This is a genomic window from Streptomyces sp. NPDC048361 (assembly GCF_040651795.1).
Classification (GTDB): domain Bacteria; phylum Actinomycetota; class Actinomycetes; order Streptomycetales; family Streptomycetaceae; genus Streptomyces.
Window position 1 is genome coordinate 1 of the sequence record NZ_JBEZKW010000003.1, and the last position, 57,671, is coordinate 57,671.

Here is a 57,671-nt window from a genome sequence, read left to right on the forward strand (position 1 = left end):
TCCCCCACCCCACCCACCCCGCCCACCCCTCCCCCACCGCCCCCTTTGCTCACACCCCGGCCCCCGCCCTCGCGCGCACGTCGCGCACGACTCCCCGAGCCCCGAACCCCGGCGACGCCGCCGGCGCCCGCAACGTTCCTCAGACGCCCGTCTCCGCCGGGATGCGGCCGGCGCGCACGGCGGCGGTCAGGGCCGCATGGTCGGCCTCCATGCGGTCGGCGTAGGTCACCGCGAAGGCGGCCATCGCGGTGTCGAGCTCCTCGTTCTTTCCGCAGTACCCGGCTATCAGCCGGGGATCGGCACTGTGGGCGTGGGCCCGGGCGAGCAGCGCCCCCGTCATGCGCCCGTAGTCGTCGAGCTGGTCGGCGGCGAGCGCGGCGGGGTCAACGCTGCCCTTTCGGTTCCTGAACTGCCTTACTTGATAAGGCAGTTCATTGACAGTCGTCCAGCCGAGCAGGATGTCGCTGACCACCTGCATCCGCTTCTGCCCGAGCACCACACGCCGCCCTTCGTGCCCGGGGTCGGACGGCTGGACGCTCTCCTTCGGCAGGTGCGGCAGCAGGACGGAGGGCCTGGCCTCCTTGACCTGGAGCACGAGGGGTTCGCCCCGGTGATCGAGGAGCAGCACCACATACGACCGTGTGCCGACGCTCCCGGTGCCGACGACCCGGAAGGCGACGTCGTGGATTGCGTAGCGGGCGAGCAGCGGTTGTATGTCTTCGGGCAGGGTGTGGACGTAACTCTCCAGCGACGCGGCGACGGCCGTGGCTTCGGCGTCCGTCACGCGCCGCAGTACCGGTAGTGCGTCGAGGAAGTAGTGGCTGCCGTCCTTGTCCTGTTCGGTCGCCTTGGCGGCGAAGCGTGCGCTGGTGTTGTTCCGGGCTTTTTCGGAGACGCGTTCCAGGGTGCCGAGGAGGTCGTGGGCGTCGGCGTGGGAGACAAGCCTCTCGTCGGCTATCGCGTTCCAGGCGTCGAGGGCCGGCAGTTTCGCGAGCAGGCGCATGGTGCGGCGGTAGGCGCCGACGGCGTCGAAGGCCGCGGCGCGGCACGTGGTCTCGTCGGCGCCCGCTTCGCGGCCTGCCAGGACCAGGGAGGCGGAAAGCCGTTTCACATCCCATTCCCAGGGGCCGGTCACCGTTTCGTCGAAGTCGTTCAGGTCGATGACGAGACTGCCTCGCGCGTCGCCGTAAAGCCCGAAGTTCGCGGCGTGGGCGTCGCCGCAGATCTGTGCGGTGACTCCGGTGACGGGTGTGCCGGCCAAGTCGTGTGCCATGAGACCGGCGGAGCCGCGGAGGAAGGCGAAAGGTCCGGCGGCCATGCGGCCCACGCGGATCGGTGTGAGCTCGGGCACCCGGCCGGTGTTGGATTCCTCCACCGCGCGGACGGCGTCGGGCCGGTCGGGGGCCAGGAGCAACGAGTCGTGCGCGGCGCGGGGGGTCCGGTCCCGCAGGGCCTTCCCCTCGGCCTTGGGCGACCTCCGTGCGGTGTCGTTGCCCGTGCCGGTGTCGTTGCCCGTGCCGGTGTCGTTGCCCGTGCCGGGTGCGTGGGGACGGCGGGCGAACCCGGGGACGTGCGGAACCCGTCCCTGTCCGTCCTGCGCTCCGCCTCGTGGCGCAGGGACCACGATGTCGATCTCTCCCATGGCGTGCCGCCTCCCCCGTCTCGTACGACCGCTCGTACGACCCGTCGTGTGCGCCTTGATGGGGCGCCGTCGTGCCCCGTCGGGAGCTCAACTGCCCCTGACGGTACAGGCGCTGGTGAAAACCCGTATTGCCCTGTGGATAACTCTCTGATCGGCCGTTTCACGTGAAACGGCTCCGGCATCGCCAGCTCCTCAGGTTTGCGCGGCACGCGACGCGACATACGACACAGAGCGGAGAACGGGCCAAGGGCCGGACGCTGAACAGCTGAAGAACGGAGTGAGGAATGAGACGCACGGCGCACGAGCCGACACGGGCACAGCAAGGACATGGGCACGAGACCGCCCAGCACGACACCGCTACCACCCAGCACGACGCGGGCACGGCACGTCACCACCCAGCACCGCACGGGTACGGCACCAGTGACGGCACCGCCCAGCACCGCACCACATCACACCAGCTCAGAAAACGAAGGAAGCCCCGCAGATCCGGGGATCTGCGGGGCTTCCGACTTGTGCGCGAGGGGGGATTTGAACCCCCACGTCCCTAAGGACACTGGCACCTGAAGCCAGCGCGTCTGCCGTTCCGCCACTCGCGCAAGAGTGGTGTGCTGGGCTCTCTCACTTTTCGGTGCGATTGCCTGGCGACGTCGAGAAGATTAGCACGCTGGACAGGGTGGATTCACATCCGTTGTTTGCGGCCACCCTGGTGGGGAGGGACAGATCGCGGGGAGGCAACCCCCGGCATGGTTACCCGCTCCTCCACAGTGCACCCCGGGTGCGGGACACTGTCGGGAAGCCCCCTCTACGATCCGTACGAGAGGTGCGTGTGAGAGGTGACACTCGTCCACAGGGCACAGAAGGGGAACCAGCCGATTTCCCGACGCGTGGATACGATCAGTAAGCAGTACCAAGAGAGCGACCCGGAGCAGAACCGGCAGTATCACCAGGACGGCAACGACGGAGGAGGTGCCCCATGGGAGTCCTGAAGCGTTTCGAGCAGCGGCTCGAAGGTCTGGTCAACGGCACCTTCGCGAAGGTCTTCAAGTCCGAGGTCCAGCCCGTCGAGATCGCCGGCGCGCTCCAGCGCGAGTGCGACAACAACGCGTCGATCTGGAACCGGGACCGCACGGTCGTCCCCAACGACTTCATCGTCGAGCTGAGTGCTCCCGACTTCGAGCGGCTCAGCCCGTACTCGGGGCAGCTCGGCGACGAGCTGGCCGGCCTGGTGCGTGACTACGCGAAGCAGCAGCGCTACACCTTCATGGGCCCGATCAAGGTGCACCTTGAGAAGGCCGAGGACCTTGACACCGGTCTGTACCGGGTGCGCAGCCGCACGCTCGCGTCCAGCACCGACCAGCAGGGCGGCCAGGGTCCCGGCCCCGGCGGCCCGCAGCGTCCCGCGCCCGCGGCCCCTCAGCAGGGGGCTCGTGGCGGCTACGGCTACCCGCCGGCCGCCGCGTCCGCGCCGCCCATGCCGGCGGCGCCGCCGCCGGGCCGTCCCGCAGCTTCGCCCGCCGACCGCCGTCCGGCGGCCCCCGGGCCGATGCCGGGCGGGCACGGTCAGGTGCGGCGCTGGATCGAGATCAATGGCACCCGCCACCAGATTTCCCGCTCGACCCTGGTCCTTGGCCGCAGCACCGATGCGGACGTGAGGATCGACGATCCCGGCGTTTCGCGCCGGCACTGTGAGATCCGGACCGGAACACCCCCGACGATCCAGGATCTCGGGTCCACCAACGGCATCGTGGTGGACGGGCAGCACACCACCCGCGCTACGCTCCGCGACGGCTCGCGGATCGTCGTGGGCAGCACCACCATCGTTTACCGGCAAGCCGAAGGGTGAAGCGGGGGCAATGTCAGAGCTGACCCTCACGGTCATGCGGTTGGGTTTCCTCGCCGTACTGTGGCTGTTCGTCATCGTGGCCGTTCAGGTCATTCGCAGTGATCTGTTCGGTACACGGGTCACCCAGCGCGGTTCGCGCCGGGGCAATGAGGCCAACCGGCAGCAGCAGACCGGCCGACAGCAGGCCGCCGCTGCCGCGACGCCGCCGCCGCAGCGCGGCCAGCAGCAGGGTGGCGGTGGGCGCCAGCGCCGCGGCGCCCCCTCCAAGCTGGTCGTCTCGGAGGGCACCCTCACCGGCACGACGGTCGCCCTCCAGGGGCAGACCATCACGCTGGGCCGGGCGCACGATTCGACGATCGTCCTGGACGACGACTACGCGTCGAGCCGCCATGCCAGGATCTACCCGGACCGGGACGGCAATTGGATCGTCGAGGATCTCGGGTCCACCAACGGCACCTATCTGGACCGGAGCCGGCTCACCACCCCGACCCCGATTCCGCTGGGCGCGCCGATCCGCATCGGCAAGACCGTCATCGAGCTGCGGAAGTAGTACGACAATGAGCGAGCGGAGCGAGCGAGCCGCGACGGTCCCCAGGGACCGGGGCGGGCTCCCGACCGGAGGGTGGGCAGTGTGGCTCGACATGACCGGCCGTACCCCGAGCCGACGGGCGAGGTGCGCATGAGTCTGTCCCTGCGTTTCGCCGCCGGCTCGCACAAGGGCATGATCCGCGAGGGGAACGAGGACTCCGGTTACGCCGGTCCTCGTCTTCTGGCCATCGCGGACGGCATGGGGGGGCAGGCCGCCGGTGAGGTCGCCTCCTCCGAGGTGATCTCCACCCTGGTCACGCTCGACGACGACGTACCCGGCTCCGACCTCCTGACCTCGCTCGGCACGGCCGTGCAGCGGGCCAACGACCAGTTGCGCATGATGGTCGAGGAGGACCCCCAGCTGGAGGGGATGGGCACCACGCTCACCGCTCTGCTGTGGACGGGCCAGCGCCTGGGGCTTGTGCACGTGGGGGACTCGCGCGCCTATCTGCTGCGTGACGGCGTCCTCACCCAGATCACTCAGGACCACACCTGGGTGCAGCGTCTGGTCGACGAGGGACGCATCACCGAGGAAGAGGCCACCACCCATCCGCAGCGCTCGCTCCTGATGCGCGCCCTGGGCAGCGGCGACCATGTCGAGCCCGATCTGTCGATCCGTGAAGTGCGGGCAGGCGACCGGTACTTGATCTGTTCCGACGGTCTGTCGGGCGTGGTGTCGCACCAGACGATGGAGGAGACCCTCGCCAGCTATCAGGGCCCCCAGGAGACGGTGCAGGAGCTGATCCAGCTCGCGCTGCGCGGCGGCGGCCCCGACAACATCACGGTGATCATCGCCGATGTCCTCGACGTCGATGCCGGGGACACTTTGGCGGGGCAGCTCAACGACACCCCGGTGATCGTCGGTGCGGTCGCGGAGAACCAGCTGCAGCTGAACGACGGCGGCGCCATGCAGACGCCGGCGGGCCGCGCCTCGGGGCTCGGCCGTCCCGCGCCCTCGCCGTCGGGGGGCTTCGGCCCGCCCGGCAGCGGTGACGACAGCGGCTACGGCAATCCGCCCGAGGGCGCCTTCGGCTCGTACACGGACGAGGACTTCGTGAAGCCGAGCCGGCGCCGCAAGAACCGGTGGATCGGCAGATCCCTCTTCATCGTGCTGGCCCTCGCGGTCGTCGGGGGTGGTCTGTACGGCGGCTACCGCTGGACGCAGACGCAGTACTACATCGGTACCAACAGCGACGGCACTCCGCATGTGGCGCTGTACCGGGGCATCAGCCAGGACCTGGCGTGGGTGAAGCTCTCCAAGGTGGAGACCGACTACCCCAAGATCGAACTCAAGTACCTCCCGCAGTACCAGCGCAACCAGATCGACTCCACGATCGCGGCGAGCAGCCTCGACAAGGCGCAGGCCAAGATCCAGGAGTTCGCGACGCAGGCGTCCGCCTGTCAGAAGGAGGAGGAGCGCCGCGCCGCGGAGAGCAACAACTCCGTGAAGCCCGGCACGGGCGCCACCGGCGCCCCGTCCGAGAAGACCACCACCACCGCATCTCCCACACCCGGCCCCAGCCTCTCGGAGGACGAGCAGAAGCTGGTCTCGCAGTGCGGTAAGCAGTAGGCAGCCGTAGGGGGCCTTTTCACACCATGAGCGTTGTCACCAACACGACCACCATCGGCGCGATCGAAGCACCGAGCCGCCGCAATACCGAGCTGGCCCTGCTGATCTTCGCAGTGGCCATCCCGGTGTTCGCGTACGCCAACGTGGGGCTTGCCATGACCGGCAAGCTTCCCTCCGGCATGCTCGGATACGGTCTGGGCCTCGGCCTGATGGCGGGTGTGGCGCACTTGGTGGTGCGCAAGTTCGCCCGGTACGCCGATCCGCTGCTGCTGCCGCTCGCGACGCTGCTCAACGGGCTGGGCCTCGTCCTGATCTGGCGCCTCGACCAGTCGCCGCGGCTGATCCAGCGCTCGAAGTCCGCGTGGGGCAAGTTCTCCCCCGACGCCCCCCACCAGCTGCTGTACACCGCGATCGGTGTGGCTCTGTTCATCGGTGTGCTGCTGCTCCTGAAGGATCACCGCATCCTGCAGCGCTACACGTACATCTCGATGGCCGCTGCGCTGTTCCTGCTGGTGCTGCCGATGTTCTTCCCGGCGGTCAACGGCGCCAAGATCTGGATCTCGATCCCCGGCCTCGGCACCATCCAGCCCGGTGAGTTCGCGAAGATCATCATCGCGATCTTCTTCTCCGGCTACCTCATGGTGAAGCGGGACGCGCTCGCCCTGGCCAGCCGCCGTTTCATGGGCCTGTACCTGCCACGCGGCCGTGACCTCGGTCCGATCCTGGTGATCTGGGCGCTGTCGATCCTCATCCTGGTCTTCGAGACCGACCTCGGCACCTCGCTGCTCTTCTTCGGCCTGTTCGTGGTGATGCTGTACGTGGCGACCGAGCGCACCAGCTGGATCGTGTTCGGTCTGCTGATGTCGGCGGTCGGCGCGGTCGGCGTGGCCACCTTCGAGCCGCACGTCAAGTTGCGCGTGAACGCCTGGCTGGACCCGTTCGCCTGCTACACCACCGACAAGAGCGGCGCCTGCGAACAGATCGGCCAGGCCATCATGTCGTTCGGCTCCGGCGGAACGCTCGGCACCGGCCTCGGGCAGGGCAACTCCGACCTGATCGGCTTCGCCGCCAACGCCGACTTCATCCTCTCCACCGTCGGCGAGGAGCTGGGCCTGGCCGGAATGATGGCGCTGCTGCTGATCTACGGCCTGATCGTGGAGCGGGGCGTGCGCACCGCGCTTGCCGCACGCGACCCGTTCGGCAAGCTGCTCGCGATCGGTCTGTCCGGCGCGTTCGCACTTCAGGTCTTCGTCGTGGCCGGCGGTGTGATGGGCCTTATCCCGCTGACCGGTATGACCATGCCGTTCCTCGCACAGGGCGGCTCGTCCGTCATCGCCAACTGGGCGCTGATCGGCATCCTGATCCGGATCAGCGACACCGCGCGCCGGCCCGCTCCGGCCCCCGCCCCGTCCCCCGACGCCGAGATGACCCAGGTGGTCCGCCCGTGAACAAGCCCCTGCGCCGGATCGCGATCTTCTGCGGGCTGCTCATCCTCTCGCTGATGATCCGCGACAACTGGCTTCAATACGTCCGGGCCGACGAGCTCAACGCCAATGAGCACAACCGGCGGGTGGAGATCGAGCGGTTCGCCCACGAGCGCGGCAACATCATCACGGCCGACGGACAGACGATCACCGGCTCCACGGAGACCTCGGGCAACGACTTCAAGTACAAGCGGTCCTGGAAGGACGGGCCCATGTGGGCGCCGGTCACCGGGTACAACTCGCAGGCGTTCGGCGCCACCCAGCTGGAGAACCTGGAGGACGGCATCCTCTCGGGCAACGACAACCGGCTCTTCTTCGACCGGACCATGTCGATGTTCACCGGGGACAAGAAGAAGGGTGGCAATGTCATCACCACCCTCAACAGCAAGGCCCAGAAGGCCGCGTTCGACGGGCTGGGCAACAAGAAGGGCGCCGTCGCCGCCATCGACCCGCGCACCGGTGCGATCCTGGCGCTGGCCTCCACGCCGTCCTACGACCCGTCCACGTTCGCGGGCAACAGCAGCAAGGACTCCAAGGCCTACAACGCCCTGCAGAAGAAGGTGGACCCGGACGACCCGACGCTGAACCGGGCGCTGCGTCAGACCTACCCGCCGGGCTCCACCTTCAAGGTGGTCACCGCCGCGGCCGCACTGGAGAACGGGCTGTACTCGGGCATCGACGATCCGACGCGCTCCCCGGTGCCGTACTACCTGCCGGGCACCGACCACAAGCCGCTGAACAACGAGGGCAACATTCCCTGCGAGAACGCCACGCTGAAGGTGGCGCTCCAGTACTCCTGCAACACGGTCTTCGGCAAGGTCAGCGCCGACCTGGGCAACGAGAAGATGAAGGCCGAGGCCGAGAAGTTCGGCTTCAACAAGGAGATCTTCAACCCGGTCCGTACCGCCGCCAGTGTCTTCCCCAAGGACGTCCCGGCGCAGAGCGCCATGGCAGGCATCGGCCAGGCCTCCAACCGTGCGACGCCGCTCCAGATGGCCATGGTCGCCGCGGCCGTCGCCAATGACGGCAAGCTGATGAAGCCGTACATGGTCGACCAGCTCCAGGCGCCGAACGTGGACGTGCTCTCCAAGACGCAGCCCGAGCAGATGAGCCAGCCCATGTCGGCCGCCACCGCGCAGAAGCTCCAGAAGATGATGGAGTTCGTGGTCACCGACGGCACCGGCAAGGCGGGGCAGATCGACGGCGTGACCGTCGGCGGCAAGACCGGTACCGCCCAGCACGGTGTGGGCAACAAGGAGAACCCCTACGCCTGGTTCATCTCCTACGCCAAGTCGGGGGACGGCTCCCCCGTGGCGGTCGCCGTCGTGATCGAGGGTTCCGACACGACCCGTGACGACATCGCGGGCGGCAAGCTCGCGGCTCCCATCGCCAGGGACGTCATGAAGGCGGTGCTCGACGGCCAGAAGTGACCCGGGCTGTTTCACGTGAAACAGCCGCTCGTTTCACGTGAAACATCACACGTGCCCTGTACCGGTCCGGTATCAGGTGACGGCCGCGAGCTGATCGGCTTGCGGTGCCCGGTAGCGTATGCGCGAACAGCACACCGCCGGACCACCCATGGGTACGGTCGGGACAGACGGAGAGGGCTGGATTAGCTATGGAAGAGCCGCGTCGCCTCGGCGGCCGGTACGAGCTGGGCCAGGTGCTCGGCCGTGGTGGCATGGCCGAGGTCTACCTCGCGCACGACACCCGGCTCGGCCGCACCGTCGCCGTGAAGACGCTGCGGGCCGACCTCGCCCGCGACCCGTCCTTCCAGGCCCGGTTCCGCCGTGAGGCCCAGTCGGCCGCCTCGCTCAACCACCCGGCGATCGTCGCTGTCTACGACACCGGCGAGGACTACGTCGACAACGTCTCCATTCCGTACATCGTGATGGAGTACGTCGACGGCTCGACCCTGCGTGAGCTGCTGCACTCCGGGCGCAAGCTGCTGCCCGAGCGCACCCTGGAAATGACCATCGGCATCCTCCAGGCCCTGGAGTACTCGCACCGCAACGGCATCGTCCACCGCGACATCAAGCCTGCCAACGTCATGCTGACGCGCACCGGCCAGGTCAAGGTCATGGACTTCGGCATCGCCCGCGCCATGGGCGACTCAGGCATGACGATGACCCAGACCGCCGCCGTGATCGGCACCGCCCAGTACCTCTCCCCGGAGCAGGCCAAGGGCGAGCAGGTCGACGCGCGAAGCGACCTGTACTCGACGGGCTGCCTGCTGTACGAGCTGCTCACCGTCCGGCCCCCGTTCGTCGGGGACTCCCCGGTTGCGGTGGCCTATCAGCATGTGCGGGAGGATCCGCAGCCCCCGTCCAACTTCGACGCCGAGATCACGCCCGAGATGGACGCCATCGTCCTGAAGGCCCTGGTCAAGGACCCCGACTACCGGTACCAGTCGGCGGACGAGATGCGGGCCGACATCGAGGCCTACCTCGACGGTCAGCCGGTCGCCGCCACCGCCGCCCTCGGTGCGGTCGGCTATGGCAACGGGTACGACGGCTACAACAACGGCTACGGCAACGACCAGGCGACGACCGCGCTGCGCCAGGCGGATCCGGGCGGCGGCGGCCAGACCTCGATGCTGCCGCCGGTCAATCCCGACGACGGCGGCTACGGCTACGACGACCGCCCCGGCCGGAGACGCCAGAAGAAGTCCCACACCTCGACGGTCCTGCTGGTCCTGGCGGGCGTCCTGGTCCTGGTCGGCGCGATCCTGATCGGCAAGTCCGTCTTCAGCGGCAACGCGGACAGCACCTCGGTGAGCGTGCCCAACCTCGTCGGCACCAGCCAGGGCGACGCGGAGAAACTGGCCACGAATGCCGGCGTCAAGATGTCCGTGGACAAGAAAGAGCCCTGCGCGGACCAGCCCAAGGGCAACATCTGCAGTCAGACTCCGGCAGACGGCACCATGAAGAAGGGTGAGACGGTCTCGGTCACCGTGTCCACCGGGGCGCCGAAGATCGAGGTCCCCGACGTCACGCAGAAGGACAAGGCCAGCGCCACCCAGCTGCTCCAGACCAAGGGCTTCCAGGTGAAGACCAAGGAGGTCGAGTCCAGCTCGGCCCCCGGCACGGTCGACAAGCAGGACCCGGCGGGCGGCTCGCAGGCCGAGAAGAACTCGACGGTCACGCTGACGATCGCCAAGAAGCAGACCACGAACCTGCCCGACGTGACGAACAAGGACTACACCCTTGCCGTCCAGCAGCTCAGCGCGCTCGGCTTCACCAACGTCTCCCGCCAGGACGTCGACAACGACAAGCCGCTCAACCAGGTCGTCTCGATGACCCCGACCGGCGACACACCCCAGCCCAAGGACGTCCAGATCGTGCTGCGCGTCTCCAAGGGCCCGCAGACGCCGTCGACACCGACCCAGACGCAGATCCCGGGGAACCTGGGCGGGATGACCGTGAAGAAAGCCACGCAGACACTGAACGACGCCGGCTTCAGCAACATCCAGTTCGCGGCGGGCAGTTCGAACGACGACAAGGCCCGCGTCCTCACCGTGACGCCGGGCGGCGGCACCATGGCCGACCCGAACCAGCCCGTCACCCTCACCACGTTCGGTGGCGGTGGAGGCGGCGGAGGCGGCGGTGGAGGCGGCGGTAACAACGACGGAGAAGGACCCAGCTGGCCCTTCGGCTAGCCGTCCATCGCACCGCCCGGCACCACCCAGCACTGAGCCCCGGCTCCCTCACAGGGAGCCGGGGCTCAGTGGCGTACGAGCTCAGTGGCGTACGAGCTCAAGGGTCGTCACCGGCGCTTGCGGCGCCACGCCTCGCGTACCGTCACCGCGAGCGTGAGGTAGACACCGATGACTTCCAGCACCATCAGATAGGTTTCCATGTCGCCTTCCCCGCCTGGTTCGTGGCTTGCTTCCACGACCACGATGGCCGAGGGCGCGAGGTAGGGCATTCACTGTTTCGCCGGCTCAGGAGCGTTGGTTGGCACCCGGTCCGGGACTGTTTCGCGCGGCGTCGGGACTGTTGCGCACCGCGTCGGGGCCGGTTTCGCAGACGCCCGTGCGAACCATCGCATCCGTTGGCCGAACCATCGCGTCCATCGAGGCCAGCGGCCTCAACCGGCGCCAGTCGTACGGAGGATGACCCACCCGGGGACGGCGGCGGTCATGGACGTTGGCCGCCATCCAGAACAGGAATCCGCCCGCCATCACGGCCAGCACCGCCCACCGCGCCGGCCCGGCCGGCCCCCCAATGCCCGAGGTGAGGCCCCTCAGGAGCGCGCCGCCGACCAGATAGGTCATCAGCGGATAGACGACCACCTGGTGCCACAGCTTCGTCGGCGAGAGCAACTGCGCCCACGTGTAGAGGCCGGCCCGCAGCTCCGACCGGGCCTGCCACACCCCGAACGCCGGCGGCAGCACCATCATCGCCACCGCGGGCCATCCCGCGACCGGCACCGAGGCCCCGGGGGAGCCGGCGAGCAGGACACCGGCCGCGCAGGACACGGCCAGCGCGGGATCGCCGTAGAGGAACGCGGTGAACTCGTGGCGCGGGCGCAGCAATCGCCGTTCCAGTACGAGGGCGAGCAGCGCCGGAACACCGGGGCTCACGGCGAACGAGGCCAGGAGCGCCCACGCCGGCCCGTGTTCGAGCGCGGGCGCCACAAAAGGCCGCCATCCGGGCGCGGCCGCCGGCGTCACGCCCCGTCCCCGGTACGGGAGGCACGGCGGCGGACACCCGCCGCTCGTCCGTGGCCCTCCCGGCGCCCCTCGCTCCCCCACATCTCGTGCACCAGCCGCTCGACGTCCGGGTCGCTGAAGAAGCGGGCGTAGGTCTGCGCGAACGCCGTCACCACCTGGAGGTGCTTCTTGCGGGTCCCCGCCTCGGGCTCGTCGTCGGGCGGCGCGGCGTCGAAGAACTCGTGCTGCAGCCGGTGCACGGCCTGCGCGGACTGCTCCAGGAAGGTCGAAAGGGAGCGCGTCCTGACCCCGGTCGCCTGGATGATCGTCGCGTGCCGGTCGTGGCTCGCGGCCGCACGCCACAGCGCGAGATCGCCCGGCCGGCGGACAAGGCTGTGAATCCAGGAGGGTCCGCGGCGCGGCGGCCGGAACCTGAGCGACGCACCCGGGAGCGGATGGTGGCCGTAGGCGATCGCGCCGGCGATCTCCCGCATGTCCTTCTCGGCACCGTGCTTGGAGAGCAGGGTGAGGGTGTCGGGGTAGAACTCGAACGCGGCCAGCAGGTGCAGGATCCGGTTGTGCTCGCCATCGGCGGTGATGACGGCGGCCGGCACCCCCGCTCTGGTGCACTCCTCAAGGGCGGCCAGTCCGGACCTCGTCGACTCGTGCAGGAAGTCGAGGTCGACGAAGGCGAGTTGGAAGTCCCGGTCGGTGGCGAACCGGGCGGCCAGTTCCTCCGGGGACCGCACGCCGACCACGACGTGATCGGCGGGTGCCAGGGCGCGGGCCACGGCGGATTCGACGATCCACTGGTCGTCGACCACGAGTACACGCATCGCTCACTCACCTTCTCGGAGGGCTGCTCGGACGGATGCCAGGTCAGGTGCCACATCAGGTGCCGGATCGGATGTCTGGCCGGGTGCCAGGTCGGGTGCCTCGCCGGCCTGGCCGGGTGCCTCGCCGGGTGCCGTGACGGGGCGCCGGCCGGATGCCTGGCCGGGTAGACGTACGACCGGCGCGGCGGGGGCGTCAGCTGGCTGCTGCTCGGACAGCCCCTGCTCGGCCGCCCCCTCGGCATGCCCCTGCTGGGTCGGCCCCTGCTCGGTCGGCCACTCGTCGGCCGGCCGCTGGGAGTACCAGTCCGCGTCCACCCGGGTGCCGCCGCCCGCGCGTGCCGCGAACTCCACGGACCCCTGATAGCGGTCCAGATCCCGTTTCAGGACGACGAGACTGCTGTGCTGCCCCGGTGCGTCCGGGCGCATCCCCGGCCCATCGTCGGCCACGGTGACCCGGATCCGCACCACGCGCCCGCCCCGCGGGTCGTGGGCGTCGGCGAGGCGCACGCTCACGACCACCTTCAGGGCGCCCGCCTGAACGGCGTTGGCCACCAGGTCGGACAGGACACGGCGGGCGAGCTGGTAGTCGGTGGAGGGCAGCACGACCGGGGCGCTCGCCGGGTCCAGTGCGCAGCGCTCGCGCAGTTTGTGCGGCAGCACGCAGAGCACCGCCTCCCACAGCGTCCCCACGGTGCCGCCGGGCCCGCGCCCCGGATCGAGCCAGTCGAGGCGCATCTCCTCGATCCGTACGAGCGCCTCGCGCAGCAGGCCGCGTACCTCGGCGCGTTCGTAGTGGTCACTGCGTTCGGCCTCGACCGCCATCGACACGGCCGTCTTGGACATACTGTGCAGGTCCCGGCAGGCCGCATCGCGCACCCCGCGCTCGATGTCGACCGCGGTGGTGACCGCGGCGTCGAGGACCCGGTCGAAGGACCACCACACGACAGCGACCGCGCCCACGCCGAGTACCGCGCACACCCGTGCGGCACGGGGCACGGCGGTCAGCGAGGCCGTCCAGTCCGGAATGAACAGGCTCCCGGCGATCAGCAGGGCGCCGACGGGGATCAGGCGCCGCAGCAGTACGAGGAACTTGTCGGCGGCGCCCTTGCTGCGGTCGGCGCCCAGTTTCACGTGGTGGGACGGCGCGTAATAGCCCGCGTCGCACACGATGTTGACGAAGACGAGGGTCACGAAGACCATGACGGCGCACAGCTGGACGGTGGTCACCGGGACGCCGGGGCCGTCCGGACCGTACGGGCCGACGAGGGCGAGCCCCATGACCGCCATGCCGAAGCCCTCAGCGAGACCCGGCAGGTTGAAGGTGGCGCGGCCCCGGGTGCCGTCGAGGTGATCGAAGAGCCGGTAGACGCCGGGCACCCGTTCGCCGGCGTCCTCCAGGCGGGCTCTGGCCTCCGGATAGGCGTGCAGGAGGGACAGGGAGGCTCCGGCGGTGACGAGCAGCAGGGCCAGCGCGCTGTGCGGGCGCGCGGACGCCGGCGTCCAGACGAGGGAGGCCCACAGCACGGCGATGCTCCCGCAGCGCAGCCACGCGGTGGTGCGATGGAGACTGTCGAGGGCCCGCACCGCCGTCACCCAGCGCAGGTCCGCGCGCCTGTCCGAACCGTCCATGTGCCACCCCACCGTGTCGTCCTGCGGTGGAATCCATGATGGGCAGTTGAGGACGGTGGCAACAGCAATACATCGCAGGCGCCGTCGCGTTGGTGCGCGTCCTGCCGTTAACGCAGTTCGGCGGGCGGGGTCCGCTTGGCGTCGACCTTCTCGGCGCGGACCAGCTCGCCCCACACGATGTAGCGGTACTTCGAGGTGTAGACCGGGGTGCAGGTCGTCAGCGTGACGTACTGGCCGGGCTTCTTGACGCCGGCACCCTTCGGCACGGGCTGCAGGACGTCGACGTTGTACTTCGAGGTCTCGGTCAGCTCGGCGAACACCTTGTAGACGTACCAGGTGTCCTTGGTCTCGAAGACGACCGGGTCACCGGTCTTCAGCTTGTCGATGTTGTGGAACTTGGCTCCGTGGCCGTCCCGGTGGGCGGCGAGCGTGAAGTTGCCGCTCGTGGCCGTGCCGGGGAGCGTCGCCTTGACGGGGTCCGTGTAGTAGCCGGCCACGCCGCCGTTCAGGACGTCGGTGTCGGTGCCCTTCTTGACGAGTACCTCGCCGTTCTTCATCGCCGGGACGTGCAGGAAGCCGATGCCGCCCTTGGTGTCGAGCGCTCCTGGTCCCGAGGAGGCCGCCCAGTCACGGCGCACGCTGTCGCCCTGCGCGGACGCCTCGCGGTCGGCCACGACGTTGGTCCACCACAGCGAGTAGACGACGAACAGGCCGAGCACCAGGCCGGCGGTGATGAGGAGTTCACCCAGGACGCTGATGACCGCGGCGACGGTTCCCCGTGCGCGCCGGGCCGGCGCCGGCCCGGGGGTGCCGGTCCGCTCCTCGTGGTCGGTTCCCGTAGCCACCGCACCCGCCCCTGCTGTCCGTTCGGTCATCCCACGAGCGCGTCGGGCTTGCCCTTGCTGCGCGGCCGGTCGTCGACCATCTTGCCCCACACGATCAGCCGGTAGGTACTCGTGAATTCCGGCGTGCAGGTCGTCAGCGTCAGATAGCGGCCGGGCTTGGTGAATCCCGAGCCGACGGGGATCGGTTTGAGCACCGAGACGTTCGACGGCGGGGTCTGCGGGAGTTCGCTGGTGATCTCGTACGTGTAGTACGCGTCCTGCGTCTCGACGATGACCTTGTCGCCCGCCTTCAGCCGGTTGATGTACCGGAAGGGCTCGCCGTGGGTGTTGCGGTGGGCGGCGACCGCGAAGTTGCCGGTCTTGTCCGATGGCATGGCGGTCTTGAGGCCGGCCTCGTCGTAGTGGCCGATCATGCCCTTGTCGAGGACCTTCGCCTTGCTGGTGCCCTGCGCGATCGGAGCGACGATGTCCAGCTTGGGGATGTGCATGATGGCGAAGCCCTGGCCCGGCGCGAACGTGTCGGGCTTGCGCCCGTCCGCCCAGTCCTGGGCGATCTTCTTGGCGGCGCTGCCCGCCTCCTGGTGGGCGCGGACGTTGGTCCACCACAGCTGGTACGTCACGAACAGGAGCATCACCACGCCCAGCGTGATGAACGCTTCGCCGGCGATCCGGCTGGCGATCACCGCCGGGCTGTCCTTGCGCGCCTTGGCCGCCCGGCGCGCCTCGGCGCGGGTGAGCCGCCGCCCGTCCTGCGCGGTGGCGGGGGCTGCGGCGGCCGAGGAGACCGGCGCCGGGGCGGCGCGCCCCTTGCCCTTGGCAGCCCTGCGCCGCTCGGCCCGCCCACCGGTCGCGGGCGCAACCGCCGTGGCCGGCGGCATCGACGTGCCGGGCGGCACCGACGCGTCGGGCGGTACGGCCCCGTACCCGGCCGCGTCCTGCGACTCGTAGCCTGCCGCCGGCTCATAGCGGGCCGTCGCCCTGTAGTCGGCTATCGGCTCATAGCCGGCTGTCGGCTCGTAACCGGCTGTCGGCTGGAAGTCGGCTATCGACTCGAAGGCAACCGTGGGTTCGGGAACGGCTGTCGGCTCGGAACGGGCTGTCGGTCCAAAGACGGCGGGGCCGGAGGCCGGTCCTGCCGGGGAGACGGGTCCGGGCCCGTATACGGGCTCCTGTACGGGGGCTGAAGCGCCGGGCGCCGGGTTGTCGGTACGGAACCACGGTGACCCCGCCGCGGGGGGCAGGGGGTCCGTCAGCGGGTCGTACTCGTGCTCCGGGCGCACCGAAGTCACGCCGCGGCCTTGCCCACCACCGGCGCGAGCCCCGCCGAGCGCCCGACGGCCCCCGCGTCCCCGCATCGCACCAGCCAGTTGGCGAGCATCCGGTGGCCGTGTTCGGTCAGCACCGACTCGGGGTGGAACTGCACGCCCTCGACGGGCAGTTCACGGTGGCGAAGCCCCATGATGATGCCGTCCTCGGTGCGGGCGGTGACCTCCAACTCGCCCGGCAGCGTGCCCGGTTCGGCGGCCAGCGAGTGGTAGCGGGTCGCCGTGAACGGGGACGGCAGGCCCGCGAAGACACCTGCGCCCTGATGCAGCACCGGCGAGGTCTTGCCGTGCAGGAGCTCGGGGGCGCGGCCCACGACACCGCCGTACGCGACCATCATCGACTGCATGCCGAGACAGACGCCGAAGACGGGGACACCGGTCTGCGCGCAGTGGCGCACCATGGAGACGCAGACGCCGGCCTGTTCGGGAGCGCCGGGGCCGGGAGAGAGCAGGACGCCGTCGAAGTTGTCCTGGGCGTGGCTGAGCGAGACCTCGTCGTTGCGGACGACCTCGCACTCGGCACCGAGCTGGTACAGGTACTGGACCAGGTTGAAGACGAAGCTGTCGTAGTTGTCGACTACGAGAATGCGTGCGCTCACCGGACTGCCGTCCCCATCCCCTGGTCCACCGTCACGTCATTGAACGGGAGCAGAGGCTCCGCCCACGGGAAGACGTACTGGAAGAGCACGTAGACGACGATCAGCACCATCGCGAGCGAGATGAGCGCCCGCAGCCACGCGTTGCCCGGCAGATGCCGCCAGATCCAGCCGTACATGCCGTCCCCGCTGTCCCTTCCGACGATCGTTACGGGGACCAGAGTAAGCGCCGAGGCTGTGGAGTGGGGTCAGCCGTCCAAAGAGGCGTCCAAAGCGGGGGGCCTGCCCCGGGTCACGGGCTGCGTGGCGTCGAGGTGTCCCCAGACGATCAGACGGTGGCTGCTGCCCCACTCCGGGTCACAGGTGGTGAGGGTCAGATAGCGGCCGGGCGAGCGGAAGGGCGACTTGGCGGGGACGGCGTCGATGACGCCGACGTCGCTGGGCACGGTCCGGTAGGGCTTGTTGTCGACGCGGTAGGTGTACCAGGTGGTGTCGTCGCGCAGGACGACCGCGTCGCCCGGCCGCAGTTCGGGGAAGTCCTTGAACGGGTCGCCATAGGTGCGGCGGTGGCCGGCGACCGAGAAGTTGCCCTGCTGACCGAGTGCGGCGGTGTTCGCGTAGTGGCCGAGGCCTTTTTGGAGGTCCTTCACCGCGGTGCCTTCGAGGACCGGCTTGTGCCAGTTTTCACCGAGTCGGGGGATGTACATGACGGCGAAGGAGCGGCCTTCGGTGTACGCGGCGGGGGCGGGCGGGGGGTCGGCCGCCGCGGGGGTCTGGCGAGGCGCGGCCGGGCGGGGTGCGGGGCTCTGGGCCCACTGCTGCTGGAGGCCGGATATCTGGTCGCTCGCGGCGCTGTCGGCCTGCACGCCGGTCCAGTACAAGAGGTAGACGACGAAGAGCACGATGACGGTGCCGGCGGTGATGCACAGTTCGCTGAAGGTTCTGACGACGATCCGCACGGACATCGGCGGTGTCCCCTTCCGCGCCGCTACTGCACCGGTTTCGCGTAGTGGAGATCCACTGTGCCCGAGTAGGCGGCGAGAGTCATCGCCTTGTACTCGTCGACTTTCCAGCCCAGTCCGTACGCCTTCACGTACAGCAGGTAGTTCTGGATCGCCGGCGAGGCGTTGAGGGAGGCGCGCAGCTTCCCGGTGTCGCCCACCGCGGTGATCTTGTACGGGGGCGAGTAGACGCGGCCCTGGAGGATCAGGGTGTTGCCGACGCAGCGGACCGCGCTGGTGCCGATCAGACGCTGGTCCATGACCTGGATTCCCTGGGCGCCGCCCTTCCACAGGGCGTTGACCACGGCCTGGAGGTCCTGCTGGTGGATGACGAGGTCGTTGGCCTGCGGGGCGGGGTAGCCGGGGGCCGCGGTGGCGTTGGGAGGAGCGTCGTTGAGTGTGACGGTGAGCGCCTTGCCCGAGACGGGCGCGGTGCCGGAGGCGTCCTTGAGGCCGTTGAGGAGCTGGTCCTCGGCCTTGGTGGAGCCGTCGTCGCGCTGGGCGAGCGCGTCCACGTCGCCGCGGAGCGCGGCGGTGGTGTCGCCGAGTTCCTTGTTCTTGTGGTCGCGTTGTTTGATCAGGTCCGACAGTTTCAGGAGCGAGGCGTCGGTACGGATGTTGGTGCCCTTGGCCGTGTTGAAGCTGGTGACGAAGATGAGGCCGGCGAGCGCGAACACGGCGGCGGAGAGCAGCCGTACCGGCCGGCCGCGCAGGCGCCGCCGGGGCTGCTCGGGGACCCCGTCGGGGGAGTCGGCAGAATTGCTCAACGTACCCTTATCTCCTTCGGCGCCACGGAAGCACTACGCTAACGGACGCTTGGGGGAGGCTTCCCCCGCAGCCCCGTCCCCCGGCGCCGCCACAGTTCCCTGCGCGGTCACGCAGCGCATCGACAGGAGAGTTCCTCGTGCCGAAGTCACGTATCCGCAAGAAGGCCGATTTCACGCCGCCGCCCCCGAAGCAGGCGACCGCCATAAAGCTGGGCAATCGCGGCTGGGTCGCCCCGGTGATGCTGGCGTTCTTCCTCATCGGTCTTGCCTGGATCGTCCTCTTCTATGTGACCGAGGGCGATCTGCCGCTCAAGGCGCTCGGCAACTGGAACATCGTGGTCGGTTTCGGCTTCATCGCGGGCGGCTTCGGCGTCTCCACGCAGTGGAAGTAGCGGCGTGAGGAGCGCTTCCGCAGGGGAAAGTCCCGGCGAAAGCAAGCTCTGCCCCTAGTTATCCACAACGCTATCCACGGGGAGTGGATAACTCAGACGATCTGTGGATAACTTCCGGGATGTTGACGCCGGTATGACCGGCTCCGCTGCCCGCCACACCCCTTGCGCCCCTTGCCCCACCTGGAACTCCCAGGTCAGGAGCGAGGGGCACGGGCGTTCCCCACCCAGTGCACAAGTTCGGGCACCCTCTGTGGACAACTCTGGGGAAAGCTCGTACCCGCTGTGCTTGGACGGGCTCCCGCCCGCCCGATCTGGTGCGTATCCGCAGGCCGGATCAGGTCGGCTGTGCGGTACGGATCAGATCGGCGGTCCTGGTACGGATCGGATCGACAGTGCGGTGCGGATTCAGGTCAGTTGTGCGGTACGGATCAGGACCAGCGCGAGCGAGAGCGCGAACACCGCGGCGCAGCTGCCCCACTGCGCCAGGGCGCGCCGCTCGGCCGGGGCGTGCACCATGCCGATGCCGACGACGACGCCCGCGACGAGACCGCCCACGTGCGCCTGCCAGGCGATGCCGGACCACGAGAACGTGAAGATCAGGTTGACCACGAGCAGCCCGATCACCGGGCGCATGTCGTACTTCATCCGCCGCATCAGCACCGCCATGGCGCCGAACAGGCCGAAGATCGCGCCGGAGGCACCCAGCGAGAACTGGTTCTGCGCGGCCAGGAGGTAGGTCAGCGCGCCGCCGGCCAGCCCCGACACGAAGTACAGCGCGAGATAGCGGGCCCGGCCGAGTGCCGGCTCCAGAGGCCCGCCGACCCACCACAGGCTGAGCATGTTGAAGCCGACGTGCAGGTAGCCCTGGTGCAGGAACATCGAGGTCACCAGGCGGTACCACTGGCCGTCGGCGACACCTTGCGCGCCGTCGAGCCCAGGGACACCCGCGTGCCCCAACAGGGCGAACTCGTCGATGACCCGCGTGCCCAGCACCTGCTGCACCAGGAACACGGCCAGGTTGATCCCGATGAGGATCTTCGTCACCAGCTGACGGTCGCCGGAGGCCAGGACCCCGCCCGCCACGGTCCGCGGCCGGTTCGCGGTCGGCGTGTGGCCGGTGCCCGAGCCGGAACGGACGCATTCGGGGCACTGGAAGCCGACGGACGCGCTGACCATGCACTCCGGGCAGATCGGCCGGTCGCAGCGCACGCATCTGATGCCGGTGTGCACCTCGGGATGGCGGTAGCAGCCGGGCAGGCTCGACTGCCGCGCCTCGTCCTGGTCCTGGTTCATCGGGCTCCCTCGTCCTCGTGCAGCAGCTCCGCCCCGCTCGTCATACGGACGAGCGGGGCGGAAAGGTTCCCTGCGGAGCCGAAGATCAGCCTTCGCGGGTCTCCACGACGACCGACTCGATGACCACGTCGTTGACCGGGCGGTCGGTACGCGGGTTGGTGTCGGTGGCGATGATGGCGTCCACGACCTTCTTGCCGGCGTCGGTCGAGACCTCACCGAAGATGGTGTGCTTGCCGGTCAGCCACGCGGTGGGCGACACGGTGATGAAGAACTGCGAGCCGTTGGTGGCCGGGCCGGCGTTGGCCATGGCCAGCAGGTACGGCTTGTTGAAGGCGAGGTCGGGGTGGAACTCGTCGGCGAACTCGTAGCCCGGGCCGCCGGTGCCGTTGCCCAGGGGGTCTCCGCCCTGGATCATGAAGCCCTCGATGACGCGGTGAAAGACGGTGCCGTCGTACAGCGGGGCGCTGGTCTTCTGGCCGGTCGCCGGGTCGGTCCATTCGCGCTCGCCCTTGGCGAGTTCCACGAAGTTCTTGACCGTCTTGGGTGCGTGGTTCGGCAGAAGCCGAATCTCGATGTCGCCCTGGTTGGTCTTCAGGGTGGCGTAAAGCTGCTCGGCCACGATCTGCCTTCCTTTGAAGCGCTGCACAGGTCTGCACTGACGTTGCACGATCCTCGCACGGACCGGGCCGACGGGTGGAAAACCGCCTGGTTACCGACAGATACCCGCCAAACGGTGCCGTATCGCCCCCAACCGTGGCATTGTCCTCGATGAACTCCCCAAAGCTCCCCCCTCAGTACCGCGTCTCAGTACCGCGTCCCGTAATTGCTCGAAAGACATGCCCCCCACCCGGATGCCTGGGAGCACATGCCGGGTACCCGCAGGACAGGCATGATTTCGAGATGGTTGGAAAGGCGACATACCGAACCGCCACCAAGGAGGAGGATCACGTGACCCGCATGGAGAGCGTGCGCGCCGCAACCGGAACGGCGAAGGAGAGCGTGCTGCACGCCGCGGAAGTGGTGGCGCCCTACGCCGACTCGGCCAGGCAGCAGGCCGCGCAGTATGCCCAGCATTACGCCCAGGAGGCGCGCGTACGCGTCGCGCCGAAGGTGTCGAAGGCCGCGGCCCAGGCGCGCAGCCAGGCCCGGCATCAGTACGACGCCCGTGTCGCACCGCATGTCCCGTCACGTATGGACGAAGTCGCCCATCAGGCGGCCGAGCGCTCGCGCAAGGCGGCACGGCAGGCCGCCGACTACGCCGCGCCCCGCGTGGAGCAGGCGGTGGCGGCCGCCCAGCCCCTGCGCGAGGAGGCCATGGCTCGCTCCACGGCCGCGCTGGCCGCGCTGCGCGGTCAGGTGACGCCGCGGGAGATCGAGAAGCTGACGCGCAAGCACCGGCGTCGCGCCAGGAACGCCCGCTTCGCCAAGGGTGTCCTGGTCCTCGGTGTCGTGGCGGGGGGCGCGTTCGCCGCGTGGCGGTGGTGGGACAAGCAGGCCAACCCGGACTGGCTGGTCGAGCCCCCGGAGCCGACCGAGGTCCCCGACCGTACGCCGCTCAGCTCCGTGGACGGCAGCGCCGACGCCCTCGACCCCGAGGTCCAGGCGAAGCAGGCCGAGGCGGAGGCGGAGGCGGACGCCAAGGCGGCGGCAGACGCCAAGGACCGCGGCGAGAAGCACTGACGGAGCGCGGAAGCGCACTGCCATAGCCCTGCCATAGCCCCGCTGCGGTACGGACGACCGGGCGCCCGGAGGCCTCACCAGGCCGCCGGGCGCCCTCCGTTGGCCCGGACCGCCTTCCGCGGCGCGCGTGCCACCGCCGGGCGGTCGGGGCCGGGGGACGTGGGCGCCGGGGAAGTGTGGGGCCGTGCTCCCTCTCAAGAGACGCGGACTTCTTCGACGAGGGCGGGCAAGGGCGTACGCGCGGAAAGGCAGGCGCGCCGCGCCAGGCGCGTGCGGCAGATCTCCGGCTATCTCGCGGTCGTCGCGGACGGGCAACTCGACCTCCAGGTCTTCCAGCGCGAGATCAAGCAGGCCGCGGACGCGGCGGCCGAAGGACGCCTGCCCGCGGCCGTGACCGGGCTGCGCACGGCGCTGTCCCTGTGGCGCGGCAGCCTCCTGTCGGGAGCGGGCGGCCCGGTCGTCGCCGCCGCGTCCGCCGCCCTCGACGAACACCGCCGCCTGCGGCGTCCTGTTCCCCGGCTGGGTCGGCTACGCGGTCCCGCCGACCGCCCCACCGGCCGAACTACCGCCGATGGAAAGCGAGTTGGCGGCGTCCCGCTGGTTCGACGAGGAACTGCCGGCCTTGCGGGCTGCCGTCGCCCTCGGCCACGAGCGGGGCCATCACCGCCAGTCCGCGTACCTCGCCCGCAACACCATGTTCCAGTTGCACCAGCGGGGCGATGTGAAGAGGCTGCGGGAGACCGGGGAGCTCAGCGTGGCCGCGGCCCGCGAGGCGCGGGACCCGCACACCCTGCGGCTGAATCTGATCAACCTGCCCACGGGCCCCGCAATCTCGCCCTCACCCACGCCCTCATGGCCGATCTCGGCCGGCGTGAGGGCCGCGGCGAACAGGCTCCGGCGCTGGTGGCGCGCGCCCTGGAACTGGTGGCGCCGTTGGGCGCACGGGCCTGGCAGTGCCAGATCGAGAACATCGCCGGGCTCGTCCACCGGCGGCGCGAAGAGCACGTGCGCGCCCTCGATCTGCACCGGAGCGCCTTCCGCCACGCCTCGGGCATCGAGTTCCGCATCGAGATCGCCCGCGCGCTCGACGGCAATGGCCCAGCCCTCGCACGCGCTGGGAGACTACGTGGCGGCGGCGGAACACCGCCGCCTGGCGGACGGGCATTTCGACGCGATGTCCGTACCGCAGGACTCGCGGCGGCGGTCCTGACGGCGGGTCTCGGCGGGGGTCCTGACGGCGGTCCCGGCGGAGGTTCCGGTTCCGGCGATCCCGGTTCCGGTCTCGGCGGCGGTCCCGGTTCCGGCGGCGGGGTGCCGAGGAAAGCCGCATCGGGGGGCGCGGGTTCGGGTACGTGTGGGCGCACCCGGGCGACCGGGCGGCGGCCAGATCGGAAACGGTCACCGGGACCGGGTCCGGGTCCGGGTCCGGACAACAGCGACACGGCGGCACGGGAGGGCGGCGGCACGGCGGCACGGCGGCACGGCGGCACGGCGGCACGGCGGCACGGCGAGGGAGGCTGGCATGACAGAGGTTGTGGACACCGAGGTGATCGTGGCGGGAGGCGGTCCCGTCGGGATGCTCATCGCGGCCGAACTCGGTCTGCTCGGCGTGCGGACGGTCGTTCTGGAGGCGCGGGCCGCCGTCTCGGAACGCCCGAAGGCCAACACCCTGCACGCCCGGGCGGTGCAGAGCCTGGCCAGGCGCGGCTATCTGAACGGGGTGGCCGACGTGGCGGGCACGGCGCCGCAACCGTTCCACTTCGCCGGCATACCGGGGCTCCAGCTGACCGCGCCCGACGACGAGCCGACCCCGATCCTCAAGCTCGCACAGGCCGACCTGGAGCGGGCGCTCGAACGACGGGCCACGGCGCAGGGGGTGACCGTGCTGCGCTCACATGAGGTGATACACGTGTCCCAGGATGCGGACCGGGTGCGCGTCCTGGCCCGGACCACCCGACCCGCCCGGACCAGCCGATCCGCCCAGACCAGCCGATCCGCCCAGACCAGCCGATCCGCCCAGACCACCCGGTCCGCACAGTCCGCCCGGTCCGCACAGTCCGCCGAGTCCGTCCCATCCGTCCGGACACCGGGCGGTGCCACGTCCTTCGAAGCCCTGTATCTGGTGGGTGCGGACGGAGCGGCCGGTGTCGTCCGCGAGCAGACAGGCTTCGCCGCCGAAACCCGGGCGGCCACGGTCTCCGCGCTGATGGGCCAGGTCCGGTTCGCCGATCCGGCCACCGCGCCGCAGGGCTGGCAGCGGACCTCCCGCGGCTGGGTGGCGTCGCGGACCGCGTCGGACGGAACGGGGGTGATCCGCACACTGAACTTCGACGCCCCCACGGACCGGCGCACCCCGCCCACCCTCGACGAGCTGCGTACGGAGCTCTCGTACATCCTGGGGCGTGACGTGCCCCTGACCGAGGCCCCGTTCCTGAGCAGGTTCAGCGACTTCATCCGTGTCGCGTGCGACTTCCGCCGCGGCCGCGTCTTCCTCGCCGGGGACGCCGCCCACATCCACTTCCCGATCGGCGGCCAGGGTCTGAGCACCGGGATCGGTGACGGATTCAACCTGGCCTGGAAACTCGCGTCCGCCGTGCGGACGGGCGCGGGCGACGCGCTTCTCGACACCTACGACACCGAACGCCGCCTCGTCGTCGACCAGGTGGTGGACAGCACCCGCGCGCAGCTGGCGCTGATGCGCCCCGCTCCCGAACTCGACCCGCTGCGCGATCTGTTCGCGCGCCTCCTGCCCCTCGCCGACGTCAGGGCGTTGCTCGGCGCCGGTGTCAGCGCCCAGGAAACGGTCTGCTCCGCGGGCCGGCCCAGCACGTGCGAGCGGACCGGCACGTTCCTGTCCCAGCGGCAGTTCAAGACGGACCGCGGCGCCGAGGACGTCATCGACCTGCTCCAGGCGGGCCGCCCGCTCCTGCTGCACCACGCCGACGCCGGCCGGGACCACGCGTCGGTGGCGCGGGGCTGGGCCCATGTGGTGCGGCTGGTCCGCGTCCACGAGGACCGGCCCCTCGCACGGGACGCGCTGCTCGTGCGCCCGGACGGCTACATCGCCTGGACCTCCGCGGACGGCGCCCTCACCGATCTCCTGCGGACATGGTTCGGCCCACCCCGGTGAGCACGGCCGCACGGAGGATCCCCCCGACCCGCGACTGCGGCCCGCCGGGCAGCGTGAGCGCATCGCTGCCGCCGCCGAGCATGAAGGTCCGGATGCGAGATGCCCGGCCACGCCTGGGCAGCAGCCGGCCAACGTCAACGTCAGCGCGGACGTACTGACGTGTCAGCACAGGAAAACGGAAGAAAAAAGACCCCCCTTTCTGCATTCATGCAGGTCAGGGGGGTCTATCGACGTGGAGCCTAGGAGATTCGAACTCCTGACATCTGCCTTGCAAAGGCAGCGCTCTACCAACTGAGCTAAGGCCCCGGGTGAGGTGGTACGCACCAGAGTACCGGGTCCCACCGGGGTTCTCGCAAAAGGATTGGGACTCCCGGTGAACGACCACTCTCCGTAAGATGCTCGTCGAGGTTCGCACCCGTGAAGCGGCCTCAATGGGGAAGCGATGGGGAGACGCGCAATGGACACAGCACAGCAGGAAGCGACCGCCAGAGCGAGGGAGCTTCAGCGGAGCTGGTACGGAGAACCGCTGGGCGCGCTCTTCCGACGGCTGATAGACGACCTCGGGCTCAACCAGGCCCGGCTCGCCGCCGTTCTCGGGCTTTCGGCGCCCATGCTGTCGCAGTTGATGAGCGGGCAGCGCGCCAAGATCGGCAATCCCGCCGTCGTGCAACGCGTCCAGTCGCTCCAGGACCTGGCGGGGCAGGTCGCCGACGGCAGTGTGAGCGCCGTGGAGGCCACCGACCGCATGGAAGAGATCAAGAAGTCGCAGGGAGGCTCGGTGCTGACCAACACCGGCCAGACCACGTCCAGTTCGGGTGCCCCGACGGTACGGCGCGTGGTACGAGAGATCCAGTCGCTGCTGCGCTCGGTGGCGGCCGCCGGAGACATCATCGACGCCGCCGAGACCCTCGCCCCCGCCCACCCCGAGCTGGCAGAGTTCCTCCGGGTGTACGGCGCGGGGCGCACCTCCGAGGCCGTCGCGCACTACGAGGCGCACCAGAGCTGACAACGGTCCGATCGATCCTGGGGGGGCGCCGGGTGGGTGAGGTCTTCGCCGGTCGGTACGAGCTGATCGACCCGGTCGGACGGGGCGGGGCCGGAGCCGTCTGGCGCGCCTGGGACCGGCGCCGGCGCCGCTATGTGGCGGCGAAGGTGCTCCAGCAGAGCGACGCCCACACCCTGCTGCGGTTCGTCCGCGAGCAGGCACTCAGGATCGATCATCCGCATGTGCTCGCACCGGCCAGCTGGGCCGCCGACGACGACAAGGTCCTGTTCACCATGGACCTGGTGAGCGGCGGCTCGCTGGCCCATCTCATCGGCGACTACGGCCCCCTGCCGCCCCGCTTCGTGTGTGTCCTGCTCGACCAACTCCTGGCCGGACTCGCCGCGGTCCACGCGGAGGGCGTCGTACACCGCGACATCAAGCCGGCCAACATCCTGATGGAGGCCACCGGCAGCGGCCGCCCCCATCTTCGCCTCTCCGACTTCGGCATTTCCCTGCGCAAGGACGAGCCCCGCCTCACCGAGACCAACTACGTGGTGGGGACGCCGGGTTACTTCGCGCCCGAGCAGATGATGGGCGCCGAACCCGATTTCCCGGCCGATCTGTTCGCGGTCGGCCTGGTCGCCCTCTACCTCCTGGAGGGCAGCAAGCCGGACGCACGGGCCCTGGTGGAGTACTTCGCCGCGCACGGCACTCCGGGCGCCCCCCAGGGCGTGCCCGAGCCTCTGTGGCAAGTCCTCGCGGGGCTGCTTCAACCGAATCCGCAGAACCGGTTCCGTACGGCCACGGGGGCGCGCAAGGCGCTGGCGTCGGCGGTGGAGCTGCTGCCCGAGCAGGACCCGGACGACGAACCCGTCGAAGTCTTCGACCAGATCGGCCCGCTGCCGCCGGGCTTCGCCGAACGGGGACCCGAGCAGCCGTTCGCGGCCCCGTACGAAGCGTCGTCCTCCTTACGGAGGGAGGCCGCTCACCAACCGCCCTTCTCAGGCGACCAGTTGTGGACTCCGACGGCAACCGCAAATCCATCGCCCGCGCCGCGGGAGGGCTTCGGCGCGGCGTCCGCGTACCCTCCGGCCCCCTCCCAGCCGCCCACACCCGCGACCACGCCGTATACGACGCCCTATCCAGCCTCGTACGGCGGGCCGGCCCCGGGGCCGGGGCTGGGCCCGGACTCACACGCGGGCACGGGCTCGGGCTCGGGCTCGGGCATGGGTACGGGCTCAGGTACGGGCATGGGTACGGGCTCAGGTACGGGCGCAGGCTCGGGTCATAACCTGGGGCCGACCCCGGGGCCGATCCTGGGGCCGCCTCCGGTCTCGTACCCCAATGCTGTCACCGCGCCCCAAGTTCCCCTCCAGAACGCCTCTTTGGGGTCCACTTCGCGGCGGGGCCGCCCGGGGCCGCCCCCCAAGGTCGTGGTGCCCGTGCTCCTGGTGGCGCTGGTGTGTTTCGCGGTCGGCTTCTGGGCGTTGACGCGGATCTGAGGGGGGCGGAGCCCAGCGGCGGCCGGCGGCCGGCTACCAGGCGCCGGGCGGTCCGAATTCCTGCGCACCCGACGCGGGGACGGCCGCCGCCGCGCGCCGACGGGCCACCACGGTCCACACTCCGAGCCCGGCCACGAGCACCGTGCCCGAGCCGATCCCCAGCGCCGCGAGTAGCTTCATCGAGGCGGCGCCGGCGGAGGAGCCGGAAGAGGAGCCGGCCCCGCCGAAGTCGGGCCCGGGGCCCGCGTACGCCGGAGTGGGTTCTTTCGGCCCCCGTACGGTCAGCTGCAGCGTCACGGCGTACGGCGTGTTCCCGAAGGTCTGCCCGACCTCGGGGCTGAGGGAAACAGCCAGGTAATAGGGGCCGCCGATTCGCATCGCCGAGGTCTGGTCCGAGGGTGAGTACCGGTTCTCGTACGCGACCGGGGCCAGAGGGTCGAGCGAGGCCACCTTGCGCCGGCCGTCGTACGGCGCCGACGCCCCGGAGACCGGACCGCGCTCGGGGTTGTAGAGCTGGAGGGAGAGCGCCGTGCCGACGTAGCCCGTTTTCGCGGTGGTGATGCCGTCCAGCGCTCCGCTGACGAAGAGCTGCCTGCCCCAGTCGAGCGGCACCTGGAAGAAGAGGGTCTCGCCCGGCCTTACGGCGTCCTTCCACTGGCCGTCGGAGAGTTCGGCCGCGTCGTGGAAACCGGTGCCGCCGTGAACCGGGCGCGGGGTGCCGGCCGGTGGCGTCGGCGACGCGGAGGGCCAGCCGGAGGGGGCCGTGCCCGGCTCCGCGCCCTCGCGGGTGGGCTCGGTCGAGTAGCGCAGGTCCAGGCCCCAGGCGGCCGTCGTGGAGCCGGGGTCGCTCTCCCGCTCGACCACCATGGAGTAGGAGCCGGGCTCCTGACACGTCGACAGGCTTTTACGCACGGCCCGGTAGGCGTAGGCGGCGAAGGGGTGGGGGTACTGCGCCGAGCCGATCGAACGGCGCTGGGCGTCGCAGGTCTCGCCGTCGGCGTTCTGGATCGACACCCGGAGCGAGTCGCCGTAGGCGAGCTTGGCGCCCACGGGTCCCGGCAGGGCGACGGCCGAGGCGTAGGCGTCCTTCTTCCCGTCGAGAATCAGCCGGAAATAGAGCTTGCTCCCGGGCTTGATGACCGACCTGTAGGCGGTGTCGGCTTTCAGGACCGGAGCGTCGGTGTCCTGCCCGCCGCCCGCCACATCCTGCACGCCCTCGGGAAAGCGATACGAGGACGTCGCCCCCGCCGCGTCCACGGACGCCGGCACCGCCACAAGCACACAGAGCGCACCGACCAGGGCCGCCACCGCTTTCACCCGGCGCGCGCGGAGGGGCGCTCCATACTCAACGCCTCGATGCTCAACGCCTCTGCGCTCGACGCCTCTGCGCTCGACACCTCGATGCGCGACACCTCGATGCTCAACGCCTTGATGCTCAACGCCTCTGTGTGCTGCCGCCCGGGACCTGCTGTGCCGCATCCTCACGTCGCCCCGCCCCACCTTTGCCCTCGCAAGTCAACTCTTCGCTCACGTGAACTCGCCGGTGCCCGGGGCCTGCCCCGGGACGGCACGAAGCCCCGGCCACCTCAGTGGCCGGGGCTTCGCAACCGGGTCTTTCGGTCTCACACACCCGAACCTGCGGGCACGGAGTCGGTCGCCTCCGTCCACAGATCCTGCTCGGCGCGATCCGCCTGGATCTGGCGGTACACGAGGAGCCCGCCGATGGCGGCCAGTGCGACCAGGAGAAGCTTCTTCACCGCGCGACCTCGTCTTTCCTTGACGTAAGGGACCTCTGCCGCCCGACTATACACACCGATCGATACCAATCGGTGATGCTCCATCCGTGTGTAGTTCATCGGAAGATCCGTCGATACGGTGCGTCGCTCCCCGCTTCGTCGGCCACCCCCGCACATCATCGGATACAACGCAATTCGGGCAACCCAACAGCAGTGTCTGCACACGGAAGAAGCGAGGACGTCATGGCAACCAGCAAGCTCACGACCTGGTGGACGGCACTCATCAGCGCGCTGGTCGCGCTTCTCGCCTCCCTCGGTCTGGCCGGCCAGGCCACCGCCGCCACCGCCCCCGCGACTTCCGTACCGCAGCACGACGTGACGTACAACCGCAGCGAACCGGCCACCTCCGTTGCGCCGGCCGTGCAATGGGCCCTGCCCTCCGCATCGGCGCTGCCGCCCACCATGAAGCAGCGCATCCGGGCCGAGGCCCATGGCTCCTCGCCCTCCTCGCGCCACCGCGGCGATGTCCGTGACGCGGCGGACGACGCCGCACAGGGCGGCGAGGCCGCCGTCGAGGAGCCGGACCGAGACCCGGCCGGGGCCGACACCCCCTCACCCTGACCCCACCCGCTCTGCCCGAGCTGCGAGCCCGGCAACTCCTCGGAGTTGCCGGGCTCTTCGGCGTCCCGGGGCCGTCTGGACCCGGCATAACGCCCCCATGCACGGCCGCCCAGTCCACGGCCGCCCACACATCCAAGTACGCCCACACATCCACGTACGCCTAAGGCTGCCGCGCCCGTCGGCTCCGCCGCCTTCCCCCCTGCCCATGCCAAGCCCCGGAGCCGGCCAGGCCTGCCCAGCCGAGCCAAGCCATTCCACGCCCAGCCAAGCCGTGCCGTACCCAGCCATTTCCACGCCGAGCCACCTCGAACCAAGCCACGCCAAGCCATGCCGAACGAAGCCCAGGAAACGCCGAAGGCCCCCAACCATTCCCGGTTGGGGGCCTTCGTCACTGTGGGGCTAACAGGATTTGAACCTGTGGCCTCATCCTTATCAGGGATGCGCTCTAACCAACTGAGCTATAGCCCCGCCGCGTCTTGCGGGATGTCCCGCGCGCCGACCTCTGAAGATTAGCGCACGGGACGGCCAGTCCCAAAATCGGTATCCGTGCCGCCGTGAACTGCGGCTACTCGTCCTCGGCCAGCGTGAGCTCGATGCCGCCCACGAAGCCCGCCGACAGGTTGTAGATGAAGGCGCCGAGCGTCGCGAGCGCCGTGGCGAGCACCACGTCGATCACCGCGATGACCGACGTGAAGAGCAGCACCCGCGGCAGCGACAGGAACGACTGGAGGTCGAAGCCATTGGACTCGTTCGAGCCCGTGGCCTCGCTGATCGTGCCGCCGACCGTCGAGAACACGCCCATGGCGTCCATGACCATCCACAGCACCGCCGCCGCAATGATCGTGCAGATGCCGAGCGCGATGGACAGCAGGAAGCTGACCTTCATCACCGACCACGGGTCGGCCTTGGCCACCCGCAGCCGTGCCTTGCGCGTCCGGGGCGCCGTACGGGCCCCCGTGCGCGGCCGGCGCACGCCTTCACCGGTGCGCTGCGGCGCCGGATAGGCCTGCGGCGGGTGGTAGGGCTGCTGTCCGCCGGACGCGGTCTTCTCGCGCTCGCCGGGCAGCGCGCCGCCACCCTCGTACTCCGCCCGGCCCTTGGCCCCGCGGGTTTCCGTCACCGTTACCCCCTGGGAGTCCGCGGCAGGGCCACGGGCACCGTTCGCTCCGGAAGCGGCCGCTCCGGCGCCCGTGGCTCCACTCACGCTTTACTCCTCGTGCTCCCCGGCCGACGGCTGGACGCCCTCGGCAGCAGCCTCGGCAATAGCGCCCTCGGCGTCGTCGGCCCCGTCGACCTCTTCGGCCTCGCTGCCCGCCTCGGCGTTACGGGCGATGCCGACCACGGCATCGCGCTTGCCCAGGTTGATCAGTTGGACGCCCATGGTGTCACGGCCCGTCTCCCTGACCTCGTTGACTCGCGTACGAATCACACCGCCGCCGAGAGTGATGGCGAGGATTTCGTCCGTTTCCTCGACCACCAGCGCGCCGACAAGCGAACCCCGGTCCTCCACGATCTTGGCTGCCTTGATGCCGAGACCGCCGCGGCCCTGGACGCGGTACTCGTCGACGGGGGTGCGCTTCGCGTACCCGCCATCGGTTGCGGTGAAGACGAACGTACCGGTCCTGACGACATTCATCGAGAGCAGTTCGTCTCCCTCGCGGAAACTCATGCCCTTGACGCCGGACGTGGCGCGCCCCATGGGGCGCAGCGCGTCGTCGGTCGCCGTGAAACGGATGGACTGCGCCTTCTTGCTGACGAGAAGCAGGTCGTCCTCGGCCGAGACCAGCTCCGCACCGATCAGTTCGTCGTCGCCGCCGTCCGCGGTCTCCCGCAGATTGATGGCGATGACACCACCCGAACGGGGCGAGTCGTAGTCCTTGAGCGATGTCTTCTTCACCAGGCCGGCCTTGGTGGCCAGGATCAGATAGGGCGCCGCGTCGTAGTCGCGGATCGCGAGGATCTGGGCGATCTTCTCGTCCGGCTGGAAGGCCAGCAGGTTGGCGACGTGCTGGCCGCGCGCGTCGCGCCCGGCATCCGGCAGCTCGTACGCCTTGGCCCGGTAGACGCGGCCCTTGTTGGTGAAGAAGAGCAGCCAGTGGTGGGTGGTGGAGACGAAGAAGTGGTCGACGATGTCGTCCTGCTTCAGCTTGGTGCCCCGTACGCCCTTGCCGCCGCGCTTCTGCGAGCGGTAGTCCTCGGTCTTGGTGCGCTTGACGTAGCCACCGTTGGTGATGGTGACGACGATGTCCTCTTCGGCGATCAGATCCTCGATGGACATGTCGCCGTCGAACGGCACCAGGGCCGAGCGCCGGTCGTCGCCGAACTTGTCGACGATCGCGGCCAGTTCCTCGCTGACGATCGCGCGCTGCTTCTCGGGCGAGGCGAGGATCGCGTTGTACTCGTTGATCTTCGCCTGGAGCTCGTCGTGCTCGGCGACGATCTTCTGGCGCTCCAGGGCCGCGAGCCGGCGCAGCTGCATCTCCAGGATGGCGTTGGCCTGGATCTCGTCGATGGAGAGCAGCTCCATCAGGCCCGCGCGCGCCACGTCGACCGTGTCGCTGCGCCGGATCAGCGCGATGACCTCGTCGATCGCGTCGAGCGCCTTGAGCAGACCGCGCAGGATGTGGGCGCGCTCCTCGGCCTTGCGCAGCCGGAACTTCGTACGCCGGACGATGACCTCGATCTGGTGCGTCACCCAGTGGCGGATGAACGCGTCGATCGAGAGGGTGCGCGGCACGCCGTCGACCAGCGCCAGCATGTTGGCGCCGAAGTTGGACTGCAGGTCGGTGTGCTTGTACAGGTTGTTCAGGACGACCTTGGCGACCGCGTCCCGCTTCAGGACGATCACCAGGCGCTGGCCGGTGCGCGAGGACGTCTCGTCGCGGACGTCGGCGATGCCGCCGACCTTGCCGTCCTTCACCAGGTCGGCGATCTTCTGCGCGAGGTTGTCCGGGTTGGTCTGGTACGGCAGCTCCGTGACGACCAGGCACTGGCGGTTCTGGATCTCCTCGACCGCGACGACCGCGCGCATCGTGATGGAGCCGCGCCCGGTGCGGTACGCCTCCTCGATGCCCTTGCGGCCCACGACCAGCGCGCCGGTCGGGAAGTCGGGGCCCTTGATGCGCTCGATCAGCGCGTCCAGGAGCTCCTCGTGCGTGGCCTCCGGGTTGGCCAGGTACCACTGGGCGCCCTCGGCGACCTCGCGCAGGTTGTGCGGCGGGATGTTGGTGGCCATACCCACCGCGATGCCGGCCGAGCCGTTGACCAGGAGGTTGGGGAAGCGCGCCGGCAGGACCGTCGGCTCCTGGTTGCGGCCGTCGTAGTTGTCCGTGAAGTCGACGGTCTCCTCATCGATGTCACGGACCATCTCCATGGCCAGCGGCATGAGCTTGCACTCGGTGTACCGCATGGCGGCGGCCGGGTCGTTGCCCGGGGAGCCGAAGTTGCCGTTGGAGTCCACCAGCGGCATGCGCATCGACCAGTGCTGGGCGAGGCGCACCAGGGCGTCGTAGATCGAGGAGTCGCCGTGCGGGTGGTACGTACCCATGACGTCACCGACGACGCGGGCACACTTGTAGAAACCCTTCTCGGGCCGGTACCCGCCGTCGTACATCGCGTACAGGACGCGGCGGTGGACGGGCTTCAGGCCGTCCCGCACGTCGGGCAGCGCACGCGAGACGATGACGGACATCGCGTAGTCGAGGTAGGAGCGCTGCATCTCCGTCTCGAGCCCGACGGGCTCGATGCGCAGCCCGCCGGACTCGTTCCGCTGGTCCATCTCGGACTCGGGAAGGTCGGGTGTGGGGGGGATGTTGGAAGACTCGTCGGCCATCGCTGTCAGATTGTCCTTTCACACGGCTTGGCTGGCACACCGGCCAACGCGGCCGAAACGGCTTCGGTCGGGGCCGAGTCAGATGTCGAGGAAGCGGACGTCCCGCGCGTTGCGCTGGATGAACGAACGGCGTGCCTCGACGTCCTCACCCATCAGCACCGAGAACAGGTCGTCGGCCTGGGCCGCGTCGTCCAGGGTGACCTTGCCGAGCACGCGGTGCTCGACGTCCATCGTGGTGACGCGCAGCTCCTCGGCGTTCATCTCGCCAAGCCCCTTGAAGCGCTGGATCGAGTCCTCGCGGATCCGCTTGCCGTTCTGCTTGCCGAGGGCGACCAGCGCGTCGCGCTCGCGGTCGGAGTACGCGTACTCGAAGTCGTCCCGGCCCCACTTGATCTTGTAGAGCGGGGGACGCGACAGGTACACGTGCCCGGCCTCGACCAGCGGCCGCATGAAGCGGAACAGGAAGGTCAGCAGCAGGGTGTTGATGTGCTGGCCGTCGACATCGGCGTCCGCCATCAGGATGATCTTGTGATAGCGGAGCTTCTCGATGTCGAAGTCCTCGTGGACCCCGGTGCCGAACGCCGAGATCAGCGCCTGGACCTCGGTGTTCTGGAGGATCTTGTCGATCCGCGCCTTCTCGACGTTCAGGATCTTGCCCCGGATGGGCAGGATCGCCTGGTACATCGGGTTGCGGCCGGACTTCGCCGAACCGCCGGCGGAGTCACCCTCGACGATGAAAATCTCGCACTTGGTGGGGTCGTTGGACTGGCAGTCCGAGAGCTTGCCGGGCAGCGACGCCGACTCGAGCAGCCCCTTGCGACGCGTCAGGTCGCGCGCCTTGCGGGCGGCGACGCGTGCCGTCTGCGCCTGGATCGACTTGCGGATGATGTCCACGGCCTCGACGGGGTTGCGGTCGAACCAGTCGGTGAGGTGCTCGTGCACCACCTTCTGGACGAACGTCTTCGCCTCGGTGTTGCCCAGCTTGGTCTTGGTCTGGCCCTCGAACTGCGGCTCGCCCAGCTTGACGGAGATGATCGCCGTCAGACCCTCGCGGATATCCTCGCCCGAGAGGTTGTCGTCCTTCTCGCGCAGCAGCTTCTTGTCGCGGGCGTACCGGTTGACCAGGCCCGTGAGCGCGGCGCGGAATCCCTCCTCATGCGTACCCCCCTCATGCGTGTGGATGGTGTTCGCAAAGGAGTAAACGCCCTCGCTGTACTGAGAGTTCCACTGCATCGCGATCTCGGCCGAGAGGAGTCGCTCCTTGTCCTCGGCCTCGATGTCGATCACGGTCGGGTGGATCAGCTCGCCCTTGCGCGAGTTGAGGTACTTCACGAAGTCGACGATGCCGCCCTCGTAGAAGTACGTCACCGTCAGGGGCGACGGCTCCTCGGCCTCCTCGGCCGAGTCCGCTCCCGAGACCGCCCGCGCCGACTCGCGCTCGTCCGTCAGCCGGATCGTCAGACCCTTGTTGAGGAACGCCATCTCCTGGAAGCGCCGCGACAGCGTCTCGAAGGAGTACTCGGTGGTCTCGAAGATGTCCCCGTCGGCCCAGAACGTGACCGAGGTACCGGTCTTCTCGATCGCCTCGTGCTGGGCGAGCGGCGCCGTCGGGACACCCAGCTTGTACTCCTGCGTCCAGCGGTATCCGTCGGTCCTGACCTCGACGGCGACCCGGGTCGACAGGGCGTTCACCACGGACACGCCCACGCCGTGCAGACCGCCGGAGACGGCGTAACCGCCGCCACCGAACTTTCCGCCCGCGTGCAGCACGGTGAGCACGACCTCGACGGCCGGCTTCCCTTCGGAGGGAACGATGCCCACAGGGATGCCGCGGCCGTTGTCGACGACGCGGACACCGCCGTCGGGCAGGATCGTGACGTCGATCGTGTCCGCGTGCCCGGCCAGGGCCTCGTCGACCGAGTTGTCGACGACCTCGTACACAAGGTGGTGCAGACCGCGCTCACCGGTCGAGCCGATGTACATGCCGGGTCGCTTGCGGACCGCGTCCAGACCTTCGAGGACGGTAATCGCGCTGGCGTCGTACGAGGTGGTCACCTCGCCGTTGTCACCGACGGCAGTGGACGGGGTCTTCTCGTTGGGGTTGCCGGAATCGGCCACGAAGCGCCCTTTCTGGCACAGCACAAGCCTCCCCTGTACAGGCAGGAGCGGCTGCGTCGTTCAGCGATGGTCGGCGTCGGAACGCCCGCCGTGGCGGCGGGCGTCCGATCACGTCTTTCGGTGGGTCCCGCGAGGACGGCGGGATTATTGACCAGTCTACCGGTAGCGCCGACATGAATGGGGGTTTGCCGGTACCTGAGTCCGCATGTGCCGCCCTGAGCGGGCGCCTTCCGACTCCCCATATCCGGGGAGGGGCCCCAAGAGCCTCACACGGGCATTCAGCGCTTCGGCCTGTCAACCTCCGACTACCGTGAGGGACACCTCATGACCACCACGGGGTCCCAGGGCTCACAGAAGTCACGTTTTCGCACGTCACAGACGGTGCGCCGGAGGCACACAAGGGGCCGGCGCCCTTATCCGTAGGTGTCGCCCGGGCCGGTGCTCCCCGGCGCCCGCAGCCGGCCGTAGCGCTGCGGGGGCCCGCCGGGGCCGAGCACCTTGATCAGCCGGACCGTGCCGTGGCCGAGGTCGGCGTTGATGCGGGCCACCAGCTGGGGCGCGAACAGGCGCAGCTCGGTGGCCCAGGCCGTCGAATCGCACTGCACGGTCAGGACGGCTTCGGCCTGGTCGTAGGACTTCGGCACGCAGTGGTTGGCTAGGTCCTCGCCAACGATCTGCGGCCAGCGGCCCATCACTCCGCCCACCGCGGCGGGCGCCTCCCAGCCGCGCTCGTTGATCAGCCGGTTGATCGCGGCGCCCAGCGGCAGCGGGTCCCGGCCGTCCGCGCGGGCGCCGGAGCGCAGCCCGCCGCCCCTGCGGGCCTGCTTCTTCTGCTGCGCGGCGTCGCCCCGCGCCCTGGCCTGCTCCTTCGCCGCGCGCAGCGCGACCCGCGCCAGGTCCACGCCGGAGGACTCGGGCACCTTAGGGGCGTCGGACGGCCCGCTCGGGCCGGACGGCTCGCTCATGCCCGCGCCACCTCGCCCGCCGCGACCTCGTAGCGGACACCGGCGAGGATGCCCGGCACGTCGTCGTCGACCGCGGCCGTCACCAGGACCTGCTCGCCGGGCGCCACCAGTTCCGCGAGCCGCTCGCGGCGCTTGGCGTCGAGCTCGGCGAAGACGTCGTCGAGCACGAGGACCGGCTCGTTGCCCTCGGCCCGCAGCAGGTCGTAGGAGGCGAGCCGCAGCGCGAGCGCGTACGACCAGGACTCGCCGTGGCTCGCGTACCCCTTGGCCGGCAGCTCGCCCAGGCGCAGCAGCAGGTCGTCGCGGTGCGGGCCCGCCAGTGTCACGCCGCGCTCGATCTCCTGCTTGCGGACGTCCGCGAAGGCCTCGATGAGCTGGCCGTACAGTTCCTCGCGGGTATGGCCGGTGCCGGGCGCGGACGGCTTGTACTGCAGGGCCAACGGGCCGCCGCCCGGCGCGAGTTGCTCGTACGCCTTGTCGGCGAGCGGTTGCAGGGCGGCGATCAGGTCGAGGCGCTGGGCGAGCAGCTCGGCGCCGACCTGGGCCAGGTGCTGGTCCCACACGTCGAGGGTGGACAGGTCCATGCCACGGCCACCGTGCCGGCGGGCCATCGCGGCGGACTTCAGAAGGGTGTTGCGCTGCTTGAGGACCCGGTCGTAGTCGGAACGTACGGCCGCCATCCGGGGGGACCGCGCGGTGATCAGCTCGTCGAGGAAGCGGCGCCGCTCCCCGGGGTCGCCCTTGACCAGGGCGAGGTCCTCCGGCGCGAAGAGCACGGTCCGTACGATCCCCAGCACATCGCGGGGTCTGACCTGCGAGGATCTGTTGATACGGGCCCGGTTGGCGCGGCCCGGGTTCAGTTCGAGCTCGATCAGCTGGGAGCGCTCGCCCTGGGTGACGGCGGCCCGGATCACGGCGCGCTCGGCGCCCATGCGGACCAGCGGCGCGTCCGACGAGACCCGGTGGCTGCCGAGCGAGGCGAGGTAGCCGACGGCCTCGACCAGGTTGGTCTTGCCCTGGCCGTTGGCGCCCACGAAGGCGGTGACGCCCGGGTCGAGCGGAACCTCGACCCGGGCGTACGAGCGGAAGTCGGCCAGCGAGAGATGGGTGACGTGCATGGTGTCGCCGACCTCCCCCGGCTTTACCTACTGCTCTGTACTGCTACTTGGACTCGACCGCGTGGCCGCCGAACTGGTTGCGCAGCGCGGCGATCATCTTCATCTGCGGGGAGTCGTCCTGACGGGACGCGAAGCGGGCGAACAGGGACGCGGTGATCGCAGGGAGCGGCACGGCGTTGTCGATCGCGGCCTCCACCGTCCACCGGCCCTCGCCGGAGTCCTGCGCGAAGCCCTTGAGCTTGTCGAGGTGCTCGTCGTCGTCCAGGGCGTTGACCGCGAGGTCGAGCAGCCAGGAACGGATGACCGTGCCCTCCTGCCAGCTGCGGAACACCTCGCGGACGTCGGTGACGGAGTCGACCTTCTCCAGGAGCTCCCAGCCCTCGGCGTAGGCCTGCATCATGGCGTACTCGATGCCGTTGTGGACCATCTTGGAGAAGTGGCCGGAGCCGACCTTGCCCGCGTGCACCGCGCCGAACTCGCCCTCGGGCTTGAGGGCGTCGAAGATCGGCTGGACCTTCGCGACGTTCTCGGCGGTGCCGCCGTACATCAGGGCGTAGCCGTTCTCCAGGCCCCAGACGCCGCCGGAGACGCCGCAGTCGACGAAGCCGATGTCCTTGATGCCGAGCTCGACGGCGTGCTTCTCGTCGTCCGTCCAGCGGGAGTTGCCGCCGTCCACGACGACGTCACCGGGCGCCAGGAGCTCGCTGAGCTCGTCGATGGTGGACTGTGTCGCGGCGCCCGCGGGGACCATCACCCACACGACGCGCGGGCCCTTGAGACTGTCCACAAGCTCCTTGAGGCTGTGGACGTCGGCGACGTCCGGGTTGCGGTCGTAACCGATGACGGTGTGGCCTGCGCGGCGGATGCGCTCGCGCATGTTGCCGCCCATTTTGCCGAGGCCGACGAGACCGAGCTCCATCACAGAATCCTTTGACGTTGAGGCGTTCGTACCCGCGTCCGAGCCTACGCCGGAGCCCTCGTACACACCTGCGGGGTCAGCCGCTCAGACGTACGTCCCGAGTGCCCGGGACGTACGTCCTCAAGCCACTCAGCCGGACAGCCGCACCGGCATGATCAGGTACTTGTACGCGTCGTCCGCCTCGGCGTCCTGCGCGGGCCTGCCGCTGAGCAGGGCCGGCTTGGTCGACGTGGTGAAGGCCAGCTGGGCGACCGGCGAGTCGATGGCGCTCAGGCCGTCGAGCAGGAAGGTCGGGTTGAAGGCGATCGAGATGTCGTCACCCTCCAGGTTGGCGTCGACCCTTTCCACAGCCTGTGCGTCGTCGCTGGAGCCGGCCTCCAGGATGAGCACACCCTGCTCGAAGCTGAGCCGCACAGGGGTGTTGCGCTCGGCCACCAGGGAGACGCGCTTGACGGCCTCGACGAACGGGGCGGTCTCGATCACCGCGACCGAGTTGAACTCGGTGGGGAACAGGGTGCGGTACTTCGGCAGGTCGCCTTCGAGCAGGCGGGTGGTGGTCCGCCGGCCCGCGCCCTCGAAGCCGATCAGGCCCTCACCGGCGCCGGAGCCCGAGAGCGCCAGGGTGACCGTGTCGCCGCTCGTGAGCGCCTTGGCCGTGTCCAGGAGCGTCTTGGCGGGGACCAGGGCGACCGCGGAGGCGTCCGGGTTCTCCGGCTTCCACAGGAACTCGCGGACCGCGAAGCGGTAGCGGTCGGTGGAGGCCAGGGTGACGGTGTCGCCCTCGATCTCGATACGCACGCCGGTCAGCACGGGCAGGGTGTCGTCCCGCCCTGCCGCGATGGCGACCTGGGCGGCGGCCGAGGCGAAGACCTCACCGGGAACGGTGCCGGTGGCGGTGGGCATCTGCGGCAGCGCCGGGTACTCCTCCACGGGCAGGGTGTGGAGGGTGAAGCGGGAGGAGCCGCAGACCACGGTCGCCCGTACACCGTCTGTGGAAATCTCCACCGGCCGGTTCGGCAGGGCGCGGCAGATGTCGGCGAGGAGGCGGCCGGAGACGAGCACCGTGCCGTCCTCGTCGACCTCGGCGTCGACCGAGACCCGCGCCGAGACCTCGTAGTCGAAGCTGGAGAAGCTGAGCGCGCCGTCCTCCGCCTTCAGAAGAAGGCCCGCGAGTACGGGCGCCGGCGGACGGGCCGGGAGGCTGCGGGCCACCCAGGCCACCGCCTCCGCGAGTACATCGCGCTCCACCCGGATCTTCACCGGAACCGCCTCCTGCTGTTGCTGGCTCGCCCTGCTGGCTTTCGTCGTCGGCTGTATCGCCGGGGACCAGTCTGACGTACGCCGCTGACAGTCGGTGCGCGTCGGGGTCAAGTCGCGTCGAGCGGCAGCGGGAGCTCCGGCGGCGAGTTGTGCACAGGCCCCACTTCGAAGCGGATTCCCAGCTAACTCTAAGTGGGAGTAGTAGTAGGGCCTGTGGAAACCGTGGATAACCCCGTTTGCGCAGGTCACACCCGATTTTTTGTCCACCGGCCCTGTGGGTGACACCCGTGGACAACTCGGGGTTTCTGTGGACGCCCGAAAGTTCTGCACACCCCATGCACAGAAGAGGGGTGGTTCTCCCCAGCCCTGTCCCCAGCTTTACCCCGGTTCCCCACAGGCCAACCTGCCTCGTTGGTGTGACGGCTTTCACTCGGTGCGGTGATCGGGGGTGTTGCGTTGCCGAACAGTGGACAGCGCTGTGGAGAAGCTGGGGACAACGGCCCCGAACCTGTGGGCCGCCGGTGGACAACTGAATGCACAGGCTGTGGACAGAGGATTCGTCCACAAGCTGTGGAACGAGGATGCCCACAAATCCACACCCGGTTGACCTGGGGTGATGGAGTATCAGCCGCCGCGCCTGTGGACGCAATCTGGACAACTTCGCGGTCCCCAGGGTGTGGACGGAAGAAAGTACCCAGATCTGTGGAGAACCGCCTCTGACCAGCCGGTATTCGAACACCGAGCCACCCGCGGGACTCGTACACACGCGTGCAACGAGCCCGTACGCACGCTTCCCGAGGCCGTGAAGGCGCCTCTTTGGGGCCCGAAGAGGGTCGCGGAGAGGCCGCGGAGGGGGCGCCGAGGGACAGCTGAGGGACAGCCGAGTGCTCGCAAAGGGACAGCGGAGTGCTCGCCAAAGGCTCGGGAAACGCCTGAGGGCGCCAGGAGAATCGATCCCCTGGCGCCCTCAGGATGGGTGGTACGTGTCCGCTCAGCCGTTCTTGATGCGGTTGGTGAGCTCGGTGACCTGGTTGTAGATGGAGCGCCGCTCCGCCATCAGCGCTCGGATCTTGCGGTCGGCGTGCATCACCGTCGTATGGTCGCGGCCGCCGAACTGGGCCCCGATCTTCGGCAGTGAGAGGTCGGTGAGCTCGCGGCACAGATACATGGCGATCTGGCGGGCCGTCACCAGGACGCGGCTGCGCGAGGATCCGCAGAGATCCTCCACCGTCAGACCGAAGTAGTCGGCGGTCGCGGCCATGATGGCGCTCGCGGTGATCTCCGGCGCCGAGTCCTCGCCGCCGGGGATCAGGTCCTTCAGGACGATCTCGGTGAGCCCGAGGTCCACCGGCTGCCGGTTCAGGGACGCGAACGCGGTGACGCGGATCAGCGCGCCCTCCAGCTCACGGATGTTCCTCGAGATCCGGGACGCGATGAACTCCAGCACCTCCGGCGGGGCGTTGAGCTGCTCCTGCACCGCCTTCTTACGGAGGATCGCGATACGCGTCTCCAGCTCGGGCGGCTGCACATCGGTGGTCAGGCCCCACTCGAAGCGGTTGCGCAGCCGGTCCTCCAGGGTCATCAGCTGCTTGGGCGGCCGGTCCGAGGAGAGCACGATCTGCTTGTTGGCGTTGTGGAGCGTGTTGAAGGTGTGGAAGAACTCCTCCTGCGTCGACTCCTTGCTCGCCAGGAACTGGATGTCGTCCACCAGGAGGATGTCGACATCCCGGTAGCGCTTGCGGAAGGTGTCGCCCTTGCCGTCGCGGATCGAGTTGATGAACTCGTTGGTGAACTCCTCCGAGCTCACGTACCGCACCCGGGTGCCGGGGTACAGGCTGCGCGCGTAGTGGCCGATCGCGTGCAGGAGGTGCGTCTTGCCGAGGCCCGACTCCCCGTAGATGAAGAGGGGGTTGTAGGCCTTGGCCGGCGCCTCGGCGACCGCGACGGCCGCGGCGTGCGCGAACCGGTTGGACGAGCCGATGACGAAGGTGTCGAAGAGGTATTTCGGGTTCAGGCGGGCGTGCGGCTCGCCGGGACCGCCCTGCGCGGGCGCGCCGCCGGACGGGGACGGCGCGAGGTGGCCGGAGCCGCCGCGCTGCGGGGGCTGCCCGGCGGGGAGCTCACGCCGCTCGGGCCGCTGCTCGTGGCGCTGCTGCTCGTATGACGGAGGCTTGGGCTGCTCGTACTGGCCCCGGCCCTGGTCGTATCCGCCGCGGTCCTGGTCGTATCCGCCACGGTCGGGCGGCTGCGGGGATCGGTAGTCGTGCTGGGGCTGCTGCGGGCGTGGGGCGCCGTAGGGCTCGCGCCACTGATCGCCCGGGGTGTCGCGGTCCTGGAAGCCGCCGAGCCGGGGCTGCTGCCACAGGTCCTCCTGAGCACGCGGCCAGGCGCCCGGCTCGGAGCGCTGCTGGTACTCGCCGGGATAGGCGGGGCGCGCGGTCGGCAGGCCGTCGTCGGCGGGGCGTCCATAGGGGTCGTCCTGGTAGCGCGCCTGCTGCTGTTGCGGGGAGGGCTGCTGTGGAGCGGGCGGCGAGGGCTCGCCCACCGAGTCGTCGACGGTGATCGCGATCCGGATGGTGCGGCCGCACTCGCGGCTCAGGGTCTCGCTGATCAGCGGCGCGAGCCGGCCCTCCAGGACGCGCTTGCCCCATTCATTGGGGACGGCGAGCAGCGCGGTGTCGGCGACCAGTGCGAGCGGCTGGCAGCGCTCGATCCACTGCTTGTCCTTGGGCTCGATGCCCTGCTGCCCCTCTCCGAGGAGATGCTCCAGCACTCGTGGCCACACTGCGGCAAGATCGGCAGGTACGTCAGCCACAGGGCACGCTCTCTCGCAGGTCCCACGAATGTGTGGTTCTCGGGACGGTATGGGATGGCATAGACAGACAGGCGAGGACAGATGGGGAGAAGGCTCGGAGTTCAGCCACGGTAGTCGGGCCCACTGACGTGGTTCAAGTTGTTGTCCACAGCCTGTGCATACCGGGGGCCGGTGAGGAGCCGGTTTGACCGGATGGCGTAGCCGCGCGTACCGTGACCAGGTCGAGTTGTCGATGGCTGCTGCCGCCTGCCTCCGATGGGCAAAGATCACGATCTGTGATCGTGAAGCGGTGCACACGGGCGTATACGCGAGCTACTCGTGGGCGCACGGTGACAGCCAGGCGATGTCCCGCCGCCAACGAATCATTTCTGGAGCCCCCGAGTGAGCAAGCGCACCTTCCAGCCGAACAACCGTCGCCGCGCCAAGACCCACGGCTTCCGCCTGCGGATGCGTACCCGCGCCGGCCGCGCGATTCTCGCGAACCGCCGTGGCAAGGGTCGCGCCAGCCTGTCCGCGTAACAGCTAACAGGTCATGACGTGCTGCCTACCGAGAATCGGCTGAGGCGGCGCGAGGACTTCGCAACCGCGGTTCGCCGAGGACGCCGGGCCGGTCGCCCGCTCCTCGTCGTCCATCTACGCAGCGGTGCAACAGACCCGCACGCGCCTGGGGAGAGCGCTCCCCCGACGCGTGCGGGTTTCGTTGTCAGCAAAGCCGTCGGCGTTGCCGTCGTCCGCAATCTGGTGAAGCGCAGGCTCCGCCATCTCATGCGCGAACGACTCTCCCAGTTGCCCGCCGGTAGCCTGGTGGTCGTACGGGCATTGCCCGGTGCGGGCGATGCCGACCATGCACAGCTGGCCCGAGACCTGGACGCCGCCCTCGCGCGGCTCCTGGGAGGGGGCGCGCGATGAAGTACCCGCTGCTGGCCCTGATCAAGCTGTACCAGTGGACGATCAGCCCACTTCTCGGGCCCGTCTGCCGGTACTACCCGTCGTGTTCCCACTATGGATATACGGCGATCGACCGGCACGGTGCCCTCAAAGGCACAGCCCTGACCGCCTGGCGCATTCTGCGGTGCAATCCGTGGTCGCCCGGTGGCGTGGACTACGTACCGGAGCGCAAGCGACCTCGATGGCACGAGGCGCTGCGCGCTGCCTGGCGCGGCGACAAGGGCGGGCAGTCCGCCGCTGAGACCGAGACAAGCCCGGCCGCAGAGACCCCGCCCAAAGCTCAAGGAGCCTGATTAGTGGACACGATTGCCAGTCTGTTCAGCTTCATTACCTGGCCTGTTTCCTGGGTCATCGTCCAGTTCCACAAGTTGTACGGCGCGATCTTCGGGCCGGACACGGGCTGGGCCTGGGGCCTGTCAATCGTGTCCCTCGTGGTGCTCATCCGTATCTGTCTGATCCCGCTCTTCGTGAAGCAGATCAAGTCGACGCGGAACATGCAGGCGCTCCAGCCGAAGATGAAGGCGATCCAGGAGCGCTACAAGAGCGACAAGCAGCGTCAGTCCGAAGAGATGATGAAGCTGTACAAGGAGACGGGCACCAACCCGCTCTCCTCGTGCCTTCCGATCATCGCCCAGTCGCCGTTCTTCTTCGCGCTGTACCACGTACTCGCCGGCATCGCCAACGGCAAGACCATCGGCGTCATCAACCAGCCGCTGCTCGAGAGCGCCCAGAAGGCCCACATCTTCGGTGCCCCGCTGGCCGCGAAGTTTATGGACAACGCCTCCAAGGTCGAGGGCCTCGGCGCCTCCCTGACCGATGTCCGCGTCGTCACCGCGATCATGATCGTGATGATGTCGGCTTCGCAGTTCTTCACCCAGCGCCAGCTGATGACGAAGAACGTGGACCTTACGGTCAAGACGCCGTTCATGCAGCAGCAGAAGATGCTGATGTACGTCTTCCCCGTCATGTTCGCCGTGATGGGCATCAACTTCCCCGTCGGTGTCCTCGTCTACTGGCTGACCACCAACGTGTGGACCATGGGCCAGCAGATGTACGTGATCAACCAGAACCCGACGCCGGGTTCCAAGGCGCAGGCCCACTACCTGGACCGCCTGATCAAGAGCGTCAGCACCCACGGCGAGGTGCGCGGCAAGAAGCGCCGCACCATCGTGCAGGCGATCGTGGCCAAGGGCCCGGACCGCAACGACAACGAGCGCAAGTTCATCAACGGGCTCTCCAAGCAGGGCTTCGCCGCCCAGGCCGACGGCACCGTGGTGAAGAGCGACGCGGCGGTCCTTGAGGCCGAGGGCGGGGCGGCGCCCAAGCGCCAGCAGCCCAAGCGGCAGACCAAGGCGCAGCGCCAGGGCGGTGCCACGCAGGCGGACGACGTGGCCGCGAAGACCTCGCTGTCGAAGGGCTCCACGGCCGCGGCCGAGCCTGACGAGCAGCGGACCGAACCGCAGGACGCCAAGCCCAAGCAGGACACCAAGCCGAAGCAGGGCAAGCCCACGGCCGGTCAGGCACGAGCCAAGTCGGGTCAGCGCAAGGGTCAGCAGCGGCCCAAGCACCCGTCCAAGAAGTAAGAAGGAGTCCATCCGTGACGGAAGGCACCACCGCCCCGGCCGCTGAGGGCGTCGACACCCTCTCCCGCCTGGAGCAGGAGGGGGAGATCGCCGCCGATTACCTGGAGGGCCTGCTCGACATCGCCGACCTCGACGGCGATATCGACATGGACGTCGAGGCGGACCGAGCCGCGGTCTCGATCATCAGTGACAGCAACAGCCGTGACCTGCAGAAACTCGTCGGTCGTGACGGCGAGGTCCTGGAGGCGCTTCAGGAGCTCACGCGTCTGGCCGTGCACCGTGAGACCGGTGACCGCAGCCGTCTGATGCTGGACATCAGCGGGTACCGGGCCCAGAAGCGTACGGAGCTCGCCGCGCTGGGCGCCAAGGCGGCGGACGAGGTGAAGAGCACCGGTGAGCCGGTGAAGCTGGACCCGATGACGCCGTTCGAGCGCAAGGTCGTGCACGACGCGGTGGCGGCCGCGGGGCTGCGCAGCGAGTCGGAGGGCGAGGAGCCGCAGCGCTTCGTCGTCGTGTTGCCCGCCTGAGCGGTCATCGCCTTCTCGGCCCCGTCTGTTCGCAGGCGGGGCCGATCTTTGTCAGCCTGATAGTCAGCCACCACAGTGCGGTAACGCCGCGTAGGTAGGGAAGGACGGTCCCCGTGACGGAGGCAGAGGCAGCAGCGGAGCTTCCCCCGGCGCCGGAAGAGGCGCGGGCGGTTTTCGGCGAGTTCTTCCCCGAGGCCGTGCGGTATGCGGAGCTGCTCGCGGATGCGGGGGTCAAGCGCGGTCTGATCGGGCCGCGTGAGGTGCCACGTCTGTGGGAGCGGCATCTGCTCAACTGCGCGGTGCTCTCCGAGGTCGTTCCCGAAGGCGTCACGGTGTGCGATGTCGGCTCGGGCGCGGGGTTGCCCGGTATCCCGCTCGCGCTGGTCCGCCCGGACCTGAAGATCACCCTCCTTGAGCCGCTGCTGCGCCGCACCAACTTCCTGCAGGAGGTCGTGGAGCTCCTCGGTCTCGACCACGTGACGGTGGTGCGCGGCCGCGCGGAGGAGATGTTGGGCAAGGTCACTCCGGTCCATGTGGTGACGGCGCGTGCGGTGGCGCCGCTCGACCGGCTGGCCGGCTGGGGTGTTCCGCTGCTGCGTCCCTACGGCGAGATGCTGGCGCTCAAGGGCGACACGGCCGAGGAGGAGATCGTGGGGGCGCGTGCCGCGCTGAGCAAGCTCGGTGTGGTGGAGACCTCGGTACTCCACGTCGGCGAGGGTGTGGTGGATCCGCTGTCCACGGTGGTACGGGTCGAGGTCGGCGAGAGCCCCGGTGGTGTGCGGTTCGCCGCGAAGCGCGCCAAGGCCGCCAGGACAAGCCGGACCCGGCGCCGCCGCTGAGGGTCCGTCCGCTTCGGGCGTTCTATGAGGAATGCTCCATAGAAGGCGGTATACATACGCATTTCGGAGTGTCGTAACGGTCTCCGGCGAGCGCGGATGCATCGTGTTTCACGTGAAACGTCGCTCACTGCTGCATGGAATCATCAGCCGCGGCCGTGCGGCTTCCTCTCCGCGCGACCGAAAGCCGTTTGCGGGGGGCCTTGAGTCCCCCGCAGGGGCTATGGAGTTGTCCACAGAGGTGGATTCATCCACAGAAGACCGGGCCTCGCTGGTTCACGACCCCGAAGGCATGGGAGGCTCTGTTCATTGCGAGCCTGATGTCGAGGAGAGTGAATCCTTGCGGTCCGACGCCAACATCGCGGGACCGATGACCGATCCGGTCCCCGGTCCCCGAACCGAATCGGCGGGGGAGGATGTTTCACGTGAAACACCGCCCCCGATGGACGACACCCCCATTGGTCGTGCTGCCCAGCTGGCGGTGGAAGCTCTCGGCCGTGCCGGCGAGGGACTGCCGCGGCCTGAGCAGACCCGAATCATGGTCGTTGCCAACCAGAAGGGCGGCGTAGGGAAGACCACCTCCACGGTCAACCTCGCTGCTTCCCTCGCGCTGCATGGTGCGCGGGTCCTGGTGGTCGACCTCGATCCCCAGGGCAACGCCTCGACGGCGCTAGGCATCGACCACCACGCCGAAGTCCCATCGATCTATGACGTTCTGGTCGAAAGTAGGCCACTTTCCGAGGTGGTCCAGCCCGTCCCGGACGTCGAGGGTCTCTTCTGCGCACCTGCCACGATCGATCTCGCCGGTGCGGAGATCGAGCTCGTGTCCCTGGTGGCGAGAGAGAGCCGACTGCAGCGCGCCATCCAGGCGTACGAGCAGCCGCTGGACTACATCCTCATCGACTGCCCGCCCTCGTTGGGTCTGTTGACGGTCAACGCGCTGGTCGCGGGGGCCGAGGTGCTGATTCCGATCCAGTGCGAGTACTACGCGCTGGAGGGGCTGGGCCAGCTCCTGAGGAACGTCGATCTCGTACGCGGCCACCTCAACCCGACGCTGCATGTGTCGACGATCCTGCTCACCATGTATGACGGCAGGACCAGGCTCGCCTCCCAGGTGGCCGACGAGGTGCGGAGTCACTTCGGCAAGGAGGTGCTGCGGACCAGCATTCCGCGCTCGGTCCGCATCTCCGAGGCGCCGAGCTACGGGCAGACGGTGCTCACCTACGACCCCGGATCCAGTGGCTCGCTTTCCTACCTCGAAGCTGCCCGCGAGATCGCCCTGCGCGGTGTCGGCGTGCAGTACGACCCCACGCACGCGCATGTGGTCAGCCAGAACAACCAGCACAGCATGTCGGAGGGGATCCAGTGAGCGAGCGACGCAGAGGATTGGGACGGGGGCTCGGTGCGCTGATCCCTTCCGCAGCACAGGAGAAGCCGGGCACCTCGGCGGGGACGGCGTCCACGTCCCCCTCGGCGGTTCCGGTACTGACCGCGGAGCGGGGGGTGGCAGCCGCGAAGGTGGCGACGCTGCCGCCGGCCGCTGTTTCACGTGAAACGATCGTGGAGCCGGAGGCCGTTGCGGAACCCGCCGCCCCGGCAGGGGCGTTCTTCGCCGAGCTGCCGATCGACTCGATCGCGCCCAACCCGCGCCAGCCGCGAGAGGTGTTCGACGAGGACGCCCTGTCCGAACTGGTCACCTCCATCAAGGAAGTCGGGCTTCTGCAGCCCGTCGTCGTCCGACAGACCGGCCCCGAGCGCTACGAACTCATCATGGGTGAGCGGCGCTGGAGGTCCTGTCGCGAGGCCGGCCTGGAGCGGATCCCCGCGATCGTCCGGGAGACGGACGACGAGAAGCTCCTGCTCGACGCCCTGCTGGAGAACCTTCACCGCGCACAGCTGAACCCGCTGGAAGAGGCCGCCGCCTACGACCAGTTGCTCCGGGACTTCAAGTGCACCCATGACCAGCTGGCAGACCGCATCGGCCGTTCGCGGCCGCAGGTTTCCAACACGCTGCGATTGCTTCGGCTTTCGCCGCCGGTCCAGAAGAGGGTCGCCGCAGGAGTCATCTCGGCGGGGCACGCGCGGGCTCTGCTCTCGGTGGAGGACTCCGAGGAGCAGGACAGCCTCGCCAAGCGGATCGTGGCTGAGGGGCTCTCGGTGCGGACGGTCGAAGAGATCGTGACGCTGCTCAACTCGGAGCCCAAGAACACCCCGAAGGCCAAGGGCCCCCGGGCGGGCGCGCTCCTCTCACCGGCACTCAGCGACCTGGCCACCCGGCTCTCGGACCGCTTCGAGACACGGGTGAAGGTCGACCTCGGGCAGAAGAAGGGAAAGATCGTCGTCGAGTTCGCCTCGATAGAGGATCTGGAGAGGATCCTCGGCACCCTTGCTCCCGGCGAGGGGCGAGTCCTGGAGAAGGGCCTTGCCGAGCAGGCCTCGGAGGGCGGCGACAGCTGACTTCATTCGCCGCCACTCACGGGCGGGCCGTGTTCCCGGTTCATACGGGAACACGGCCCGCCCTTTGCATGGAGACCGGTGTCGCTGCCGTGAAGGGGTGGATACGATGCGTTCTGGTATGGCACATCGACCTTGATCCATCTTCGAGGGAGGGCGAGGCCATGCGAACGGTGAGCCGCACTCGGCTGGTGACGGCAGGGCTCGGTATCGGGGCGGTCGGCGGGTTCGTCGGCAGCCTGCTGCGTGAGTTGAGCGCACTGTCGGCCGCGCACGGGGCGGCAGACGAGGGAAGTGAGGAACAGCCTCCATGGGGCGTCGGCTCGTACCGCTCACGCTGGACAACCTTCCGGACCTCCCCAAACGCTGCCGCGGCTGTGTCTTCTGGGAACTCGACCCCGTCAGTGGAGAAGCGGCGATAAAGGCAGGGCGTCCCGAAGTCGAGAAGGAAGCCTGGATCTCCGGGGTGCTCCTGGAATGGGGCTCCTGCGGCCGGGTCGTCTACGTCGATGACATCCCGGTCGGCTATGTGCTGTACGCGCCTCCGGCCTACGTGCCCCGCTCCACCGCCTTCCCCACCAGCCCCGTGGCCGCCGACGCCGTACAGCTGATGACTGGGTGGATCATGCCGGGCTATCAGGGGCAGGGGCTGGGGAGGGTGCTGGTGCAGACGGTCGCCAAGGATCTGCTGCGCCGCAACTTCAAAGCCATCGAGGCGTTCGGAGATGCCCGGTGGAAGGAGCCCGCCTGCGTGCTGCCGGCCGACTATCTGCTGTCGGTCGGATTCAAGACCGTGCGGCCCCACCCCAGATACCCGCGGCTGCGCCTCGAACTGCGCACGACGTTGTCCTGGAAGGAAGACGTCGAAATGGCCCTGGACCGGTTGCTCGGTGCGGTCCAGAAGGAGCCGGTCCTCAGGCCGCTGTAAAAGTGCCGCTGTGGACTCTGCCGCATGCGAAACGGGCCCGCCCCCTTCAAGGGAGCGAGCCCGTTTCACGTGAAACAGCGTGTCCGTCGAGACTTACTTCTCGGCGATGAAGTCGTCGAGCTCACGCAGCAGGGCGGCCTTCGGCTTGGCGCCGACGATCGTCTTGGCGACCTCGCCGCCCTGGTAGACATTGAGCGTCGGGATCGACATCACGCCGTACTTGGCGGCGGTGGTCGGGTTCTGGTCGATGTTGAGCTTGACGATCTCGATCTGATCGCCGTGCTCGGCGGCGATGGCCTCCAGCGACGGGGCGATCTGGCGGCACGGGCCGCACCACTCGGCCCAGAAGTCCACCAGGACGGGCTTGTCGCTCTTGAGAACGACCTCGTCGAAGTCGGCGTCGGTCACGTGCTTCAGAGTGCCGGCCACGGCAGTCTCCTAAGGGGTGTTGGGGGAGGGAGAGGAGCTGGGGGTGGGGATCAGACGGTGGCTGCGGCCTTCTCGCTGTCGGCCAGAGCCGCGAGGAAGCGCTCGGCGTCGAGAGCGGCGGAGCAGCCGGTGCCGGCCGCCGTGATGGCCTGCCGGTAGGTGTGGTCGACGACGTCGCCGGCGCCGAAGACACCCGTCAGGTTGGTGCGCGTCGAGGGGGCGTCGACCTTCAGGTAGCCCTCCTCGTCGAGGTCGAGCTGGCCCTTGAAGAGCTCGGTACGCGGGTCGTGGCCGACGGCGATGAAGAGGCCCGTCACCGCGAGCTCGGACGTCGCGCCCGTCTTGGTGTTGCGCAGCGTCAGGCCGGAGAGCTTCTGGTCGCCGTGGATCTCGGCGACCTCACTGTCCCACGCGAACTTGATCTTCTCGTCAGCAAGGGCACGCTCCTGCATCGCCTTGGAGGCGCGCAGGGTGTCCCGGCGGTGGACGATCGTGACCGACTTGGCGAAGCGCGAGAGGAAGGTCGCCTCCTCCATCGCGGTGTCACCACCGCCGACCACGGCGATGTCCTGGTCCTTGAAGAAGAACCCGTCACACGTGGCGCACCACGAGACGCCACGGCCCGACAGCTTGTCCTCGTTGGGCAGAGCCAGCTTGCGGTGCTGCGAGCCGGTGGTGACGATGACGGCCTTGGCGCGGTGGACGGTGCCCGAGGTGTCCGTGACGGTCTTGATGTCACCCGTCAGGTCGACGGCGACGACGTCGTCCGGCACCAGCTCAGCGCCGAAGCGCTCGGCCTGGCCGCGCATGTTGTCCATGAGCTCCGGGCCCATGATGCCGTCCTGGAAGCCGGGGAAGTTCTCCACCTCGGTGGTGTTCATCAACGCACCACCGGCGGTGACGGCGCCCTCGAACACCAGCGGCTTCAGCGACGCACGTGCGGTGTACAGCGCGGCGGTGTATCCGGCCGGGCCCGAGCCAATGATGATCACGTTACGGACGTCGCTCACGGGTTTCTTCCTCGTCTCTGCGGACTGCCTACTGCCTGTCGGGGCCCCGGTCCAGGACTCTCACCCCACCCAACGGATCCTACGGGGCTTGCATTCCCGAGCCGGACGGGCGGCACGGAGACCCGGGTCTCGTACCGTCCCGGCGGCGCTCAGCGACGCGGGTAGGAGCGGGTCAGCAGCACCTTTCCGTGGGCGGAGGGCCCGGCGCTCTCGCAGGAGGCGTCGACGACGTACGCCTCCACGTTGGCGGGAGTGTCCTGGTCGGGCAGCACGACGAGATACACCCGGGATCCGTCATAGGTGCCCTGCTCGGTGGCGAGTGGTGTCTCGGCGGCTCGTCCGGTACCCGCCTGAACACAGGGCGGGATACTCGCGGCGGACCGCACGCTGTCCGATGACTTCTCGCTGTTCGGCGCGTTCTTCGTGGAGGGCGCGATCTGTGCCGAGGGCGCCTTCTGCGTGCTCTGGCCGCTCTGGGACGCCAGCAGCGACTGCACGCGTCCTTCGAGGGTGCCCGCGGAGTAGACGGTGCCGCCGGACTGCGACGGCTCGGACGTGGAGTGGCCGGCATGGGGGCTGGGCGCCGGCGACTGGAGGTTCTGCACGAAGAAGATCCCTGCTCCGACCGCTGCGGCGCCGATCACCGCTGTGAGGACGGCAGTGCGTCGCCGGTACTTCTTGCCGCGGCCGGGACCCGCACCGGCGGCCGCACGGGCATGTCCGGCGGGGCGATCGGCCAGGGTTGCGCCGACTGCGGTCGAAGAACCAGCGGACGCGGAGGGGGTGGGTGCCTTGGGTGTTTCACGTGAAACGCGCGCTGTCTCGGCCAAGCCGTCCTCGGAGGCCGTGCTGGTTGTTTCACGTGAAACGCTCGCTGTTTCTTGCGGTCCGTCCTCGGTTGCCGTGGCGTTCAGCAGGGCTTCCGCGGCGAGTGCCGCGTCGATGCGTCCCACCACATCGGCGGGCATGCGCGGCGGCCCGGGGAGCGTCCCGAGCAGATCGCGGATCTCTTCCAGGGAGTCGCGTACATCGGCACACAGCGCGCAGCCCTGAAGATGGCGGCGTACGTCCGCCGTGCGGGCCGGCGGCAACAGGCCCTCGGTGAGTTCGGAGATCTCCGAGACGTCCGGGTGTTCCGTTGTTCCGGTCGTGGATGTCACGCGCGCCCACCTCCGCCCTTCACGGCAGCCGAATCGCTCGGTCCTGTGTCATTCGGTCCTGTGTCGTTCGTGTCCGACGCAGGTGGGACGGATGTCCCTGGCGTCCGGTTCCTTCCCCCACGGGACTCGCCGTTATCCCTGGCATGCGCAGTATCCGCGCGCAGATGAGTGAGAAGCGGCAACAGCCGTGCGCGGCCGCGGGCACAACGGCTCTTCACCGTGCCGGTGGGCACATCGAGCACGGCGGCGGCCTCGGCAACGGGATAGCCCTGCATGTCGACGAGGACGAGGGCGGCGCGCTGGTCCGGCGGCAGGGTGCCCAGGGCCTCGATGAGCTGGCGGTGCAGTTCCTGCCGCTCGGCCGGCGCCTCGGCCGACTCGTGCGGTTCGAGGAGCTGGTCCAGGCGCTCGGTGTCGTCGACCGGGGACGTCTTGCGGGAGGCCGCCTTGCGGGCCCGGTCGAGGCAGGCGTTCACCGTGATGCGGTGCAGCCAGGTGGTGACGGCCGACTGGCCTCGGAAGGTGTGGGCGGCCCGGTAGGCGGAGACGAGGGCGTCCTGGACGGCGTCGGCGGCCTCCTCGCGGTCCCCCAGGGTGCGCAGCGCCACCGCCCACAACCGGTCGCGGTGACGCCGCACGATCTCACCGAAGGCGTCGGGGTCGCCGTCGACATGACGCGCCAGGAGATCCTGGTCGCTCATGTCGCCCAGCGTGGCGTCGTCCAACGGTGAGCCTCCCCCTGCCGTCCGGTCAGCCGGTGAACTTCACATCCGTGATGCCCTGCTTGTGGCCGGGGTCGCTGTACCCGTCCCCGGCCGCCTCGGGCATCGCGGTCATCCACAGAAGCACGTAACGCGAGGCGACGGGCGAGCTTGCCTTGAGATCGATCTTCTCGCCGCTGGTCTGCGAAGTCGCGATCTTCTTCATCCCCTTCACCCCAGTCGAGGGGGTGAGCGAGTCGGCGGCGTACAGCGTGATGGTGGTGTGATCCCCGCCGTAGCGCAACAGTATCGACGCGGTCGAGATGTTCTTGGACGAGCCCAGGTCGTAGACGATGCCCACGCCTGCCTTCACGGTGGGCGCAAGCTCTGGGCCGTCGTAGAAACTCTTGGTGCGCCAGAACGTGGAGGCGCTGCCGTCGTACGTCTTCGACACATCGGCGGCGTTCTGCGGCGAACCATCCGGCGCGTACTCCTCGGCTCCCTGAATTTTGATCGGCAGGGGCGCCTTCGGCTTGTCTCCGTCGTTGCCGCTGTCCGTGGTCCGGGTGTTCCCGGTCTCGTTGGACCCGCTGCCCTTGTCGTGCTGGAGCAGAGCATCGGCCAGCTGCCAGCTGCCCAGACCCAGCGCGGCGATCAGGAGCGCGGAGACGGCCCACTTGAGGGCCTTGCCGGTGCGGCCCTGGAGCGGCGGGGGCGGAGCCTGGACGGGCTGGGTGACGGACGGGCCGGGACCCGCGGCCGGGCGGCCGTACGTTCCCTGCTGGTAGGTGGTGCGCTGATACTCGGGCGGCGCGGTGAACGCCGGCTCCGGAGGCTTGATGCGCGGCATCTCCCCGATGGCCTTGACCAGCTCGTCCGGGGTGGTGCAGGGCGGTTCCTGACGGGAGGCGGTGGCCCCGTCGTTGACCAGCGCCCGCATGGCGAGCTCGGAGAGGCCGCGGTGGATACCGGCGCGTACCTGGTCGGGAGCGATCAGGCCGACGCCCTTGGGTAGGCCGTGCAGGCCGTACGCGTCGCTCTCGTACGGCCAGCGCTGGGTGAGCACGGCGTACAGCAGCGCTCCGATGGCCTCGGTGTCGGTGCGCTGAGGGGTGTCGGATGTGATGCCGCGCAGCGCCGCGGCCACGGCGAGGCCGCGGATGCGGTACTGCCCGGTGGAGGTCCGCAGGACCGCGCTCGGGGTGAGGCGGAGGTGAGCGAGGCCCTCGCGGTGGGCGGCGGCCATGGCCTGGGAGACCTGGGTGACCATCTGGTACGCGTCGTGTGCCTCCAGCGGGCCGAGCGCCAGGAGGGCGGTGAGCTCGGTGGCGTCCGGGAGCCACTCGTGGACGACGTAGACGAGGTCGTTCTCCTCGACGGCGTCCAGGACCTGCACGAAGCGAGGGTCGCCGAGGAGCGCGGAGGAGCGGGCCGCGGCGAGGACGGAGCGGGCCCGCGCGTGGTCGGCGGGCAGCAGGTGGACACCGACCGCACGGCGGAGCTTCTCATCGACCGCACGCCAGCTGCTGAAACCGTCCAGACGGGTGACGCACTCCTCGAGGCGGTAGCGTCTGGCCAGCTTGTGACCGCTGTGCAGTTCGGGCGTCGCGATGGACGGCTCGGAGGCCTTGCGCTCGCCGCCGGTGCCGTTCGTGCTCTGCTCCGCCGTGTCTGCCGTGTCGATGGACTCCGTCACCCCGTCGGTCGTCGCCTTGTCCGCCTTGGCGGTCAGCGGTGTGTCACCGCTGTTGTCGGCTACGTCGACGGCAGCCGTGCTACGTTCCGCCACCGTCGCTCCTGCCTCCCCATCCGTTGCGTGCTGTTGGCCAGCCATGCAAAGTCATGCCAATTGTGCCCACAGTCCAGCACTATGCACGACACGCGGTGGCCGGCGATGGTTGTGCGCTGGCTCCGCTCTCAGCGGCCGAGCCGCCCGCGCACCATGCCGACCATGGCGTTGAGCTCTTCGATACGCATGCGCTTGGCCGCGATGAAGAAGACTCCCATCAGCACACCGCCGCCGACGACCAGTGCCACGACCGATCCTCCCGCACCCTCGCCCAGGAACTTCAGCAGGCCGAAGCCGACCGCGCCACCCACCACCGCGGCCGGGACCGCGGCGAGGCACAGGCGGGCGTACGTACGCAGGACGTGCGCGCCGTCCAGATCGCCGCCCAGCCGGTTGCGCAGCCGCCGCCACGCCACTCCCACGCCCACGGCGTAGGCCAGACCGTATGCGGCGGCCATGCCCACGACCGCCCATCGGGCGGGCAGCACTACGTAGCAGGCGGCCGAGACCGCCGCGTTGACGGCGGCCACGATGACCGTGTTGTAGAACGGCGTGCGGGTGTCCTCGTACGCGTAGAAGCCGCGCAGGACGACGTACTGCACCGAGTACGGGATCAGGCCGAGCGCGAAAGCCATCAGGATGAAGCCCATGGACTGGGCGGCCTGGGTGCCGCTGGAGGCGTACAGCAGGGTGCACATGGGGACGCCGAGCGCCAGGAAGGCGAACGCGACCGGCACGATGGCGACCGCCGAGTTCCGCAGGCCCTGGGAGATGTCGTCCCGGACGGCGCCCGCGTCGTTGTCGTGCGCGGCACGTGAGATGCGCGGGAGCAGCGCGGCCATGACCGAGACGGTGATGATGGCCTGCGGCATGCCCCAGATCAGCTGGGCGTTGGAGTAGGCGAGGAAGCCGGCGCCGTCACGCCCCGACTGCTTGCCCGCGGCCGTGGCGAGCCGGGTGACGACGATGACGCCGGCCTGGTTGGCGAGCACGAACATCACGGTCCACTTGGCGAGCTTGACCGTCTTGCCGAGCCCGTGGCCCTTCCAGTCGAAGCGGGGCCGGAAGCGGAACCCGGTCTCGCGGAGGTAGGGGAGCATCGCCAGGGCCTGCACCACGAGACCCAGCAGCGTGCCGATGCCGAGCAGCCGGACACCGTCGTGCGGGATGGTCTGGACGCCCATGTGGGACTGGGCGGAGGTGCCGTAGACCCAGATGAACAGGCCGAAGGTGCAGATCATCACGATGTTGTTGAGGACCGGGGTCCACATCATCGCGCCGAACTTGCCGCGGGCGTTGAGGATCTGCCCCATCACCACATGCACGCCCATGAAGAAGATCGTCGGCAGGCAGTAGCGGGCGAACGTCACAGCAACGCTGTTGGCGGCCGCGTCGTTGCCGATGGTGGGCGACATCAGCTGGATCAGCAGCGGCGCCCCGATGACCGCCAGGGCGACGATGGTGCCGAGCGCCACCATGACGAGCGTCAGAAGACGGTTGGCGTAGGCCTCGCCGCCGTCCTCGTCGTCCTTCATGGAGCGCACCAGCTGGGGCACGAACACCGAGTTCAGACCGCCGCCGACGGTGAGGATGTAGATCATCGTCGGCAGGGTCAAGGCGATGGTGAATGTGTCGCCGAGCAGGGCGGCACCCAGCGCCGCGGTGATCACCAGGCTGCGTACGAAACCGGTGAGCCGGGACACCAGGGTGCCGGCCGCCATGACGGCGCTGGACTTCATCAGGCTGGACGCCCGGCCGCCCGACTTGCGGGGCGGTGCGGGCACGGGCTCGGGCCCTGCGGGCACCGGTGGGCCGGCCTGTTCTTGGTCCCGGTAGAGGTGGGCGAAGGCGTCCTGTTCGGGCAGTTCCTCACCCGCCTGCGTGACCAGGTCGTCGACGCCCACGAACTGCGTGGTCCGGGCATCGTCGCCGTAGGGCAGATGGCGCGAGGGCCCCTCCGGCTCCGGCGGCGGGGTCTGCGCCCAGATGCGCGGGTCGGGCGCGTACTGCTGAGCGGTCGGCTGCTGATAGAGCGGCGGCTGCTCGGCGTAGGTGCCCGGGGGCGGCGGCGGGTGCGCCGCGCGGTCGTAGAGCGCCTCGGTCACCGGGTCCTGGGCGGAGAGGTCCTGCGACCGGTACGGGTCGTAGGCGTAGACGTCC

51 protein-coding genes, 3 tRNA genes and 1 pseudogene (1 of these 55 running past the window's edge) are annotated in these 57,671 nt (G+C 69.3%); 23 read left to right on the forward strand and 32 right to left on the reverse strand.

Going from position 1 to position 57,671, the window contains the following annotated elements; all coding sequences use genetic code 11:
* Nucleotides 1–139: 139 nt before the first annotated feature.
* Nucleotides 140–1,642 carry a DUF2252 domain-containing protein gene (locus tag AB0D31_RS02355; RefSeq protein ID WP_362715843.1) on the reverse strand — a complete coding sequence of 501 codons (1,503 nt, stop codon included), beginning with the start codon at nt 1,640–1,642 and terminating at the stop codon, nt 140–142.
* Nucleotides 1,643–2,155: 513 nt separating this feature from the next.
* A tRNA-Leu gene (locus tag AB0D31_RS02360) sits at nt 2,156–2,238 on the reverse strand.
* Nucleotides 2,239–2,615: 377 nt separating this feature from the next.
* Between AB0D31_RS02360 and AB0D31_RS02365 the strand changes: the two genes are divergently transcribed.
* From AB0D31_RS02365 to pknB, 6 genes are all read left to right on the forward strand, one after another.
* Nucleotides 2,616–3,485 carry a DUF3662 and FHA domain-containing protein gene (locus tag AB0D31_RS02365; protein ID WP_362715846.1) on the forward strand — a complete coding sequence of 290 codons (870 nt, stop codon included), beginning with the start codon at nt 2,616–2,618 and terminating at the stop codon, nt 3,483–3,485.
* Nucleotides 3,486–3,495: 10 nt separating this feature from the next.
* Nucleotides 3,496–4,035 carry an FHA domain-containing protein gene (locus AB0D31_RS02370; RefSeq protein WP_362715849.1) on the forward strand — a complete coding sequence of 180 codons (540 nt, stop codon included), beginning with the start codon at nt 3,496–3,498 and terminating at the stop codon, nt 4,033–4,035.
* A gap of 81 nt (nt 4,036–4,116) precedes the next feature.
* Nucleotides 4,117–5,643, forward strand: a complete 1,527-nt coding sequence (locus AB0D31_RS02375; RefSeq protein ID WP_362715852.1) for a Stp1/IreP family PP2C-type Ser/Thr phosphatase — start codon at nt 4,117–4,119, stop codon at nt 5,641–5,643.
* Between the two features lie 26 nt (nt 5,644–5,669).
* A complete protein-coding gene (locus tag AB0D31_RS02380) occupies nt 5,670–7,091 on the forward strand; it encodes an FtsW/RodA/SpoVE family cell cycle protein (RefSeq protein WP_362715855.1) in 1,422 nt (473 codons plus the stop codon).
* A complete protein-coding gene (locus tag AB0D31_RS02385) occupies nt 7,088–8,557 on the forward strand; it encodes a penicillin-binding transpeptidase domain-containing protein (protein ID WP_362715857.1) in 1,470 nt (489 codons plus the stop codon). Before AB0D31_RS02380 ends, AB0D31_RS02385 begins: the two co-directional genes overlap by 4 nt.
* 188 nt (nt 8,558–8,745) lie before the next feature.
* Complete coding sequence (gene pknB / locus AB0D31_RS02390; protein WP_362715859.1) at nt 8,746–10,785, forward strand: Stk1 family PASTA domain-containing Ser/Thr kinase; 2,040 nt, start codon at nt 8,746–8,748, stop codon at nt 10,783–10,785.
* Nucleotides 10,786–11,070: 285 nt separating this feature from the next.
* On the opposite strand, the gene AB0D31_RS02395 is transcribed toward pknB, so the two are convergent.
* The 9 genes from AB0D31_RS02395 to AB0D31_RS02435 form a co-directional block, all read right to left on the reverse strand.
* Entirely contained in the window at nt 11,071–11,766 is a 696-nt protein-coding gene (locus AB0D31_RS02395; RefSeq protein ID WP_362715861.1) for a hypothetical protein, read from the reverse strand.
* A gap of 32 nt (nt 11,767–11,798) precedes the next feature.
* Nucleotides 11,799–12,617, reverse strand: a complete 819-nt coding sequence (locus AB0D31_RS02400) for a response regulator (protein WP_362715863.1) — start codon at nt 12,615–12,617, stop codon at nt 11,799–11,801.
* 3 nt (nt 12,618–12,620) lie between these two features.
* Nucleotides 12,621–14,246 (reverse strand): ATP-binding protein, encoded by a 1,626-nt coding sequence (locus AB0D31_RS02405; protein ID WP_362715866.1) that lies wholly within the window; start codon nt 14,244–14,246, stop codon nt 12,621–12,623.
* A 107-nt stretch (nt 14,247–14,353) separates the two neighbouring features.
* Nucleotides 14,354–15,091: a class E sortase gene (locus tag AB0D31_RS02410; protein ID WP_362715869.1), complete on the reverse strand. Its 738-nt coding sequence runs from the start codon at nt 15,089–15,091 to the stop codon at nt 14,354–14,356.
* Between the two features lie 26 nt (nt 15,092–15,117).
* Nucleotides 15,118–16,380: a class E sortase gene (locus AB0D31_RS02415; protein WP_362715872.1), complete on the reverse strand. Its 1,263-nt coding sequence runs from the start codon at nt 16,378–16,380 to the stop codon at nt 15,118–15,120.
* A complete protein-coding gene (locus AB0D31_RS02420) occupies nt 16,377–17,015 on the reverse strand; it encodes an aminodeoxychorismate/anthranilate synthase component II (protein ID WP_362715874.1) in 639 nt (212 codons plus the stop codon). Before AB0D31_RS02420 ends, AB0D31_RS02415 begins: the two co-directional genes overlap by 4 nt.
* A complete protein-coding gene (locus AB0D31_RS02425; protein ID WP_362715877.1) occupies nt 17,012–17,191 on the reverse strand; it encodes a hypothetical protein in 180 nt (59 codons plus the stop codon). Before AB0D31_RS02425 ends, AB0D31_RS02420 begins: the two co-directional genes overlap by 4 nt.
* 69 nt (nt 17,192–17,260) lie before the next feature.
* The gene (locus tag AB0D31_RS02430; protein ID WP_362715880.1) at nt 17,261–17,977 is read right to left on the reverse strand and encodes a class E sortase; all 717 of its coding nucleotides are present in this window, start codon (nt 17,975–17,977) and stop codon (nt 17,261–17,263) included.
* Between the two features lie 23 nt (nt 17,978–18,000).
* Nucleotides 18,001–18,780, reverse strand: a complete 780-nt coding sequence (locus AB0D31_RS02435; RefSeq protein WP_362715882.1) for a DUF881 domain-containing protein — start codon at nt 18,778–18,780, stop codon at nt 18,001–18,003.
* A gap of 137 nt (nt 18,781–18,917) precedes the next feature.
* On the opposite strand from AB0D31_RS02435, the gene crgA reads away from it, so the two are divergent.
* Nucleotides 18,918–19,172, forward strand: a complete 255-nt coding sequence (gene crgA / locus AB0D31_RS02440; protein WP_362715885.1) for a cell division protein CrgA — start codon at nt 18,918–18,920, stop codon at nt 19,170–19,172.
* 405 nt (nt 19,173–19,577) lie between these two features.
* On the opposite strand, the gene AB0D31_RS02445 is transcribed toward crgA, so the two are convergent.
* Together AB0D31_RS02445 and AB0D31_RS02450 are read right to left on the reverse strand one after the other, a co-directional pair.
* Nucleotides 19,578–20,465, reverse strand: coding sequence for a rhomboid family intramembrane serine protease (locus AB0D31_RS02445; RefSeq protein WP_362715888.1), 888 nt, complete (start codon nt 20,463–20,465; stop codon nt 19,578–19,580).
* An 85-nt stretch (nt 20,466–20,550) separates the two neighbouring features.
* Nucleotides 20,551–21,084: a peptidylprolyl isomerase gene (locus AB0D31_RS02450; protein WP_362715891.1), complete on the reverse strand. Its 534-nt coding sequence runs from the start codon at nt 21,082–21,084 to the stop codon at nt 20,551–20,553.
* Nucleotides 21,085–21,365: 281 nt separating this feature from the next.
* Between AB0D31_RS02450 and AB0D31_RS02455 the strand changes: the two genes are divergently transcribed.
* The 4 genes and pseudogenes from AB0D31_RS02455 (at nt 21,366) to AB0D31_RS02470 (ending at nt 25,275) form a co-directional block, all read left to right on the forward strand.
* Nucleotides 21,366–22,145 (forward strand): DUF5324 family protein, encoded by a 780-nt coding sequence (locus AB0D31_RS02455; RefSeq protein WP_362715894.1) that lies wholly within the window; start codon nt 21,366–21,368, stop codon nt 22,143–22,145.
* Between the two features lie 270 nt (nt 22,146–22,415).
* Nucleotides 22,416–22,628: pseudogene (locus AB0D31_RS02460) on the forward strand (BTAD domain-containing putative transcriptional regulator); the annotation flags it as partial.
* Between the two features lie 88 nt (nt 22,629–22,716).
* Nucleotides 22,717–23,355, forward strand: coding sequence for a hypothetical protein (locus tag AB0D31_RS02465; RefSeq protein ID WP_362715897.1), 639 nt, complete (start codon nt 22,717–22,719; stop codon nt 23,353–23,355).
* 312 nt (nt 23,356–23,667) lie between these two features.
* Entirely contained in the window at nt 23,668–25,275 is a 1,608-nt protein-coding gene (locus AB0D31_RS02470) for an FAD-dependent monooxygenase (RefSeq protein ID WP_362715899.1), read from the forward strand.
* A gap of 233 nt (nt 25,276–25,508) precedes the next feature.
* Here AB0D31_RS02470 and AB0D31_RS02475 read toward each other — a convergent pair.
* A tRNA-Ala gene (locus AB0D31_RS02475) sits at nt 25,509–25,581 on the reverse strand.
* Between the two features lie 151 nt (nt 25,582–25,732).
* On the opposite strand from AB0D31_RS02475, the gene AB0D31_RS02480 reads away from it, so the two are divergent.
* Together AB0D31_RS02480 and AB0D31_RS02485 are read left to right on the forward strand one after the other, a co-directional pair.
* Nucleotides 25,733–26,281, forward strand: coding sequence for a DNA-binding protein (locus tag AB0D31_RS02480; RefSeq protein ID WP_267058290.1), 549 nt, complete (start codon nt 25,733–25,735; stop codon nt 26,279–26,281).
* Between the two features lie 32 nt (nt 26,282–26,313).
* Complete coding sequence (locus tag AB0D31_RS02485; protein WP_362715902.1) at nt 26,314–27,762, forward strand: serine/threonine-protein kinase; 1,449 nt, start codon at nt 26,314–26,316, stop codon at nt 27,760–27,762.
* A gap of 33 nt (nt 27,763–27,795) precedes the next feature.
* Here the strand turns inward: AB0D31_RS02485 and AB0D31_RS02490 are convergent, their stop codons facing one another.
* The 3 genes from AB0D31_RS02490 to AB0D31_RS02500 form a co-directional block, all read right to left on the reverse strand.
* On the reverse strand, nt 27,796–29,070 hold the full coding sequence (locus AB0D31_RS02490; protein ID WP_362715905.1) for a hypothetical protein: 1,275 nt from the start codon (nt 29,068–29,070) through the stop codon (nt 27,796–27,798).
* Nucleotides 29,071–29,075: 5 nt separating this feature from the next.
* Nucleotides 29,076–29,201, reverse strand: coding sequence for a hypothetical protein (locus AB0D31_RS02495; RefSeq protein ID WP_362715907.1), 126 nt, complete (start codon nt 29,199–29,201; stop codon nt 29,076–29,078).
* A 183-nt stretch (nt 29,202–29,384) separates the two neighbouring features.
* Nucleotides 29,385–29,519: a DLW-39 family protein gene (locus tag AB0D31_RS02500; protein WP_003958712.1), complete on the reverse strand. Its 135-nt coding sequence runs from the start codon at nt 29,517–29,519 to the stop codon at nt 29,385–29,387.
* A gap of 222 nt (nt 29,520–29,741) precedes the next feature.
* Between AB0D31_RS02500 and AB0D31_RS02505 the strand changes: the two genes are divergently transcribed.
* Nucleotides 29,742–30,119 (forward strand): DUF6344 domain-containing protein, encoded by a 378-nt coding sequence (locus AB0D31_RS02505; protein WP_362715909.1) that lies wholly within the window; start codon nt 29,742–29,744, stop codon nt 30,117–30,119.
* Nucleotides 30,120–30,513: 394 nt separating this feature from the next.
* Here the strand turns inward: AB0D31_RS02505 and AB0D31_RS02510 are convergent.
* The 9 genes from AB0D31_RS02510 to dnaA form a co-directional block, all read right to left on the reverse strand.
* Nucleotides 30,514–30,587 (reverse strand) — tRNA-Ile (locus tag AB0D31_RS02510).
* A gap of 97 nt (nt 30,588–30,684) precedes the next feature.
* Nucleotides 30,685–31,323 carry a DUF3566 domain-containing protein gene (locus tag AB0D31_RS02515; RefSeq protein WP_362715912.1) on the reverse strand — a complete coding sequence of 213 codons (639 nt, stop codon included), beginning with the start codon at nt 31,321–31,323 and terminating at the stop codon, nt 30,685–30,687.
* A gap of 3 nt (nt 31,324–31,326) precedes the next feature.
* The gene (gyrA, locus tag AB0D31_RS02520; RefSeq protein ID WP_362715914.1) at nt 31,327–33,951 is read right to left on the reverse strand and encodes a DNA gyrase subunit A; all 2,625 of its coding nucleotides are present in this window, start codon (nt 33,949–33,951) and stop codon (nt 31,327–31,329) included.
* Nucleotides 33,952–34,029: 78 nt separating this feature from the next.
* Complete coding sequence (gene gyrB, locus AB0D31_RS02525) at nt 34,030–36,093, reverse strand: DNA topoisomerase (ATP-hydrolyzing) subunit B (protein WP_362715916.1); 2,064 nt, start codon at nt 36,091–36,093, stop codon at nt 34,030–34,032.
* A 389-nt stretch (nt 36,094–36,482) separates the two neighbouring features.
* The gene (locus AB0D31_RS02530) at nt 36,483–37,034 is read right to left on the reverse strand and encodes a DciA family protein (RefSeq protein ID WP_362715919.1); all 552 of its coding nucleotides are present in this window, start codon (nt 37,032–37,034) and stop codon (nt 36,483–36,485) included.
* A complete protein-coding gene (recF, locus tag AB0D31_RS02535; RefSeq protein ID WP_362715922.1) occupies nt 37,031–38,152 on the reverse strand; it encodes a DNA replication/repair protein RecF in 1,122 nt (373 codons plus the stop codon). Before recF ends, AB0D31_RS02530 begins: the two co-directional genes overlap by 4 nt.
* A gap of 43 nt (nt 38,153–38,195) precedes the next feature.
* On the reverse strand, nt 38,196–39,071 hold the full coding sequence (gene gnd / locus AB0D31_RS02540; protein WP_362715924.1) for a phosphogluconate dehydrogenase (NAD(+)-dependent, decarboxylating): 876 nt from the start codon (nt 39,069–39,071) through the stop codon (nt 38,196–38,198).
* 129 nt (nt 39,072–39,200) lie between these two features.
* The gene (gene dnaN, locus AB0D31_RS02545) at nt 39,201–40,331 is read right to left on the reverse strand and encodes a DNA polymerase III subunit beta (RefSeq protein WP_362715927.1); all 1,131 of its coding nucleotides are present in this window, start codon (nt 40,329–40,331) and stop codon (nt 39,201–39,203) included.
* Nucleotides 40,332–41,322: 991 nt separating this feature from the next.
* Nucleotides 41,323–43,146 carry a chromosomal replication initiator protein DnaA gene (gene dnaA / locus AB0D31_RS02550; RefSeq protein WP_362715930.1) on the reverse strand — a complete coding sequence of 608 codons (1,824 nt, stop codon included), beginning with the start codon at nt 43,144–43,146 and terminating at the stop codon, nt 41,323–41,325.
* 381 nt (nt 43,147–43,527) lie between these two features.
* Between dnaA and rpmH the strand changes: the two genes are divergently transcribed.
* The 9 genes from rpmH to AB0D31_RS02595 all read left to right on the forward strand — a co-directional run bounded on the left by rpmH (nt 43,528) and on the right by AB0D31_RS02595 (nt 50,422).
* Complete coding sequence (gene rpmH / locus AB0D31_RS02555) at nt 43,528–43,665, forward strand: 50S ribosomal protein L34 (RefSeq protein ID WP_006381191.1); 138 nt, start codon at nt 43,528–43,530, stop codon at nt 43,663–43,665.
* Nucleotides 43,666–43,683: 18 nt separating this feature from the next.
* A complete protein-coding gene (rnpA, locus tag AB0D31_RS02560) occupies nt 43,684–44,055 on the forward strand; it encodes a ribonuclease P protein component (protein ID WP_356611638.1) in 372 nt (123 codons plus the stop codon).
* Entirely contained in the window at nt 44,052–44,387 is a 336-nt protein-coding gene (gene yidD / locus AB0D31_RS02565) for a membrane protein insertion efficiency factor YidD (protein WP_362715933.1), read from the forward strand. Before rnpA ends, yidD begins: the two co-directional genes overlap by 4 nt.
* 3 nt (nt 44,388–44,390) lie before the next feature.
* Nucleotides 44,391–45,677, forward strand: a complete 1,287-nt coding sequence (yidC, locus tag AB0D31_RS02570) for a membrane protein insertase YidC (protein WP_362715935.1) — start codon at nt 44,391–44,393, stop codon at nt 45,675–45,677.
* A 14-nt stretch (nt 45,678–45,691) separates the two neighbouring features.
* On the forward strand, nt 45,692–46,204 hold the full coding sequence (locus AB0D31_RS02575) for a R3H domain-containing nucleic acid-binding protein (RefSeq protein WP_362715938.1): 513 nt from the start codon (nt 45,692–45,694) through the stop codon (nt 46,202–46,204).
* A gap of 113 nt (nt 46,205–46,317) precedes the next feature.
* A complete protein-coding gene (rsmG, locus tag AB0D31_RS02580; RefSeq protein ID WP_120722438.1) occupies nt 46,318–47,043 on the forward strand; it encodes a 16S rRNA (guanine(527)-N(7))-methyltransferase RsmG in 726 nt (241 codons plus the stop codon).
* Between the two features lie 289 nt (nt 47,044–47,332).
* On the forward strand, nt 47,333–48,409 hold the full coding sequence (locus tag AB0D31_RS02585; RefSeq protein WP_328311748.1) for a ParA family protein: 1,077 nt from the start codon (nt 47,333–47,335) through the stop codon (nt 48,407–48,409).
* Nucleotides 48,406–49,497: a ParB/RepB/Spo0J family partition protein gene (locus AB0D31_RS02590; RefSeq protein WP_362715941.1), complete on the forward strand. Its 1,092-nt coding sequence runs from the start codon at nt 48,406–48,408 to the stop codon at nt 49,495–49,497. Before AB0D31_RS02585 ends, AB0D31_RS02590 begins: the two co-directional genes overlap by 4 nt.
* 307 nt (nt 49,498–49,804) lie before the next feature.
* Nucleotides 49,805–50,422 carry a GNAT family N-acetyltransferase gene (locus AB0D31_RS02595; protein ID WP_362715943.1) on the forward strand — a complete coding sequence of 206 codons (618 nt, stop codon included), beginning with the start codon at nt 49,805–49,807 and terminating at the stop codon, nt 50,420–50,422.
* A gap of 93 nt (nt 50,423–50,515) precedes the next feature.
* Here AB0D31_RS02595 and trxA read toward each other — a convergent pair whose 3' ends face one another.
* The 6 genes from trxA to murJ form a co-directional block, all read right to left on the reverse strand.
* Entirely contained in the window at nt 50,516–50,851 is a 336-nt protein-coding gene (trxA, locus tag AB0D31_RS02600) for a thioredoxin (RefSeq protein WP_362715946.1), read from the reverse strand.
* A 50-nt stretch (nt 50,852–50,901) separates the two neighbouring features.
* On the reverse strand, nt 50,902–51,861 hold the full coding sequence (gene trxB, locus AB0D31_RS02605; protein ID WP_362715948.1) for a thioredoxin-disulfide reductase: 960 nt from the start codon (nt 51,859–51,861) through the stop codon (nt 50,902–50,904).
* Between the two features lie 149 nt (nt 51,862–52,010).
* Nucleotides 52,011–53,021 carry a hypothetical protein gene (locus AB0D31_RS02610; RefSeq protein ID WP_362715951.1) on the reverse strand — a complete coding sequence of 337 codons (1,011 nt, stop codon included), beginning with the start codon at nt 53,019–53,021 and terminating at the stop codon, nt 52,011–52,013.
* On the reverse strand, nt 53,018–53,746 hold the full coding sequence (gene sigM / locus AB0D31_RS02615; protein ID WP_362715953.1) for an RNA polymerase sigma factor SigM: 729 nt from the start codon (nt 53,744–53,746) through the stop codon (nt 53,018–53,020). Before sigM ends, AB0D31_RS02610 begins: the two co-directional genes overlap by 4 nt.
* A 25-nt stretch (nt 53,747–53,771) precedes the next feature.
* Nucleotides 53,772–55,511 carry a serine/threonine protein kinase gene (locus AB0D31_RS02620; protein ID WP_362715956.1) on the reverse strand — a complete coding sequence of 580 codons (1,740 nt, stop codon included), beginning with the start codon at nt 55,509–55,511 and terminating at the stop codon, nt 53,772–53,774.
* A gap of 128 nt (nt 55,512–55,639) precedes the next feature.
* Nucleotides 55,640–57,671, reverse strand: partial view of a murein biosynthesis integral membrane protein MurJ gene (gene murJ, locus AB0D31_RS02625; RefSeq protein ID WP_362715959.1) — the 3' portion only. The gene runs 134 nt beyond the window's last position; the window shows 2,032 of its 2,166 coding nt (coding positions 135–2,166); its start codon lies off the right edge, out of view — the gene reads right to left on this strand; it ends in the stop codon at nt 55,640–55,642.

What these genes read in the sequence shown, in the direction of transcription:
- AB0D31_RS02530 (WP_362715919.1), bottom strand. Translation starts at nt 37,034, where the DNA reads ATGAGCGAGCCGTCCGGCCCGAGCGGGCCGTCCGACGCCCCTAAGGTG.
- AB0D31_RS02370 (WP_362715849.1), top strand. Translation starts at nt 3,496, where the DNA reads ATGTCAGAGCTGACCCTCACGGTCATGCGGTTGGGTTTCCTCGCCGTA.
- gyrA (WP_362715914.1), bottom strand. Translation starts at nt 33,951, where the DNA reads ATGGCCGACGAGTCTTCCAACATCCCCCCCACACCCGACCTTCCCGAG.
- AB0D31_RS02480 (WP_267058290.1), top strand. Translation starts at nt 25,733, where the DNA reads ATGGACACAGCACAGCAGGAAGCGACCGCCAGAGCGAGGGAGCTTCAG.
- gnd (WP_362715924.1), bottom strand. Translation starts at nt 39,071, where the DNA reads ATGGAGCTCGGTCTCGTCGGCCTCGGCAAAATGGGCGGCAACATGCGC.
- AB0D31_RS02400 (WP_362715863.1), bottom strand. Translation starts at nt 12,617, where the DNA reads ATGCGTGTACTCGTGGTCGACGACCAGTGGATCGTCGAATCCGCCGTG.
- AB0D31_RS02380 (WP_362715855.1), top strand. Translation starts at nt 5,670, where the DNA reads ATGAGCGTTGTCACCAACACGACCACCATCGGCGCGATCGAAGCACCG.
- AB0D31_RS02405 (WP_362715866.1), bottom strand. Translation starts at nt 14,246, where the DNA reads ATGGACGGTTCGGACAGGCGCGCGGACCTGCGCTGGGTGACGGCGGTG.
- AB0D31_RS02430 (WP_362715880.1), bottom strand. Translation starts at nt 17,977, where the DNA reads ATGTCCGTGCGGATCGTCGTCAGAACCTTCAGCGAACTGTGCATCACC.
- AB0D31_RS02595 (WP_362715943.1), top strand. Translation starts at nt 49,805, where the DNA reads ATGGGGCGTCGGCTCGTACCGCTCACGCTGGACAACCTTCCGGACCTC.
- recF (WP_362715922.1), bottom strand. Translation starts at nt 38,152, where the DNA reads ATGCACGTCACCCATCTCTCGCTGGCCGACTTCCGCTCGTACGCCCGG.
- AB0D31_RS02425 (WP_362715877.1), bottom strand. Translation starts at nt 17,191, where the DNA reads ATGTACGGCTGGATCTGGCGGCATCTGCCGGGCAACGCGTGGCTGCGG.
- AB0D31_RS02465 (WP_362715897.1), top strand. Translation starts at nt 22,717, where the DNA reads ATGGAAAGCGAGTTGGCGGCGTCCCGCTGGTTCGACGAGGAACTGCCG.
- AB0D31_RS02365 (WP_362715846.1), top strand. Translation starts at nt 2,616, where the DNA reads ATGGGAGTCCTGAAGCGTTTCGAGCAGCGGCTCGAAGGTCTGGTCAAC.
- AB0D31_RS02505 (WP_362715909.1), top strand. Translation starts at nt 29,742, where the DNA reads ATGGCAACCAGCAAGCTCACGACCTGGTGGACGGCACTCATCAGCGCG.
- AB0D31_RS02445 (WP_362715888.1), bottom strand. Translation starts at nt 20,465, where the DNA reads ATGAACCAGGACCAGGACGAGGCGCGGCAGTCGAGCCTGCCCGGCTGC.
- pknB (WP_362715859.1), top strand. Translation starts at nt 8,746, where the DNA reads ATGGAAGAGCCGCGTCGCCTCGGCGGCCGGTACGAGCTGGGCCAGGTG.
- yidD (WP_362715933.1), top strand. Translation starts at nt 44,052, where the DNA reads ATGAAGTACCCGCTGCTGGCCCTGATCAAGCTGTACCAGTGGACGATC.
- AB0D31_RS02470 (WP_362715899.1), top strand. Translation starts at nt 23,668, where the DNA reads ATGACAGAGGTTGTGGACACCGAGGTGATCGTGGCGGGAGGCGGTCCC.
- AB0D31_RS02355 (WP_362715843.1), bottom strand. Translation starts at nt 1,642, where the DNA reads ATGGGAGAGATCGACATCGTGGTCCCTGCGCCACGAGGCGGAGCGCAG.
- AB0D31_RS02585 (WP_328311748.1), top strand. Translation starts at nt 47,333, where the DNA reads ATGGGAGGCTCTGTTCATTGCGAGCCTGATGTCGAGGAGAGTGAATCC.
- AB0D31_RS02455 (WP_362715894.1), top strand. Translation starts at nt 21,366, where the DNA reads ATGGTTGGAAAGGCGACATACCGAACCGCCACCAAGGAGGAGGATCAC.